This is a genomic window from Pyxidicoccus fallax, from assembly GCF_012933655.1.
GTDB classification, from domain to species: Bacteria; Myxococcota; Myxococcia; order Myxococcales; family Myxococcaceae; genus Myxococcus; species Myxococcus fallax.
In genome coordinates, this window is the sequence record NZ_JABBJJ010000023.1 from 1 (window position 1) to 56,560 (window position 56,560).

Sequence of the window (56,560 nt, forward strand, 5' to 3'; positions counted from 1 at the left end):
CGCCCCGCCAGCCCTCCCGCCATCACCCATCCGGAGAGGAGCGCGATGGCCACGAGCACTCCCGCCACGCCCGCCACCGCCCAGGGCAGCGCGCTTCCCGCGGAGGTCCGGGCGAGGAAGCCCGCCCCGAGCGCCAGCCCCACCCCGAGGTAGAGGCCATGGCCCAGGAGGATGAGCACCTTGCGCACGGCGATGACGCCGACGCCCTCGCCCAGCGGCACGCCGCAGCGGGAGCGCAGCAGCACCGGCTTCATCGTCTCCGCCAGCAGCGCGCCGGCGGGCAGGCCGAGAGCGAGTGACTCGACGCCCGCGCGGAGGCAGACGAGCCTCCAGGCTTCCGCGCGCCGGCCCATGGCGGCCAGCAGCCGGCTCCATGCGTGGCCATCCAGCACCAGGGAGACGCCGTAGGGCACCAGGGCCAGCAGCACCACCGGCCCCAGCCGCGCGACTTCGGCCCAGGCCCGCGCCAGGTCCGCGTCCCGGAAGGTGATGAAGAGACAGCCCGCCGCGACAGCGAGCCCCAGCGCGTACAACACCTTCGCGTGCCGGGCCCGGGCGTGGCGGGAGTCCGCGCCGGTGACGCGCCCGGGCCCGTACAGCGCCTTCTCGCGGTCGGCCCGCGCGTGGCGGGCCTCCGCGCCGGGCATGGGGCCTGTCAGGTGGACTTCGGAGTACCCGCTTCCGTGGGTCATGCGCGGGCACCCTAGAGAGCCCACGTGACGGCACGGCCGCGCCCTCGTGGCGGCGCGTGACATCTCCATGCCGCCCACGCCAACACCACCCCCGCGGCCCGGAGCCCCCTTTCGAATTTCCGGAGCCTTTTTTCACCCCGCGTCCCAGGCGCAACTCCGCGCCGTCACAGGGGTTTATTGGGGCCGATGCAAGAAAATGTAGGCATGAAGCAACCATGAACCTGCATGTACGACAATGCGAATGAGGGTTGCACTTCGGCCCTCATCCACTCACTCCCCCTCACCCCATCGGAGCAAACCATGAGCGCCATCTCCAAGCTGTCCGCGGGTCCGTCGCTGGCTTCCTTCCGTTCCATCGGCTCCGAGATGAAGGCCGGCGAGGCTGGCAAGCTCCCGGGTCAGGAGACGGCGGAGAACGCGCTGAAGGCGCTCAGCCAGAACCCCATCCTCCGCTCGCTGCTGGGCGAGAGCGCCTTCGAGGGCGTGAAGGGCGCGGGCAAGGCGGAGAAGGCGGGCGCGGCCGGCCAGGCGAAGCCGGAGGAGGCCCTGTCGAAGATTCTCGACACCCTCAAGCAGCTGGTGAGCGTGCTGCAGACGCTGGCCGGTCAGAAGCCCGGTGAGGGCGCCCAGGGCCAGCAGCAGGCCGGGGGTCCCCAGGCTCCGCAGCAGCAGGCCGGTGGCGCCGAGGCCCCGCAGGGCGCCGGGGCGCCGCAGCAGGCCGGGGGTCCCCAGGCTCCGCAGGGCGCCGAGGCCCCGCAGCAGGCCGGTGGCGCCCAGGCTCCGCAGGGCGCCGGTGGCGTCGCCGAGGAGGAGGACGAGAAGGACCCCCTCAAGAAGCTGCTCAAGGCGCTGCAGCAGATCGTCGAGACGCTCGGCAAGCTCATGCAGTCGCTGGGCGCGCAGGGCGGCGCCGGCCCGGGCCCGGGTGCTGGCGGCGCGGCGCCGGCCGCGGCGGCCTGAAGCCCCCCTTCCTCATGAAGTCAGGCGGCCCGCCACCCTCCCAGGGGTTGGCGGGCCGTCGTGCATGCGGAGCACGCCTTTCCGCGCTCAGCTCCGGATGAAGCCCCGCTTGAGGCGCTCCAGCTCCGCGCTGAGCTTCTTCATCTCGTCCGTCTGCTCCACATCGAGGCCGCTCTCGCGCAGCGTCGTCGTCAGCTGGGAGCGGAAGACCTCCACCAATGACGCCGTGGCCGGAGAGCCCGTGGCCTGGAGCTGACCGCCCAGCTGCGAGAGCACGTCATTCAGGGCCAGCGTCACCTTGCGCACCTCCGCCTCGAGCTGCTCGCGCGACAGCCGTCCCGGCTCCTTCGCGGCGCGCGTCAGCTCCTGCAGGGACTTGAGCAGCGATTCCACGTCCTGTGCCATCCGGTGCGCCTCCCCATCCCAGCGGTGGGGCGCAGCCTACTCCCTTGTCCAAGCCCAGGCACCAGACCGGGGTGCTCCACACCCATGTGCCTGGACGAAAGCCACGTGCTTGCATTCGTGACGAAGTCGCTGATACTTTCTTCATCACCCGAACGAAGCCAGAAGCGTTCGCGGCGGGGATGGGGTGGGTACCCGGAGGCGCAGCGGCCGGACCGGGCACGCGTCAGAGTTGTTCTCCTCTGATGCAGTGCGTCCAGGGTGACGCATCGCGCAACGCAGACCTCGGCTCACAGCGGTGGTGCATTTCTTCGTCGTAAGTACGAAGTCATCCAGCAGTGGAGGGGACACAGCTATGCAGCGTGACAAGCGTTTCGCGTGGGCGTGGGCGGCCGCCGGGGTAGTTGCAATCACAGGCCTCCTCGGGGCGTGCGACCCGGAGGATGACGACCCGGCGCCGGCGCCCACGCCGGACGCGGGGACCCGGGCGGACGCGGGCACGCAGCAGCCGACGGACGCGGGCACCCAGACGGACGCCGGGACGCGGGCGGACGCGGGCACGGACGCCGGGACGCAGACGCCGACCGACGCGGGCACGGACGCGGGCACCCAGACGCCCACCGACGCCGGCACCGAGACGGACGCGGGCACGGAGACGGACGCGGGCACCGAGACCGACGCCGGGACGGAGACCGACGCGGGCACCCCGACGGTCGTCGTGGTGGACGGGAACTGGTTCCCGAGCGGCTACTTCGGCTCCAACAACAGCGCCGAGGCGGGGAACATCAAGGAGGACCCCTGCCCCGGCTCCAGGCCCGAGGGGGCCCGCGGCTCCTGCCACCGCTTCACCTGGACTCCCAGCAACGGCGAGGCCTGGGCCGGAGTCATCTGGCAGTACCCGGCGAACAACTGGGGTGCCGAGGACGGCTTCGCGGTCCCCTCCTGGGCCACCTCCGTGTCCTTCACGGCCTGGGGCGCCTCGGGTGACGAGGCCGTGGACTTCCTCGTCGGCATCGGGGCCCCGGACGCGGATGGCTTCGAGAGGAAAGAAGCCTTTCGCCTCACCCCGGAGCCGAAACAGTACACAATCGACGTCAGCCGCGTTCGAGGGAGCCTGGTGGTGGGTGGCTTCGGCTGGGTGTCAGGAGCGGGTGGAAAGACGGCTCCGGTCGTCTTCTACGTCGACGACATCCACTGGCACTGAGCCCTCCTGCCCCATGCCCGCGGCGGAATGGAGCGTGTGAGGACGATGCGAGTGGGAACGGCGGAGACGGTCGACGCGGCGGGGATGCGGGCGCAGAACAGCAGCCTCCTGCTGAACATGATCTGGCGCGAGCGGCAGATTTCCCGAGCGGAAATCGCGCGGCGGACGGAGCTCAGCCCGTCCACCGTGTCTGCCATCGTCGCGGACCTGGAGCACTCCGGCCTGGTGCGCAACATCGGCGCCGGGGTGTCCCGGGGCGGCCGCCGTCCCACCCTCATCGGCTTCTGTGACGACGCGTACAGCATCGTCGGCGTGGAATTGGGCGCCACGCACGTCACCGCCATCCTCACGGACCTGCGCGGACGCGTGCGCGTGCACCGGCACGCCCCCCAGGCGGTGCGCGACGACCCGAAGAGCACCCTGCAGAAGGTGAAGGAGCTGGTGCAGGAGTGCCTGGAGGCCGAGCGCGTGCCGAAGCGCTCCGTGCTGGGCATGGGCGTGGCCGTGCCGAGCCCCGTCCACCCGTCCGCCCCGGGCAAGCTGTCGCCTCTCATCGTGCCGGCGTGGCGCGACTACGACGTGCAGGAGTGGCTCAAGTCCGCCTTCGGCATGCCGGTGCTCGTGGACAACGACGCGAACCTCGGCGCGCTGTCGGAGTGCTACTGGGGCGCGGGCGTGGGCGGCGAGGACCTGGCGTACATCAAGCTGGCCACGGGCATCGGCTGCGGCTTCATCATCCACGGGGACGTCTACCGTGGCTCGGGTGGCACCGCCGGTGAGATTGGCCACATCGCGGTGGACTCGTCCGGCCCGCAGTGTGTCTGCGGGCTGCGCGGCTGCCTCGTCACCCTCATCGGCAGCGTGCCGCTGGTGGAGCGCGCGCGGGAGCTGATGGGCACCAAGGGCCGGCGCGCGCCCACCGTGCGCGAGCTGGTGGAAGGCGCGCGCGCGGGCGAGCAGGCCGCGCGACAGGTCATCGACAGCCTGGGGCACTACCTGGGCATCGCCGTGGCCGGTCTCTTGAACCTGCTCAACCCCGCCATCGTCGTGCTGGGCGGGGAAATCTCCTCGGTGGGAGACCTCTTGCTGGACCCCTTGCGCACCTCGGTGCGCAAGCGGGCGCTGTCCACCTCCATGGCGGAGACGCGCATCGTCACCTCCGCGCTCGGGGACAAGGCCATCGCCGTGGGCGCGGCCACCCTCGTGCTCCAGGCCGCGCTGCGCAACCGCTCTCTCTTCCCACTCCAACACGTTGGAAGGACCGCATGACCCGAACCCGTCTCCTCCCGTGGCTCGCGGCCATGGGAACCCTCGTCGCGTGCGACCCGGCGGCCCACCGCAACCAGAAGCCTGACGCGCCGCCGCCCTCCACCACTCCCCAGCCGAGCACCGAGTGGGAGCTGGTGTGGCAGGACGAATTCGAAGGCCCCGAGGGCACCCCGCCCGCCACCGAGCGCTGGCGGCACGACGTGGGTGGAGACGGCTGGGGCAATGCCCAGCTCGAGTTCAACACGGACCGGACGGAGAACGCCGCGCTGGACGGCGATGGCCACCTGGTCATCACCGCGCGCAAGGAGCGCTACGGCACCCGGGACTACACCTCCGCGCGGCTCACCACGAAGGGCCGCTTCGAGCGCGCCTACGGCCGCTTCGAGGCGCGCCTCCAGATGCCGGTGGGTCGCGGCATGTGGCCCGCCTTCTGGCTGCTGGGCGCGGACATCGACGAGGTGGGCTGGCCGCAGTGCGGTGAAATCGACATCCTGGAGTACCGCGGCCAACTGCCGAGCATCATCCGCGGCTCGCTGCACGGCCCGGGCTACTCCGGCGGCAACAACATCGGCCTGGAGCACGTCGTCGCCGGCGCGAAGCTCAACGAGGACTTCCACGTCTACGCGGTGGAGTGGGAGCCGGAGCGCATCCGCTGGCTGCTGGACGGCAAGGTCTTCTTCGAGGCCACGCCCAAGAGCCTGCCCGCCGGCAAGCAGTGGGTGTACGACCATCCGCACTTCATCATCCTCAACCTCGCGGTGGGCGGTAACTTCGTGGGGCCGCCGGACCGGACCACCGTCTTCCCGCAGCAGCTGAAGGTGGACTACGTCCGCGTCTACGCGAGGCCGGAATGAGCCGAGCACTCTGGCTGCTGCCCGCGCTGCTGCTGGCGGCGTGCTCGTCCGAGCCACGCCCGCGCGCCCCGGGCGTGCTGTTCGTGTCGGTGGAGCAGCGCAGCGCCTGGGTGCGAAACTTCAATCCGGTGTTCGCCGGCGCGGGCTCGCGCTGGCCCACGCGCGCGGGCGTCTATGAGTGCATGGAGGTGTTCCTCCCCTCCACCGGCCAGTGGACGCCGTGGCTGGCCACGGGGCACGCCTGGTCCGAGGACCACCACACGCTGCGCTTCACGCTGCGCGACGGCGTGCGCTGGTCCGACGGCCGGCCCTTCACGGCCGAGGACGTGGCCTTCACCTTCCAGCTCCTCAAGAAGCACCCGGCCCTGGACGCGGGCGGCGCGTGGCGCTTCCTGGAGGACGTGCGGCCCGAGGGGCCCCTCACGGTGGCCTTCCGCTTCTCGCGCGTCTACATCCCCGGCTTCGCCGAGCTGGCGCACCAGCCCATCATCCCCCAGCACATCTGGAAGGACGTGGCGGACCCGGTGACGTTCACCAACCCGGACCCGGTGGGCACCGGCCCCTTCACCGAGGTGCGCGTCTTCCGCAACCAGGTGTACGAGCTGGGCCGCAACCCGCACTACTGGCAGCCCGGCAAGCCCGCCGTGGATGCGCTGCGCTTCCTCGCCTTCCCCACCAATGACCAGGCCAACCTGGCCCTGGTGGAGGGCGAGGTTGACTGGGCCGGCAACTTCGTGCCCGCCGTGGACCGCACCTTCGTCTCACGCGACCCGGAGCACCACGCGCGCTGGTTCCCCCTCTTCGGCAGCACCGTCTTCCTCTACCCCAACACCATGCGCCCCCCGCTGGACGACGTGCGCGTGCGCAAGGCGCTCAGCATGGCCATCGACCGCGAGCGGCTGGTGGACATCGCCATGTACGGCTACACGCGGCCGGCCGACTCCACGGGCCTCAACGACGCGTACACGGGCTGGCGCGACGCGCAGGCCGCGAGCGGCGCGTGGGTGCGCTTCGACGAGAAGGAGGCGGGGCGCCTGCTGGACGAGGCGGGCCTGAAGCGCGGGCCGGACGGCCTGCGGCGCAAGGCGGACGGCCAGCCGCTGACGCTCGACATCGAGGTGGTGGGCGGCTGGTCGGACTGGGTGCGCGCGGGGCAGGTGGTCGCGCGTGACTTTCGCAAGCTCGGCGTGGACGCCCACCTGAAGACGTACGAGTTCGGCGCGTGGCAGGAGCGGCTGCAGAAGGGCGAGTTCCAGCTGTCCATCTCCTGGTCGCTGGACGGCCCCACGCCGTACACCTTCTACAAGTGGCAGCTGTCGCGGCACACGGTGCGCCCGCTGGGCGAGGTGGCCGCGGCCAACTGGCACCGCTTCGGCGACGCGGAGGCGGACGCCCTCCTGGAGCGCTTCGAAACGGCCGTCTCCCCCGAGGAGCAGAAGGCGCTGATGGCGGGCGTGCAGCGGCGCTTCTCCGAGACGGCGCCGGCCATTCCCCTCTTCCCCAACCCGTCCTGGGGCGAGGCCAACTCGCGGCGCTTCACCGGCTTCCCCAGCGAGAAGAACCCCTACGCGCGCCTGTCCCCCCACGCCGAGCCCGACAGCCTGCTGGTGCTGACGACGCTCGCTCCGAAGGAGAAGTGAGATGCACTACGTCCTCCGGCGGCTCGGCTTCTACCTCATCGCGGCCTGGGCCTCGCTGACGCTCAACTTCGTCATCCCCCGGCTCGCCCCGGGAGACCCGGCGTCCGCGATGTTCGCGCGCTTCGAGGGGCGCATCCAACCCGAGGCCATGGCCGCGCTGCGCGCCGTCTTCGGCTTCACGGACGCGCCGTGGCACGTGCAGTACCTCACCTATCTGAAGCACCTCATGTCCGGGGAGCTGGGGCTGTCCTACGCGTACTACCCGTCCAGCGTGTCGGAGGTCATCGGCACGGGGCTGGTGTGGACGGTGGGGCTGGCCGGGTTCGCCGTCATCTTCAGCTTCGCGCTGGGCTCGCTGCTGGGCGTGCTGGCGGCGTGGAACCGCGGCGGGTGGCTGGACTCGGTGGTGGCGCCGGCGCTCGCGTTCCTCGGGGCCTTCCCCTACTTCTGGCTGGCCATGCTGGCCCTGTACCTCTTCGGCTTCGGGCTGGGCTGGTTCCCGCTGCGCCACGCGTACTCGCATGACGTGGAGCCGGGGTGGACGCTCACCTTCGCGGCGGACGTGGCGCGGCATGCGGTGCTGCCGGCGGCCTCCATCGTGGTGGCCACGCTGGGCAGTTGGATGCTGAGCATGCGCAACACCATGGTGGCCACGCTGGGCACGGACACCCTGCGGCTGGCCCACGCGAAGGGGCTGCCCCCGCGGCAGGTGATGCTGCGCTACGCCGCGCGCAACGCGCTGCTGCCCAACGTCACCGGCTTCGGCATGGCCCTGGGCTTCGTGCTGAGCGGCTCGCTGCTGACGGAAATCGTCTTCTCGTACCCGGGCACCGGGTACCTGCTCATCCTCGCGGTGCGCAACCAGGACTACCCGCTGATGCAGGGGCTCTTCCTGGTCATCACCCTGGCGGTGCTCGCCGCCAACTTCGCCGTCGACCTGCTGTGCCTGTGGCTGGACCCGAGGACCCGCGCCCATGCGTGATTCCATTCGACGTCTGTTCCGCCACCGGAAGGCCGCGGTGGGCGGGAGCATCCTGCTGTTCTTCCTCGTCCTGGCCCTCATCGGACCGTGGCTCGTCATGGACCCGAGCGATCTGGTGGGCCGCCCCCACCAGCCGCCCTCCGGCGCCCACCTCTTCGGGACGAACGGCCAGGGCCAGGACGTGCTCGCGCAGACGGTGGTGGGTGCGCGCGAGACGCTGGCCGTGGGCTTCGCGGTAGGCGCGCTCGTCACGCTGGTGGGCGCCCTCATCGGCGTGACGGCGGGCTACCTCGGCCGCCGGGTGGACGACGCGCTGTCGCTCACCACCAACGTGTTCCTCGTCATCCCCGGCCTGCCGCTGGCCATCGTCCTCGGCGCGTACCTGCCGTCCGGGCCGCTGCGCATGGTGGCGGTGCTGACGGTGGCCGGCTGGGCGTGGAACGCGCGCGTCTTCCGCGCCGAGGCCCTGTCCCTGCGCAACCGGGACTTCGTGGCCGCCGCCGCGGTGGCGGGTGAAAGCCGCGCGCGCATCGTCGCTCGCGAGCTGCTGCCCAACATGGCGTCGCTGCTCGGCTCGTCCTTCATCGGCAACACGCTCTACGCGGTGGGCGCCCAGGTGGGCCTGGAGTTCCTCGGCCTCGGCGACGTGGGCAGCGTGACGTGGGGCACCAACCTCTACTGGGCCGGCAACGACGCGGCGCTGCTGACGCGCTCATGGTGGATTTTCGTCCCCACCGGCGTGTGCATCGCCCTGGTGGGCTTCTCGCTGACGCTGCTCAGCTCCGCCATCGACGAGCTGACCAACCCCGCGCTGAAGGCGCCCCCCGCGGTGGCCGCCATCACCCCGGTGACGTCCGCCGCCCAGGCCGAGCCGCAGCCGCCCGGCGTGGTGCTCAGCGTGCGCGAGCTGTGCATCGACTACGCGACGGAGCGCGGCCCGTCCCGCGTGGTGGACACGGTGTCCTTCGACATCGCCCCCGGCGAGGTGTTCGGCCTGGCCGGCGAGTCCGGCAGCGGCAAGTCCACCATCGGCTACGGCCTCTTGCGCCTCCTGCCCCCGGCCGCGCGCATCTCCCAGGGCCGCATCCTCTTCGACGGCACGGACGTCACCGCGCTGGACGAGGAGGCCCTGCGCGCCTTCCGCTGGGCGAAGGTGTCCATGGTGTTCCAGAGCGCGATGAGCGCGCTCAACCCCGTGCTCACCCTGGGCGAGCAGTTCCACGACACGCTGGCGGCGCACGGGCGCACCACGCGGGCCGCGTCCTACGCCCGAGCGCGGGAATTGCTGGCCATGGTGGGCCTGTCGCCGGAGCTGGTGAGGGCGTGGCCGCACCAGCTCTCCGGCGGCATGCGCCAGCGCGTGGGCATCGCCCTGGCCCTGGCGCTGGAGCCGAAGCTCGTGGTGATGGACGAGCCCACCACCGCGCTGGACGTCGTGGTGCAGAAGGAGCTGCTTCAGCGCGTGCTGGAGCTGAAGGCACGGCTGGGCTTCGCCGTCCTCTTCATCACCCATGACCTGCCGCTGCTGCTCGCGCTGTCGGACCGCGTGGGCGTGCTCCAGGGTGGCAAGCTCGTGGAGGTGGACACGGCGGCCCGCCTGCGCACGGACGCGCGCCACCCGTACACGCGCCTCCTGCTGTCGTCCTTCCCCCACCTCAACGCCGACGACGCGACGGGGCCGACCTCGAACGTGTCGCTCGCCGCCCCCGAGCGCCCCCCTGCCCTGGCCGCGCTCAGCGGAGGTCACCGATGAGCGCGCCCCTGGTGGAGGTATCGATTCTCCCGAGCGGCACGGTCGAGCGCGAATCCTCCCGCGCGGCGCAGCCCTCCGAAGTGCGCTCCCACGCGCAGCGGAGGCATCCGATGAGCGCGCCCCTGTTGGAGGTCTCGGACCTATCGCGCGGCACCACCGAGCGCGCCCCCACGTGCCGCGGAGGCATCCGATGAGCGCGCCCCTGTTGGAGGTGTCCGGCCTGTCGCGCAGCGTGCCCGTGGGCGGCTTCCTGTCGCGATCGCGGCGCACCCTGCTCAAGGGCGTGTCCTTCTCGCTGGAGCGCGGCGAAATCGTCGCGCTGGTGGGAGAGTCCGGCAGCGGCAAGAGCACCCTGGCCCGGCTGCTGGCGCGGCTGGACACGCCGGACGGCGGCAGCCTCCGCCTGGGCGGCGTGGACGTGCTCGCCGAGGAGCGGCGCGGCGCCTCGCTCGCGTACCGGGGCCGCGTGCAGATGGTCTTCCAGGACCCGTTCGCCTCGCTCAACCCCGTGCACACCGTGGCCCATCACCTGGAGCGTCCCCTGCTCCGCCACGGGCGCGCGTCCGGCGCGGAGCTGACGCCGCGCGTGCACGCGCTGCTGGAGTCCGTGGGGCTGACGCCCGCGGCGTCCTTCGCCCAGCGCTACCCGCACGAGCTGTCCGGCGGGCAGCGCCAGCGCGTGGCCGTGGCCCGGGCGCTGGCCGTGGAGCCGGACGTCATCATCGCGGACGAGCCCACCTCCATGCTGGACGTGTCCACCCGCCGGGGCGTGCTCCAGCTGCTGCGCGGCCTGACGCGTGAGCGCGGCATCGGCATCCTCTTCATCACCCACGACCTGGCGAGCGCGCGCCACCTCGCGGACCGCATCCTCGTGCTGTACGCGGGCGGCGTCGTGGAGGCCGGACGCACGGCGGACGTGCTCTCGGCGCCCCGGCACCCGTACACGCGGCTGCTCCTGTCGGCCGTGCCGGACGGCGCGGACTTCCTGCGCGCCCCGCTGCCAGTGAAGGCCGCGGCGGGGCCGGTACCGCCGCGAGGCTGCGCCTTCGCGCCCCGCTGTCCCCACGCGGACGCGCGCTGCCACGACACCCTTCCCGCTGAACACCACCCGGCGGCGGACCACGTCGTCCGCTGCCACCTCGAGTCCTCGAAAGGAGTCTCCAACGATGCGGCAGTTCCCTCCTGACTTTCTCTGGGGCGTGGCCACCTCCTCATATCAAATCGAGGGTGCCACCACCGTCGACGGCCGCGGCGAGTCCATCTGGGACCGCTTCTCCGCCACGCCGGGCAAGATCGCCGACGGGACGGACGGCTCCGTGGCCTGCGACCACTACAACCGCTGGCCCGAGGACGTGGCGCTGATGAAGTGGATGGGCGTCAAGGCCTACCGCTTCTCCATCGCGTGGCCGCGCGTGCTCCCCACGGGCCGTGGCCCCGTGAATCGCAAGGGCCTCGACTTCTACTCGCGCCTGGTGGACGGGCTGCTGGCCGCGGGCATCGAGCCCTTCGTCACGCTCTACCACTGGGACATGCCGCAGGTGCTCCAGGACCAGGGCGGCTGGCCCGCGCGTGACACGGTGAGCGCCTTCGTCGAGTACGCCGACGAGGTGAGCCAGGTGCTCGGCGACCGCGTGACGCGGTGGATTACCCACAACGAGCCCTGGTGCATCAGCTTCCTGGGCTATGCCAACGGCGAGCACGCGCCCGGCCACAAGAACTACCGCGAGATGCTCGCCGCGGCGCACCACCTGCTGCTGTCGCACGGGCAGGCGGTGTCCGTGCTGCGCTCCAACGTGAAGAACGCGGAGGTGGGCATCACCCTCAACCTCGTGCCCGCCCAGCCCGCGTCGCCCAGCGCCGCGGACCTCGACGCGTGCCGCGCCTTCGACGGCATGTTCAACCGCTGGTTCCTGGACCCGCTCGCCGGCCGGGGCTACCCGAAGGACGTCATCGCCGACCACGTCGCCGACGGGCACCTGTCCTCCGAGACGCTGGACTTCGTCCAGCCCGGAGACCTGGAGGCCATCGCCACCCCCACCGACTTCCTCGGGGTGAACTACTACAACCGCGGCATCATCCGCAGCAACCGCATCCCCGAGTCCGAGAACGCCCCGCGCACCGTGCACGTCGGCCCGGAGCGCACGGACATGGACTGGGAGGTCTACGCCAGCGGCCTCACGGACCTGCTGCTGCGCCTGAAGAAGGACTACGCCCCGCCGCGCCTCTACATCACGGAGAACGGGGCCGCCTACGCCACCGGGCCGGACGCGGACGGGCGCGTGCGTGACACCAAGCGCTCGCACTACCTGCGCACGCACCTGGAGGCGTCGCTCGCCGCCATCCAGCAGGGCGTGCCGCTCGGCGGCTACTTCGCGTGGTCCCTGCTCGACAACTTCGAGTGGGCCTACGGCTACCAGAAGCGCTTCGGGCTCGTCTTCGTGGACTACGCCACCCAGAAGCGCATTCCCAAGGACAGCGCTCACCTCTACCGCGCGGTCATCGCGCGCAACGGCCTGGACGTGGAGCTCGCGGCATGAACCCCCTCATCCTCGCGACGTGTCTGGCGCTGGCCCAGACGCCAGCTCCAGCCGCGGCCCCCGCCACGACGGGCCCCAACTCCACCAACCCCACCGCGGCCGGGCCCGCTCCCGCCGAGCCCACCGCCACCGAGCCGGTCTCCGAGAAGCCGGCGCAGGCCTCCGACGCGCCGGTGGTCCAGCCCGCGCCGGCGCTCCGTCCCACGACGGGCCCGGTGTCCGGCACGGTGGCCTCCGCGTCGCTCGTGCGCGTGCACCGCGACGAGCGCGGCTTCAAGCTCCAGGTGGAGGGGCGTGACTTCCCCATCCACGGCATGAACTGGGGCTACACGCCCATTGGCGAGAACTACCGGTACTCGCTGTGGGTGCAGAACGACGACTTCATCCGCGCGGTGCTCACGCGCGAGATGACGCTCCTGCGCGACATGGGCGTCAACGCCATCCGCCAGTTCGACGACATCCCCCCGCGCTGGGTGGAGTACATCTACCGGAACTTCGGCATCTACACCGTCGTCAACCCGCTGATGGGCCGCTACGGCACCAACGTCAACGGCGTCCTGGTGCCCAACACGGACTACTCCAATCCCGCGCACCGCCAGGCGCTGCTCACGGACCTGGCGCAGAAGGTGGAGAAGTACCGCGACGTGCCCGGCGTGCTGATGTGGATGCTGGGCAACGAGAACAACTACGGCCTGCACTGGACGGGGTTCGAAATCCAGCCGCTCCCCGGCCAGGAGGACGCCGCCCGCGCCGAGTCCCTGTACTCGCTCATGGGCGAGGCGGTGCGCACCATCAAGGCCCGCGACACGAACCACCCGGTCTCCATCGCCAACGGTGACGCGCAGTACATCGACCTCATCGCGCGGCTGGCGCCGGAGCTGGACATCTTCGGCACCAACGTCTACCGCGGCCCCTCCGCGCGGGACTTGTTCGACGTGGTGCTCCAGAAGCTGAACAAGCCGGTGATGTTCACCGAGTTCGGCGCGGACGCGTTCGACGCGAAGGCGGGCCGCGAGGACCACCTGGCGCAAGCGGAGTACCTGCGCAAGCAGTGGGAGGAAATCTACACGCAGGGCTACGGGCAGGGCCGCGCGCAGAACGCCATCGGCGGCTTCGTGTTCCAGTGGGTGGATGGCTGGTGGAAGATGGGGCAGGAGTCCAACCTCTCCATCCACGACACCACCGCCTCCTGGCCCAACGGCGGCTACCCCTCGGACTTCGTCGAGGGGCAGAACAACATGAACGAGGAGTGGTTCGGCATCTGCGCCCTCGGCCCCGAGGACGAGGCGGGCATCGCCCGGGTGCAGCCGCGCACGGCCTACTACGTCCTCCAGGCCGCCTTCCGGCTGGACCCGTACGCGCCCACCACCAACGCCGACACCATCCGCGCCCACTTCGCGGGCATCCGTCCCACGGAGATGTCGCGCGGCTACGAGTCCTCCGTGGCGCTGGCGCGCGCGGAGGAACTGAGCGCGGTGCGCGTGTCCAACCTGCGGCTGTACCTGGACAGCTCGCTGTCGCGCGGCAGCATCGCCACCACGCGCGCCAACCAGGTGGCCGCCGACCACACGGAGTCCATCTTCTTCGACCTCGCCCTCCAGCCGTCCTCCGGCGTGTACGGGCGCGCGTCGTTCAACGTCGTGGGCAACGTGGCGCAGAACCGCCTCAACAACCTCTTCTACGAGAACCGGGGCACGCAGCCCGCGCCGGCGCCCGTCGTGGGCGGCCCGCCGTCGCCCACCGCCCCGGGCGGCGCCGTGGGCCAGCCGCTGGGGCTGGAGCGCTTCGCCCTCTACCAGGCCGAGTTCAAGCTGGACCGGCAGGACTTCGCGCTCGAGGGCTACTACCGCGTCGGCCACTACCACTGGGCGGAGGAAGGTGACCTCTTCGGCCTGTACCGCGAGGCGAACTACGGGCCGAACGTCGACATCTACCACGGCAACGCGCCCTTCGGCGTCGTCTTCAGCGGCAAGCGCAACCTGGACGGACTGAAAATCGCGGTGGGCCCGGAGCTGTACTGGGGCGCCAACCCCTCCATCGTCGCGAAGTACCGGAAGAACGTCGGTCCGGTGGCCGTGACGCTGATGCACCAGGAGGACATCGCCCGGGGCTCGACGCAGACGACGGCGTCCGTCATCCGCGAGCGCGTGGCGCGCAGGACGACGCTGGGCCTGGAGTGGCACCGCGGCCCCATGCTGCTGGAGGTGGGCGGCATCCTCGCGGCGCCGCAGCGCATCGGCGAGGATTTCACCTGGACGCGGCGCACGGACGGCCCCAGCTACATGGGCACCGGCTACGAGGTGCTCCAGGACAAGGTGCAGTTCCTGGACACGCTCGGCGCGAAGGCGCGGCTGACGTACGACATGGGCGCGGTGCGCTGGTTCGCCCAGTCCTCCTTCCGCGGCCTCGTGGCGGACGGCGGCCCGGAGCAGCGCACGGTGCTGACGGGCTGGAGCCTGCGCGAGAGCGGCCGCGGCAACCACGTCGCCGGGCAGCTCGGCGCGGCGGTGCAGCTGAGCAGCAGCTTCCAGGTGTCGCCCAACGTGCTGTACCAGAAGCCGCTCATCGGGCCGAACCCGACGCTCGGCGACGCGTACGACCCGGCCACGGGCATGTACTTCCCGGGTGTGCGGCCGCGCAACGTGCTGGTGGATGCCTTCACGGTGCTGGACAACCGCGAGACGCTCGGCGCCGAGCTGCTCATCACCTTCGACCCGACGCCCGGCACGTGGTTCTGGTCGTGGGACCGGGAGATGCGCGAGGACGCGCCCTTCGCCGCGGGCCTGGACCTGGTGTACCGCCGCCAGCCCACGTCGCGTGACGCGGGCATCGCCATCCTCGCGGATGGCAGCACGGTGGCCTTCGGCGCCGCGCCGCCCGCCGCGGACGAGTGGGAGGCCTCGCTGCGCCTCGTGGGCAACCCCTCGCCGCGCCTGAAGCTGTACGGCACGGCGCTGGTGGGCAGCCTCCAGTCCCCGGGCGAGGACGCGCGGCAGGTGAAGCGCTTCGGCCTGGACGGCTCGGCGCTGTACGACACGCTGCTCTTCACCGCGCAGCTGCGGCTGAACGACTGGGGTCCGTACGACTACCACCGCGTCTTCAACCTGACCTACCCGCTGCAGCTCGGCGGCGACGTGTCGTACGGCCTCAAGAAGCCGGTGCTGGGCGCGGTGACGACGCGCTTCGGCCTGCGCGGGCTGGTGCGCTACCTGGACGAGTACTCGGAGGGGCTCAGCGCGGCGGCCCTCGAAGAGGGGCTGAAGGGCCGCGAGTTCGAGGTGGGCGCGTATGCAATCCTTTCGCTCTGAGGCGGGCCGTATGAAGACGTGGCTCCTGCTGGCCGCGGCGGTGGGCATCTCCGGGTGCTACGACCGCGCCAACTACGTGTATGGCGAGTCGCTGGACGGGCTCAAGCTCGAGCTCTACAGCGAGAACGAGGGCATCCACCCGGACACGTCCGTGCTGGACGACCCCAACAACCCCTTCGCGCTCAACTCCCCGGGCGAGGAGACGAAGTGGGACATCCAGTCCAGCGGGGACCGCGTCGCGGCGTTCTACGCGTGGTCCACGCTGCTGGCGCGGGGGCCGTACGGTGAGGCCCAGTTCTACGTGGCCACCAACCTGCAGGGCATCTACCTGAACGGCGAGGCGGCGCAGGAGGACCTGCCCCAGGTGCGGCAGCAGGCCATCCGCGCCTTCCAGTCCGTGCTCGACAACTTCCCGGACGCGGTGACGTACGACGCCACGGGGACGAACGCGTACGAGCTGCTGACGCCGGCGTTCAAGGGCATCGTCGACCTGGGCGGGACGGTGCAGGGCGGCTGGGTGCTGGTGGTCACCTCCAACGACCAGGAGAGGGCGGTGAAGCCATGAGGAAGGCAGCGGTTGCATTGCTGATGCTGGTGGCCGCGTGCCGGCCGGAGCCCGGGGACTCGGACTACGAGAACCAGGGGCAGTTCAACCAGTCGCCGGACGGGGGCTCGCCGGGTCCGAACTCGGACGTGCTGCCAGGGCCGTTCCCCTTCGAGGAGGGTCAGCGCCGGCTGGGCGTGGGCTTCTACGAGGGGGGCCGCACGGACGACATCCCCATCGACAACACCACCACGCACGTCTACCTGTACGACTCCACCGTCACGATGGAGCCCTCCACCACCCGCGTGGAGGGCCGCACCGCGGACCTCGCCGTGCACGCGGGCAAGGCGTGGCTGGGCTTCGGCGTGCACTGGGACACGACGCGCAACCTGAGCACGTGGAAGACGCTGCACGTGAGCCTGCGCTCGGAGGACCCCGGCTTCGCCTCGGTGAAGGTGGGGATGAACGACGCCGCGCGGAGCGTGCAGCTCGACGTGGAGAAGTACGGGTACGTCAATGACGGCGAGTGGCACCACCTGTCCATCCCGCTAACGGAGTTCACCGCGGGCGGACTGAACCTGGCCGCCGTCAACGCGCCGTTCGTGCTCATCGCGGGCCAGGGCCAGCCGGCGGACAAGCTGCTGCTGGACAACCTGTACTTCACGGCGGAGTGACGACGTGCGGCGCGGGGGAGTGCCGTCGGGCCTCCTCCGCGCCCTGTCGTCGGCCAGGGTGTCACCGCACCGCGGGGCGCCGCCCGGCGAAACCGGGTCTGGAGGAATCATTCCGGGGCTGGTGTCCATTGGACCCTCGGATTCCCACCGTTCAAGAGCAGACGGCCAGACAACGTTTTGCCGTTGCTTTCGCTCGCTGGGTCGAAGAAGCCTTGAGCCATGTCCACGGAAAAGATTGACGCGGAACTCGAAAGTCCCCAGCTCGCGCGCGACGGCTTCGACGTCGCCAGTTTTCGTGACCTGCTCGGGAAGCTGAAGCGCGGTGAGCTCGCCGAAGCCGCGGCGCCCTTGGGCGCCCTGGAGCCGCTCCACGAGGGCGACGTCCAGCCGCTGCCCCGCCCGGGTACTCCGGCGTACGAGCGGTGCCGGGCCCGGGGCGAGGAGGCCTTCCGCAAGGGCCAGGTGGCGGCGCTCATCGTGGCGGGCGGCGCGGGCACGCGCTTCGGCGGCGCGGTGAAGGGGCTGGTGCCGGTGTTCGGTGAGCGCACCTTCCTGGACATCAAGCTGGAGGAAGGCCGCCGGCTGGAGGAGCGCTTCGGGCGCCCGGTGCCCATGGCGGTGATGACGTCGTACCTCACGCACGACGGCATCGAGGAGCACCTGAAGAAGACGGGGCAGACGAAGAACGTGTACCTGTTCCGCCAGCGGATGCTGCCGCGCCTGACGGCGTCCTTCGAGCTGTGGCGGGACACGGAGGGCAAGCTGTCCTTCGCGCCGTCCGGCCACGGTGACGTGTTCAGGGCCCTCCGGGACAGCGGCGTGGGCGAGACGCTGCGCAAGCAGGGCGTGCGGCAGGTCTACTTCTCCAACGTGGACAACCTGGCGGCCACGCTGGACCCGGTGGTCATCGGCATGCACCTGGAGCTGGGCAAGCAGATGACGGTGGAGGTGACGCCGCGCACCAACCCCAGCGGCGCGCTGGACGCGGGCGCCGCGCCGGTGCGCATCAACGGGCAGCTCCAGCTGGTGGAGAAGGTGGACCCGACGAAGCACGCCACCATCTCCACCAACAACATCACCTTCGACCTGGAGCCCCTGCTGGACCGGGCCATCCCCATCCCCTACCGCGTCGTCACCAAGAAGGTGGAGGGCCAGTCGGTGGTGCAGCTGGAGCAGGTGACGGCGGAGGCCAGCAGCCTCACGCGGCCGGACGGCCAGCCGCTGTTGCCGGTGACGTTCATCGAGGTGGAGCGCGTGGATCCGGCCACCAGCCGCTTCGAGCCGGTGAAGGCCCCCGAGGACTTCCCGCGCGTGAAGGACCGGCTCAAGCCCCGCATGGGGGGCTGAGAGCCGCGCCTCGCCTCACCGGGGGAGGACGACCTCGAAGCGGCTGCCCTGGCCGGGCGTGCTGTGCACGTGGACCTCTCCCCCGTGGGACTCGACAATCTGCCGGGTGATGTAGAGCCCCAGGCCGAGTCCTCCGTAGTGCCGCTCGCTGACGGCGCGCCCGAAGCGCTCGAAGATGCGGGTGAGGTGCTCGGGCGCGATGCCGATGCCCGAGTCCTCCACGGCGATGCGCACGTGGGCCTCGTCTCCGGACAGGCGCAGGACGACGGGCTTGCCGGCGCCGTACTTCAGCGCGTTGGTGAGCAGGTTGGTGAGCACCTGGTCCACGCGCAGCCGGTCCCAGCTGCCGCGCATGTCGTCCTGCGTAATCAGTGACACGGCGCACCCGGCCTGGGTGGCCGTCACCGAGAAGCGGGACACCACGTCGCGCGCCAGCTCGGCCAGGTCCAGCGGCTCGCGGTCCAGGGTGAGCCGCCCGCTGGAGATGCGCGACACGTCGAGCAGCCCGTTGACGAGCGCCGACAGCTTCGCCACCTGGCGCTGCACCACCTCCAGCTGCGAGGCCACCACCGGCGTGGGGATGGCGGGGAGCCCCTTCTGCGTCTCGCGGCGCAGCGACTGGAGGCGGAGCTGGAGCGGCGTCAGCGGCGTCTTCAATTCGTGACTGGCGATGGAGAGGAACTCGTCGCGCAGGAGCACGGACTGGCGGGCCTCGCGGTAGAGGATGGCGTTGTCGAGGAGCAGCGCCGCGCGCCGCGCGAGGTCCTGGGCGGTGGTGAGGTCCGCCTGCGTGTAGCGGCGCGAGGGCCGCACGGCGAGGAAGGTGAGCGCCCCCAGCGCGCGCCCTCGCGCCAGCAGGGGGACGGACATGATGCAGTGGAAGCCCACGGCCTTCATGACGTCGTAGTGCCTGTCGTCCACCGCCACCTTGCGCAGCCACGCGTCGGAGACCTCGTCCACGAGGAGGGACTCCGCTCGGCGCACCACGCAGGTGGTGGGGTGGCGGCAGCCGTCCGGGCCGGGCGGGAAGTCGCGCACCTCGCGGGCGAGCGCCTCGTCGGCCGCGTCCGCGTGCGCCACCGACATGCGCTGCACCGCGCCCGAGTCATCGACGACGTCCACGAAGCACCAGTCCGCCAGGGCGGGCACGGCGAGCCAGGCGAGCGCGCTGAGCGTCGCCTTCGGGTCCAGCGACGAGGAGGCCAGCACGCGGCTGGCCTCCGCGAGGAAGGCCGCGCGCTGCTCGGCGGCCTCGGCCTGGGTGCGCGCGGCCTGCTCCTCTCGCAGCAGCCGCTCCAGCTCCGCCTCCGTCGACTGGCCCGCGGACAGGTCCGTGTTGATGCCTACCCACTCGCGCGGGGTGCCGTCCTCGTTGAAGATGGGCACGGCGCGCGCCAGGGTGGTGAGGTACGTGCCGTCCCGCCGCCGCAGCCGGTACTCGCACTCGTACGTGCCGCGGGACAGCTGCGAGGGGCGCGACAGGTACGTCTGGCGCAGCGCGTCCGCCACGCGGGCCTGGTCGTCCGGGTGGACGGCGGACACCCACCCCCAGCCGGAGTACTGCTCCCGCGACTGCCCGGTGAAGTTCTCCCAGGTAGGGCACGGGCGGTCGATACCGCCCTGACCATCCGTCATCCACACCACGTGCTTCGTCGCGACGACGAGCGCCTGGAAGCGCTGCTCGCCCTGGCGGACCTTCCGGCGCAGCGCGGCGTTCTCCTCGCGCAGCCGCACCGTCTCCAGTGCCAGGTCGGCCAGCCCCGCCAGCCCGCCAATGGCCGCCTCGTCCTCCGGGGAGAAGTCCTCTCCGGACATCGCGTCGAAGAGGTGCAATTGCCCCTCGCCCCCGAGGAACGGCACTGAGAGCCAGCCCTTCGGCCGCGACGTCCGGCCCTCGCGGGCGGCGGGCGGAGCACCGCTCCCCTGCTCCGGCCAGGGCGATTCACGGCCCGGGCGCCGCACCGCGCAGGGGCCCATGGGCACGGTGTAGCCCCCCCAGGTCTCGTAGCTCCGCGAGAGGGAGGTGGTGCACGCCCCGCGTCGCCCGGCGACCGAGGAGGACAGCGTGACGGTGGCCTGATGGGCGCGGGCGAGACACCGGGCCGCGTCCGCCAGTCGGAAGAGCGCCTCCTCGAGGGTGGGCGAGGTGGCCGGTGAGCGGGGTGCCTCCTCCTCGTCGTCGAGCGAGTCTTCCAGCACGGGCGCGGCGGGTTCCATGGCCATGAAAAATCCCCTCCACGGAGAACTCCTCACGGCCGTGCGCACATCGGCTCATGGCTCGGCTGCTCTCGGAGGCCGCCCGCCGGGCAGGCGACCTGGCGTGGGACTGGTACGGGTCCATGGCCGCGCCGTCCACGAGCGCCGAGGCACGGCGACGCCAGCTCAGGCGTGGGGCGCGTCGAGGACGGCCAGGTCGAGCTGACGAAGGCCCGCGGGCTCGGCGACCACGTCGATGCGGGCAATCTTCCCGTCCGTGAGCGTGAAGCGCAGCACGCGGAGGAGTCGCGCTCCTGGAGCCACGACGACTCCCACCCTCCCCTCCACGAGCGCCGGCCGAGCGGCCCGGGCACCGCGCGCGAGCTTGAGAATCTGCGTGGCCACGGTCCCCGCGCCGCGAAGCTCTGCCGGTGTGCCCGGCGGCAGCGCGGCGCGGTCGCCCTGGACCACCACTTCCGGGTCCAGCACCGCGAGGAGCGCGTCGAGGTCCCCCGCGCGCAGGGCCGCGAGGAAGGCGCCGACCACGTCTCGCTGGCGGGTGAGCTCGGCTTCGGGGACCGCGGCGGCGCCCTGGACCCGGCGGCGCGCGCGGCTCGCGAGCTGCCTCGCCGCTTCCGGAGTGCGGCCCACGATGGAGGCCACCTCCTCGAAGGGCACGGCGAAGAGGTCATGCAGCACGAACGCGATGCGCTCGGCGGGATTCAGCGTGTCGAGGACCACGAGCAGCGCGAGCCCGACCTGGTCCGCCAGGAGCGCCTCCTGCTCGGGGTCGACGCCGCCCTCACGCTCCACGAGCGGCTCGGGGAGCTGCGCGCCGTGGAGCTCCTCGCGCCGCGCCTCACGCGAGCGCAGCAGGTCCAGGCACACCCGCGCGACGACCGTCGTCAGCCAGCCCCCGAGGTTCTCGACGCCGCTCGTGTCGGCACGGCTGGCCCGGAGCCAGGATTCCTGGACGGCGTCCTCCGCCTCACTCAACGAGCCGAGCATCCGGTAGGCCACCCCCCGCAGATGTGCCCGGTGTTCCTCGAATCGCGTCGCCAGCCCGTCGTTTTCGGTCATCGGTCACATCCTTTTTTCGGGATTCGTCATGGCAGTGACGGCCGAGAAATCCCGGTCGTGGTGACCCATACACCTGCTGCCATTCGAAGGAGAACCCCGATGCAAGCTCGAATGAAGAACCCCGCCATGCTCGTCCCCGAGGCCCTGCCTGCCCTGATGGCGCTGGGGAAGGCGGTGAAGCGAGGCGTCGTGCCGGCGAAGACGCTCGACCTCGTGCACCTGCGGGCGAGTCAAATCAACGGCTGCGCCTTCTGCCTGGACCTGCACTCCCGAGAGCTCCTGAAGAACGGCGACACGCAGCAGCGGGCCTTCGCGGTGTCGGCCTGGCGCGAGTCGCCCCTCTTCAACGACGCCGAGCGCGCCGCGCTGGCGCTCACCGAGGCCATGACCCGGATGGATGACAGGACGGACCCGGTCCCCGATGCCGTCTGGCAGGAGGCCGCCCGGCACTACGACGAGGCGGCGCTCTCGACGCTGGTGCTGTCCATCTCCATGGTCAACCTCTGGAACCGCCTCAACGTCACCACCCGGCAGGTGCCGGGCACGGGCTTCTGAGCCAGGGCCTCGGTCGCGTCGAGGCGCGGACACTTTCGGGCGCATGGAGCATGCCGGGCAGGCAGTCCTCCCGTCATGCTCGCTCCTTCCCAGTTCATGGGAGGGGGGCGTTCATGTCGCAACCGCGCGAGGAGGCGCCCGCGCCTCGAGGCCCGCGCCAGTCCGTCTGGAGGGATGCGGGCGCGGCCCTCTCACTCGTCTTCGGCTCGCCGCTCGCCTTCTTCATCCTCACCGCCGTGGCCTTCATGGCGGCGTACTTCTTCCAGCTGGGCCCCAGCCTCCAGAACCTGGCCTTCCTGGGCTCACGCCCCGTGGGGCTGTGGCACATCTTCCTCCCGATTCAACCCGCGCTCTGGCTGGTCACCTCCCTCCTCGTATGGGGCGAGCTCAGGAAGCCGGACCCGCTCTGGCCGGACACCCGACGTGAGCAGATGGCGGTCGTGCTCTGCACCTCCGTCACCCTCGCCATGATTGGCCTCCCCTTCGTCGCCCAGTTCATCAGCTGGCCGGAGATGCCTTCGCTCGCAACGCTGAACACCCCTTCGATGTCCGCGTTTCGGACGAGGCTGCTCATCCTGAGCCTCATCGGGATTGCGGTTGCCGTCCTGCAAGCGCTCAGCGTGTTCTGCGTGCACGTGCAGCTTCTCCGGCTGTCGTCCGCGCCCCCGGCCCGGGGAACGGTGTGCGAGGCAGGAGACCTCGATGAAGACGTGCGGCGGTACTTGAAGCTCCGAGCTCGACTGCGACTGTTCCTGAGCCTCGTCGCGGTCAACGTCGGAACCTCGGTGCTGAGCCTGGGCATCCTGCGCAACCTGCTCAACGCGGCCCATCCCGCTCGACCCGAGCTGTTCCCGGCGGCACCGGTCGTGGGCTACAGCGTCTACCTCACCGGACTCCTGGCCAATGGCTATCTGCCGGTACGAAAGACCCTGGTGGACGTGGGCGAGGCTCTCGCGGAGCGGCTCGTCCGACAATCTCTCGGAGCCCAGGCGCCCTGGAAGGCCCGGTTCGAGGAGCAACAGGCCGCGCGCACCTACCTCGGCCTGCGGGAGTCCGCCTTCCAGGAGCTCCAGCAGGGCATCTCCGTGCTGGCGCCCCTCCTCGGTGGGCTCTCCTCACTGCTGCTCAGCCCGGGCGGGTAGCCGCGGGTCGGCCTCCGCTCGCGCATCCGAGCGCCTCGCGGTGTTCTTGTGCCCACATGGCGAAGGAGTGCCAGCCCACGTCGGGAAACTCGCGCCGGAGGGCGTCGATGTCCGCGCTGAACCCGACACGGTCCATCCACGCGAGCGTGGCCGCGACGTTCTGTCCCAGCTCGCCCTGCGCCGGGAAGGAGGACAGGGGCAGCGCCACGGGGTGGATGGCGTGCCCCAGCTCACGCGTGAGGATATCCGCGGCAATGGCGCCATCGAGCTCGTCGCCCGCGAGGTCGATCCGGCGTCCGAGGAACGGCTCGCGCTGTTCGAGCACGAGCGTGACGAAGCGGCCGATGTCTCGCACGGCGATGTACTGGACGGTCCGCTCCACGGGCATCCAGCGGACGAAGGAGCCGACGCGGAGGTTGGACAGGCAGAAGGGCGTGAGGAGGTTCTCCAGGAAGTACGCGGGCGCGACGATGGTGTAGGGCACGCCGGAGCGGGCGAGGTGCTCCTCGACACGGCGCTTGCTCTCGAAGCTGGGGATGCCCGTGTTCCGGTCCGCGTTGCAGGCGGAGGTGAACACGAAGTGCGCGACACCGGCCTCGCGCGCGGCGTCGACCAGCGCCATGCCCTTGGGAGCCTCGGCCGCCACACCCTCGAACGGAGTGGTGACACCGAAGACGGCCTCCACGCCCGCCATGGCACGCACCAGGGATGGAGCGTCCTCGAGCCGTCCCTCCACGAGCACCACTCCGAGCCGATGGAGCTCCGTCGCCGCGGGAGCTTCCGGCGCACGCACGAGCGTGCGCACACGGTGCCCCCGCTCCAGGAGACAGCGGGCCACGGCGCCCCCCTGCTGTCCCGTGGCACCGACCACGAGCACCTCGCGCTGCACCGACATCGAGCCTCTCCTCCCGCCAAACTCCGCGCCATGCACGCGACAGCCGGCCTCAAGCACCTCGCGTGGCACCAGCCTCGTGCCCTTCCTCCGGCCGGGAGCCACGCCACGCACGCGACAGCCGGCGCGCGACACCCACCTCGCGGCCCCAGCCGGCAGCCACGACGCGAGGTACGCCAGCTTCAACCATGGGCGCTCACCTCCACGGAAGGAATGGCCCACGAGGGAGGTCATCCAGCACGCCGCTGTCATCACGGGGGCGTCACGGGCCCCCACGCTCGGGCGCTGACGGAGCGGCCGGTGTCGTCGCGGTTACTGTTGCCCATCAGAAGGAACACTTCCTGGAGCGACGCGTCATCCAGGCGGTGTGAGAGTGGACGACGCGAGCGCGCCGCGCTGGTGACGCCCCCTCCGGTTGCATACATTCCGCCCCGCCCCACACGGGCCGGTGGGAGTCACGGGCCGGGCCCTGCGGGTTGGCACTCACGGAGGGCTCGGCCATGGAGAAGGTGCTCAACTACATCGGTGGCGAGCTGCTGCCCGCCAGCAGCGGCGCATGGCTGGACAAGCCCGAGCCGGCGACGGGGAAGAACTACGCCCTCGTCCCGGACTCGGACGAGCCGGACGTGCAGCGCGCGGTGGAGGCCGCCTCGCGCGCCTTCCCCGCCTGGGCCGCTACCCCGGCCACCGACCGGGCGCGCCTCTTGCGCCGCATCGCGGAGGCCATCCGCTCGCGCATGGACGCGTTCGCCCGCGCGGAGTCCATCGACACCGGCAAGCCCCTGTCCGTCGCCTCCACCGTCGACATCCCGCGCAGCATCCTCAACTTCGAGTTCTTCGCGGACGCCGTCACCCAGTTCTCCAGCGAGGCGCACCAGACGGACAACGTCGCCCTCAACTACACCCTGCGCACGCCGCTGGGCGTGGTGGGCTGCATCTCCCCGTGGAACCTGCCGCTGTACCTCCTCACGTGGAAGATTGCCCCCGCGCTGGCCATCGGGAACTGCGTGGTGGCCAAGCCGTCCGAAGTCACGCCGATGACGGCGTACCTCCTGTCCCAGGTCTGCCGCGAGGCCGGCCTGCCCCCGGGCGTGCTCAACCTCGTGCACGGCCTGGGCCCCAAGGTGGGCGCCGCCATGAGCCGCCACCCGGACATCAGCGCCATCTCCTTCACCGGCAGCACCCGCACCGGCGCCGAGATTGCCCGCGTGGCCGCCCCCGCCTTCAAGAAGCTGTCGCTGGAGATGGGCGGGAAGAACCCCAACGTCATCTTCGCGGACTGCGACTTCGACGAGGCGCTCGCCACCACGATGCGCTCGTCCTTCGCCAACCAGGGGCAGATCTGCCTCTGCGGCCCGCGCATCTTCGTGCAGCGCCCCCTCTACGAGCGCTTCAAGGAGGCGCTCGTCACCCGCACCCGCGCCCTCAAGGTGGGTGACCCGCTGGAGCCGGGCACGGACCAGGGCGCGCTCGTGTCGCAGCAGCACTTCGAGAAGGTGCTCGGCTACATCGACCTGGCGAAGCAGGAGGGCGGACGCGTCCTCACCGGCGGCAAGCGCGCCAGCGTGCCCGGCCGCTGCCGCGACGGCTGGTTCGTGGAGCCCACCCTCGTCGAGGGCCTCGACTCCGCGTGCCGCACCAACCAGGAAGAAATCTTCGGCCCCGTGGCCAGCCTCATCCCCTTCGACCAGGAGGAGGAGGTCCTCGCCTGGGCCAACTCCACGAAGTACGGCCTCGCCGCCAGCGTGTGGACGAGAGATTTGCAGCGCGCGCACCGCTTCGCCTCGCGGCTGCACAGCGGCATCGTCTGGGTGAACACCTGGATGCTGCGCGACCTGCGCACGCCGTTCGGCGGTGTGAAGGACTCGGGTGTGGGGCGCGAGGGCGGCTGGGACGCGCTGCGCTTCTTCACCGAGCCGAAGAACGTCTGCATCAAGCTGTGAGCCTCTAGCCCGTTCAGGAGCGCATCGTGAGCAGCAGTGAGCGAGTCGATTCCCAGAAGGCCCCGGAGCCGGTGGGCCTGTATCCCCACGCCCGCCGCGTGGGCAACCTCCTGTTCCTGTCCGGCGTGGGCCCGCGCGAGCGCGGCACCAAGAAGATTCCCGGCGTGGAGCTGGACGCGGAGGGCAACATCGTCTCCTACGACATCGAGGCCCAGTGCCACTCGGTGTTCCGCAACGTCCGCTACATCCTGGAGGACGCCGGCTCGTCCTGGGAGAAGCTCGTGGACGTGACGGTGTACCTGACGAACATGAAGAAGGACTTCCCCACGTACAACCGGCTGTGGGCGGAGTACTTCAAGGACAACCCGCCGTGCAGGACGACGCTCGAAATCAACCGGCTGCCCACGCCGATTGCCATCGAGCTCAAGTGCATCGCCACCATCGGAGACGAGTGAATGGGCCGCCTGACCCCCATCAACTTCAAGAAGTGGATTGACGAGCACCGCCACCTGCTCAAGCCGCCCGTCGGCAACCAGCAGGTGTGGGCCGACCGCGAGTTCATGGTCACCGTCGTCGGTGGCCCCAACGCGCGCACGGACTTCCACATCAACGAGGGCGAGGAGTTCTTCTACCAGCTCGAGGGCAACATCACCCTGCGCGTCATCGACGAGGGCAAGGTGCAGGACATCCCCATCAACGAGGGGGAGATCTTCCTGCTGCCGCCCAACGTGCCGCACTCGCCGCAGCGCCCCGCCGGCACGGTGGGGCTGGTGCTGGAGCGCCGCCGCCAGCCGAAGGAGATGGACGGCTTCATGTGGCTGTGCCCCAACTGCGGCGAGAAGCTCTACGAGGAGTTCGTGCACGTCACGAACCTCGTGACGCAGCTGCCTCCCATCTTCGAGCACTTCTACGGCAACCCCGACAACTGCACGTGCAAGAAGTGCGGGACGAAGGTCACCAAGGGGAGCCCCACCCGTTGAAGGTCGACATCCACACGCATCTGCTGCCGGAGAAGCTCCCCCGCTTCGCCGAGCGGTATGGCTATGGCGGCTTCATCACCCTGGACCACCACGCGCCGTGCCGCGCGCGGATGCTCCGCGACGACGGGAAGTTCTTCCGTGAAATCGAGAGCAACTGCTGGGACCCGGTGAAGCGCATCGAGGAGTGCGACGCGCACGGCGTCCACGTGCAGGTGCTGTCCACCATCCCGGTGATGTTCAGCTACTGGACGAAGCCGGAGCACGGCGCCGACCTGGCGCGCTTCCTCAACGACCACCTGGCCTCCATCGTCCGCGAGCACCCGAAGCGCTTCGTGGGGCTGGGCACGCTGCCGCTCCAGTCGCCGGAGCTGGCGGTGCGCGAGCTGGAGCGCTGCGTGAAGGAGCTGGGGCTGGCGGGCGTGCAGATTGGCAGCCACGTCAACGACTGGAACCTGTCCGACCCGGCGCTGTTCCCCGTCTTCCAGGCCGCGAGCGACCTGGGCGCCGCCATCTTCGTCCACCCGTGGGACATGATGGGCGAGGCGAAGATGCAGAAGTACTGGCTGCCGTGGCTGGTGGGCATGCCGGCGGAGGTGTCGCTCGCCATCTGCTCGCTCATCTTCGGCGGCGTCATGGAGCGGCTGCCGAAGCTGCGCTTCGCCTTCGCGCACGGGGGCGGCGCCTTCCCGCACACGCTGGGCCGGATTCAACACGGCTTCGAGGCGCGGCCGGACCTCGTGGCGGTGGACAACAAGGTGCCGCCGCGGGACTACATCGGGCGCTTCTGGGTGGACTCGCTGGTCCACGACGCGGAGGCACTGCGCTTCATCCTCCAGCTGTTCGGCCCGGAGAAGATTGCCCTCGGCAGTGACTACCCCTTCCCCCTGGGCGAGGACCGCCCGGGCACACTCATCGAGTCCCTGAAGGAGCTGGAGCCGGCCTCGCGCGAGCGGCTGCTCTGGAAGAACGCCCTGGAGTGGCTGGGACGCTCGCGCGAGGACTTCGCACCATGACGACGCCGTACCCCTTCGAGGACACCGAGGCCTTCGCGCGCGGGCTGGACGCCGAGGACCCGCTGCGCGCCTTCCGCGACGAGTTCCTCTTCCCCAAGGGCCCGGATGGGAAGCCCGTGGTCTACCTCGCGGGCAACTCGCTGGGGCTCCAGCCGCGCAACGCCGGGCGCTACATCCAGGAGGAGCTGGAGGACTGGGCCCGGCTGGGCGTGGAGGGCCACCACGAGGGCCGCCACCCGTGGCTGCACTACCACGAGCTCGTCACCGAGCAGGCCGCGCGGCTGGTGGGCGCGAAGCCGCTGGAAGTGGTGGTGATGAACACCCTCACGGTGAACCTGCACCTGATGATGGTGTCCTTCTACCGGCCCACGAAGCAGCGCTTCAAAATCCTCATGGAGGGCGGCGCCTTCCCGTCGGACCAGTACGCGGTGGCCTCGCAGGTGCGCTTCCACGGCTACGACGTGCGCGAGGCCGTGCTGGAGCTGAAGCCGCGCGCCGGCGAGGAGACGCTTCGCACCGAGGACATCCTCGGGATGATCGACCGGCACGGCCACGAGGTGGCGCTGGTGCTGCTGGGCAGCGTGAACTACCTCACCGGGCAGGCCTTCGACATCCCCGCGATTACCAAGGCGGCGCACGCCAAGGGCTGCATGGTGGGCTTCGACCTCGCGCACGGCGCGGGCAACCTCAAGGTGTCGCTGCACGATGACGGGCCGGACTTCGCGGTGTGGTGCTCGTACAAGTACCTCAACGGCGGCCCGGGCAACCTGGGCGGCGTCTTCGTCCACGAGCGGCACGCGCACGAGAAGGACCTCCCCCGCTTCGAGGGCTGGTGGGGCCACGACAAGAAGACGCGCTTCCAGATGGGGCCCACCTTCGAGCCGCTGCCGGGCGCGGAGGGGTGGCAGCTGTCCAACCCGCCCATCTTCCAGCTCGCGGCGCTGCGCGCGTCCCTGGAGCTGTTCGACAAGGCGACCATGGCCGCGCTACGCGCCAAGAGCGAGCGGCTCACCGGCTACCTGGAGTTCCTCCTGGACCGGCTGCCCCCGGGCTTCGTGAGCATCACCACGCCTCGGGACGTGAAGCAGCGCGGGGCCCAGTTGTCGCTGCGCTTCAAGGGCGAGCCGCAGGGCATGCTCAAGCGGCTGGCGGACGCGGGCATCGTCTGCGACTTCCGCAAGCCGGACATCATCCGCGCGGCGCCCGCGCCGCTGTACTGCAACTTCACCGACGTGTACCGCTTCGTGAGGACGCTGGAAGGCCATGCCCGGGACTGAGACGAAGGAAGCCGTCACGGTGGTGGGCGCGGGCCTCGTCGGCTCGCTGCTCGCCATGTACCTGGCCCGCAGGGGCTACTCCGTGGAGGTGCTGGAGCGCCGCCCGGACATGCGCCGCGAGGTCATCGACGCGGGCCGCTCCATCAACCTGGCCATCTCCACGCGCGGGCTGCACGCGCTGCGGCAGGTGGGCCTGGAGGCCGAGGCGCTCAAGCACGCCATCCCCATGCGCGGACGCATGATTCACTCCGCGAAGGGCGAGCTGGCGTACCAGCCCTACGGCAAGGACGACTCGCAGCACATCAACTCGCTGTCGCGCGCGTGGCTGAACAAGTTCCTGATGACGGAGGCGGAAGCCACCGGCCGCGTGCGCATCCGCTTCAAGCAGCGCGTCACCCACGTGGACTTCGAGACGGGCTCGCTCACGGTGCACGACGATGCCACCGGGGAGACGCGCCGCGAGGAGGGCCGCGTGCTGTTCGGCACGGACGGCTCCGGCTCCGCGGTGCGGCAGGAGATGGACCGGGTGCCGGGCTTCACCGCGTCACAGGAGCAGCTCGGCCACGGGTACAAGGAACTGACGATTCCGGCGGGCCCGGGCGGCGCGTTCCAGATGGAGAAGCACGCGCTGCACATCTGGCCTCGCGGCACGTACATGCTCATCGCGCTGCCCAACGAGGACGGCAGCTTCACGTGCACGCTGTTCCTGCCGTGGAAGGGGCCGGTGAGCTTCGAGTCGCTGGACACGCCCGCGCGGCTGGAGGCGTTCTTCCAGGAGCAGTTCCCGGACGCGAAGGCGCTCATCCCCGATTTGGTGGACGCGTTCTTCTCGCGCCCCACGGGCAGCATGGTGACGGTGAAGTGCGCGCCGTGGCGCGTGGGTGGGCGGACGCTGGTGCTGGGCGACGCGGCGCACGCCATCGTCCCGTTCTTCGGCCAGGGGATGAACTGCGGCTTCGAGGACTGCGTGGTGCTGGACGGGCTGCTGGGCCGGCAGGGGCGGTGGGAGGACGTGTTCGCGGACTTCGAGCGGCTGCGGAAGACGAACGCGGACGCCATCGCGGACATGGCGGTGGAGAACTTCATCGAGATGCGCGACAGCACGGGCAGCCCGCGCTTCCTGCTGGAGAAGGCGGTGGAGAAGACGCTGCTCAACGCCTTCCCGGGCGAGTTCGTCAGCCGCTACACGCTGGTGAGCTTCAGCCGCGTGCCGTACCGGCTGGCGTACGAGGTGGGCGCGATTGCCGGCGGCATCGTGTCCGAGCTGTCCGAGGGACTGACGCGGGCGGAGGACGTGAATCTGGAGCGCGCGGGACAGCTCATCCGCGGCCGGCTGGTGCCTTTCATGAAGGAGCACGCGGATGGATTTCGGACTGAAGGGTAGACGCGCGCTGGTGATGGGCGCGTCGGCGGGCCTGGGCTACTCGATTGCGCAGACGCTCGGGAAGGAAGGGGCGACGCTGGCCATCTGCTCGCGCGGCGGGGACAAGCTGGAGCGCGCCGCGAAGGAGCTGGGCGCGGCGATGGCGGTGCCGTGTGACTTGACGCAGCCCGGGGCGGCTCGGCGGCTGGTGGAGGACGTGGCGGCGAAGCTGGGCGGGGTGGACGTGCTGGTGGTGAACACCGGCGGGCCTCCGGCGGGCGGCTTCGAGTCGCTGACGGCGGAGCAGTGGCAGGTGGGCTTCCAGAGTCTGTGGATGGCGGCGGTGGACGGCATCCAGGCGGCGCTGCCGGGGATGAAGGAGCGCAAGTGGGGCCGCGTCGTCCTGGTGACGTCGCTGGCGGCGCGCGAGGCGATGCCGAACCTGACCATCTCCAACGGCCTGCGCGCGGGCCTGCTGGGTTTGGTGAAGACGGTGAGCAACGAGGTGGCGCAGTACGGCGTCACCATCAACGCGGTGCTGCCGGGCTTCCACGCGACGGAGCGGATGACGCAGCTGGGGCTGACGGACGAGAAGGTGGCGCCGCAGATTCCCGCGCGGCGCCTGGGCCGGCCGGAGGAGCTGGCCGCGCTGGCGGCGTTCCTGTCGTCGGAGCAGGCCTCGTACATCACCGGCCAGTCCATCGCCGTGGACGGCGGGGCGCAGCGCGGGTTCTGACGCCGCACCCGTTGAGGGAGCAACCCTACGAGGAGGCGAGACAGGCCTCCTCGTAGCCCCAGCGCTCCTGGGCTTCGCCCTCGTCCAGGACGGGCTTCAAGGCCGCCATGGATACCTGGGGAGGAACATCCACGGAGATGAGGCCTGGGATGTGACTTCGTTCGATGGAGCATCCCAGCTTCTCGAGCAGTGCCTTGACCGCCGGAACATCCTCTTCGTCATGAACGATGAGGCGCAGCGTGCTGTGCCCTGAAGGCCTGACGACCTCCTGGAAGCGGAGTTCCTGCTCCACCGAGGAAGCCGAGACGACATCGCCGTAGGCAACGCCCCTCGCGAAGAAAGGGACGTTGTCCAATTGGAACAGCCCCGCTCCAAGAGGACGCGCCCAGAGCCCCTCGTAGTCCGCGGGCGGATAGTCGTCCTCGTCCTTCTCCAGCTTGAAGATGACCTTGACCCGGTCGTTGGTGCCTGCAGCGCTCATGGCGATTCCTCGCCCGACGGCTCTTTGTTCCCCTTCTTCAGGTTGCAGTCGCGGCAGAGCACCTGGCCATTCTCAACCTCACCGGCCCCTCCCTTCGACTTGGGAACCTTGTGGTCGACCTGGGTTTCATTGGGCGGAGGTGTCACGCCCTTCTCATGTTTCTTCGCCGGCACGGTCTCGATGTCGCAGTTCTCGCAGCGAGTCTTGCCTTCATTCTCCTGGGCATTCTTCTGCTTGATGACCTGCTTCTGCTGCCGGGTGAAGGACTTTCCCGTGCGAACCTTGCCTGCAATGGTCTCCTGACCGACAAGGCCCGGCGCTTCAGGAGCAGATACCGTTTCGATGGTGAGCGATGTCGCGGGGACCACCTCGACCGTAGGAGGAGAAGCGGCGAGTGACGCAAGGAGCAGGATCAGGGCCGGCAAGGTCAAGGAGTGCCTCATGGGGGCGGGATTGCCGGAACGTATGCCACCGCTCTCCCATGGAACCACCGCGCCAGGCTCGCGGCCTCACGGAATCAGGCGCTCGAGGAAGACGTCTCCCTGGTCCGCGGTGAAGGCCGTACCGCCGATGAAGGTACTCGGGCCGCTGAACATGCCGGCGCGCACCGGCGTGCCGTCACTGAGGAACTCCACGTCGCGCGGGTAGACGGTGTCCGTGGTGCAGGGCATGTACTTGAAGTGGTTGCGCCAGAGCTCCTCGCCGCTCGGTGAGAGCCACAGCAGCGACGAGGCGCACACGGTGTCCGCGGACACCAGCGCGTCACCGTCCGGCCCCACCGCCACGCGGGGCTTCAACGACGGCCCCTCCAGCTCCAGCGCCCACCGCGGCGCGCCCTTCGCGTCCAGCGCCAGGAGATAGGGAGTGGAGGCGCAGACCTTGGTGGTGCAGGAGGGATTCACCCGGTAGTTCCCCCACAGGAACGTCCGGCTGAAGGTGCCGGTGAGGAGCGCGCCGCCGTCCGGCAGGAGCGCGAGGTCCGTGAAGGCCGGCGCCCCTTCCCGCTCGGGCGTGGTGGTCTGCCAGCGTATCGCGCCCGCGTCGGTCAACCCCACGATGAGGCCCTGGGAGAGCGCCCCCCCGGCGCTCCTGAACCCCGCGGTCACCACGTTGCCCTCGCGGTCCACCGCCACGGTCGTGAACGGGACGAAGCCCCAGGGCGACTGCCACACCCACCGCGGGAAGCCCTGGGCGTCATACCGGACCACGCTCCCGTCCCGTGTCGCCCCCACCAGACCGCCGTCATGGGTCGCCGCGAGCACCTCGGCCTCACCCGAGCGGACCCAGCGCGGAGCGCCATCCACGCCGACCTTCACCAGGAAGCGGTCACTCAGGGGCGCGTCCTCCACCAGCGGGAGCCGGCCCCAGCCCGCGACCTTCAGGGCCACGAAGATGTCTCCGGACGGCGAAACGGCGAGCGCGGAGGACACCAGCGGGGACACGCTGTTCGGGGTCGGCTCGAAGGAAAGGTCCAGGCTCCAGAGCAGCCGTCCCGCTCCGTCATAACGAGAGAGAATCAGCCCGCCCGTCTCGGTGAGGACCTGGCCCCAGGTGCTCAAGGCATGATTCCTCGCGAGCACGATGACGCCGCCCGCGCCGTCCGAGGCCAGGCCCACCAGGTCCTGGTACCCGGAGAGGGCCACGTGGTGCGTCCACACGGGGTCTCCCGGACGCGGCGCGTAGGGCGCCGGCGGCGGCTCCTCGCTCGGCGGCGGCGCCGGTCGCTGAGGTCCCTGGACGAGCTCCAGCACATCCTCGACCGATGACGGTCCACCGCACCCCAACGCCGTGCACACGCCCAGCGTCAGCCCCAACGCCCTCGCCCACCACCGTCCCATGACCCGCCCCGCTCCGCCCCTGCGCTCGCCGCCGCGAAGGTGGCGGCGCACTCCCGCCGTGACAAGGGCCCCCGCACACGCAGTGGCAGCCAGCTCACATGCAGGAGCGCACCGCCTCCACCACGAGGGGCCACTCGCGCGAGCGGGGGTCGATGACCTCGAAGTGTCCGGCCCCCGGCAGCGTCACGCAGCGGACCGGGTCTCCCCACTCGACACCGCGCGCGCAGAAGGCCTCGCTCATGGAGACGGGGACGGTGTCGTCCTCCGTGCCATGCACCAGCACCTGGGGCAGCCCGAGCGGCTGGAGCGCCGTGGGCGACGCGGTGCGGTAGCGCTCCGGCACGCTCGCGGGAGGGCCTCCGAGGAACGTCTCCACGATGCCATCACCGAGCCGGTGGGCGAACGCTCGCTCCAGGTCCACGACGCCCGCCAGCGAGATGACGCCCCGCAGCCGCAGCGGGTCTTCCGGGTGGAGCGGGCCTCCCGGCGGGAGCCGGTGCCGGGCCGCGAGCCACATGGCGAGATGCCCGCCGGCCGAGTGTCCCAGCGCCACCACGCGCGAGAGGTCCAGCGGGTGCGAACGCGCCAGGGTGCGCAGGAAGTCCGCGCCGAGCGCCACGTCCTCCAGCGTTCCAGGAAAGCCGCCGCCGTCATGGCCCACGCGGCGGTACTCCAGGCTCCAGGTGGCGAAGCCCCGCCCGGTGAGGTCGGCGCACAGGTGGCCCGCGTGCTCCAGGTCGTACTTCGCGCGCCAGAACCCTCCATGGATGACGAGCACCACCGGGTGCGGCCCCGGCCCCGCCGGAAGCCTCAAGTCACCGAACTGGTACGGCAGCGAGCCATAGGAGATGCGCGCATCGGCGGACGGCGCGGCCGTGTCCAGGACCCACATCGAGCTCATGTGGGCATCTTCAGGACCCGCCCACGGCCTCGCAAGCCCGCCCGTCTGCCCTCCCGCCAGCCGTACGGGCTGTGAAGGGGTGGCACTGTCCACCGGACGTCACCGCGAGCCCCCTCCAGGACTGTCGGACTGTCCGCAAACGGGCTTTGAGCTTTGTAGTCCTACGTTTTTAGGCTTCGTTGCTTGAAATCTACGCTTGATTTCTGGTCCGCAAATGTAAATACCTGGGCCCACGGAATTGACCCGCCGCGCTAGCGGCGTGGAACCCGGCCTGGGAGGCACGGACATGGAGACGAAGGGACTGCGGACGTTCCTGGAGATTCCCTACGACGAGCTGGAGGAGCGCAACCTCCGCGTGAAGGAGCAGCGCCTCAAGCACGAGTCGGCGGACAAGGTCCGTGAGGAGCGCATCAAGTACCTCACCGACGAGCGCAGCCTGAAGGCCGTCACGGTGTGCTTCACCGACCTCGAGGGTCGGCTGCACATGCTGGACTACGACAAGAAGTTCCTCCTCAAGAGCGCCGACAACCTCACCTTCGACGGCTCGTCCATCCGCGGCTTCTCGCAGCAGGCCGAGAGCGACCTGCGCCTGAACGTGGACTGGGGCTCCTTCTACTGGCTGCCGTCCGACATCTTCGGCCCCGGCAAGGTGCTGGTGTTCAGCGAGGTGCTGGAGCGCGACGGCACGCCGTACCACGCGGACATGCGCGGCCAGCTCAAGCGCATCACCGAGGCGATGTACCAGAAGGACGGCACCGTCTTCCACGCCGCCCCCGAAGTCGAAGGCTTCCTCTTCAAGGGCCGTGACGCCGAGCGCCACTACCACGAGACGGGCAAGTTCGAGTTCATCTCCACCGGCGGCTACTACCACTCGCTGCCGGGCGACCCGCTGCGCGCCTTCATCGACAAGGCCGCCGAGGCCCAGCGCGCCATGGGCTTCCAGAACGAGAAGGACCACCCCGAGGTGGCTCCCAGCCAGTTCGAGATGAACTTCACGTACAGCGAGGCGCTCATCTCCGCGGACCAGATCCAGCTCTACAAGCTGCTGTGCCGCCAGGTGGCCGCGCAGATGGACACCACCGCCTGCTTCCTCCCGAAGCCGGTGACGGGCGTCAACGGCAACGGCATGCACATGAACATGTCGCTGTCCAAGGGCGGGAAGAACCTCTTCTACGACAAGGGCGGCCAGGACGGCCTCAGCCAGATGGGCTGGGACTTCATCGACCGGCTGCTCACCAACGCGAACGACATCTGCCTGGTGCTCAACTCCAGCGTCAACGCGTACCGCCGCCTGGACCCGCACTTCGAGGCGCCCAACCAGATCAAGGCCAGCGCCAACAACCGCGGCGCCATGGTCCGCATCCCCTACGGCAACGAGCGCAGCGCGCGCGTCGAGTGCCGCTCGGTGGGCCCGGACGCCAACCCGTACCTGGTCCTCTACACCCTGCTGCGCACCGGCCTGGAGGGCCCGCAGCCGCAGGAGGACGCGGAGACCAAGCGCAGCCGCACCCGCTTCCTGCCGGACAACATCTTCGACGCCATCCGCCTCTTCAAGGGCAGCCAGTTCGTGGCCGGCATCCTCGGTGAGAACGTGCAGGGCAAGTTCGCGGAGCTGAAGACGGCCTCCGCCGAGCGCTGCCCGAAGCAGCTGGGCACGCGGGTGAAGACCTCGGAGATCCAGTTCCACCACGAGGTCACCAACCAGTACCTCTGGAGCCAGTTCTAGGCTCCGGCCCCGCTCGAGGCCCCGGCACGCACGCGGGGCCTCGCGAGGCGCAGCAGCACCAGGCCCGCCACCGCCGTGAGCGCGGTGGTGGCGACCTCCCGCCCGGTGGCGCCGAAGGCCACCAGTACCAGCCCGAGCGCGAGCGTCGGCACCGCCAGCACCGCGTGCAGCGGCCCGAGGCCCCGCTCACGCCTCCGGGAGAGCGCGACCAGCGCGGCGGCGGTGACGCCGTACTGCATGAGCACCGCGATGCTGGAGAGGGCGAAGAGCTCCGACGCATCTCCCAGGTTGAGGAACAGCAGCACCAGCGCCCAGGTGACGGCCAGCGCCCGCATGGGCACGCCGGAGGACGACATGCCGTCCAGGCCGAGCAGCGTGTGCTCGCCCGAGGCCAGCGCCGAGAGGTAGCGCGGCGTCGTCACCATCATCCCCAGGCAGATGCCGAGCGCGGAGAGGCTGGTGCCCATCGCCACCCACCACGCCAGCGTCGCCCCGCCCCACACGCCCGCCGAGGTCACCAGCGGCGTGGGTGAGGCGGCCAGCTCCGGCAGCGCCGCGACGCACGCCCAGACGAGGCCCACGTAGAGGAGCACCGCGGCGAGCAGCGAGCCCACCGTGGCCAGGGGCACGCTGCGCTCGGAGGAGCGCACCTGCCCGGCAATCACCGGGACGATTTCGAAGCCCTGGTAGGCGAACATCACCGTCAGCCCCGCGCGCAGCCACCCGGTGTCCGGGGCAATGGCCACCGCCGCCATGGGCGCGGGCCCCGGAAGCAGGAGGAAGGCGAGCAAGAGCGCCGCCAGGGGCAGCAACTTCAACACCGTGAGCCCCGTCCAGGCCCTCGCGGAGACGCGGATGCCGGAGGCGACCACGCCCGCGAGCACCGTGACGAGCATGGACGCCAGGGCGCGATGCCCCAGCGCCCCGTCCAGCTCCAGCGAGGACGTGAGCGCCTGCGACAGGCCCGCTATCACCGCCGAGGTGCTCAGGAAGGCGCTGACGTAGGCCACCCAGCCCACGAGGAAGGAGGCCCGCTCGCCGAAGGCCGCCCGCGCGAAGAGCACCGGCCCGCCATCCGCGTCGAAGCGGCGGCCGAGCACGGCGAACGCGAAGGCCACGGGCACCAGCGCGAGGCCCGTGAGCGCGAAGGCGAGGATGGCGCCGAAGCCCGGGGCATGCGCGGCGACCTCCGCCGGGGCGAAGAAGATGCCGACGCCGACGATGCCGTTGACCCCCAACGCCAACAGCTGGAACGGGCCGACCGGACGTGCCTGGGACATGGCGAGAGCGGGAGCGGACACGGGTGGAAGTTCACTACAGACGCGGGCCGCGCACCAAACCGGGAGGTGCGACCCGGGGACCCTGGAGGTGGAGCCCGGACGCCGCGCATGTGACCCACCGCGGCATCGGGTCGTCCCCACCCGTCCACCGGCTCGTCCCCCGCGTCGAGAGGGGCACCCCGCGCGTCGATATGGTGATGACGCTCGTTCGTTGCGGAGAAGGACTGCTCAGCGGAGGCCTCCCTGCCCGGTCTCCCTGGAGGATGCGATGCGTCGGTACGCGATGTGGTTCGGACTGCTGTGCATGACGGGCTGCTCGACCGTGTCGCGAGGGCTCGGCGCGGAGCGCGACCCGGAGACCGGCGAGTACGAGACGCCCAAGCAGGAGACGGTGTACCTGGTGCCCGTCGAGGACGCGATGATGATGACCCGGCGCATCCTCGAGGAGGAGCGCTACGACGTGCTGGAGAAGGAAGGGGGGCTGGAGATGTTCACCTCGGCCCGGGAGCCGGGGAAGAACACCCTGGGCTCGCGCTCCTTCGAGCGCTACTACATCCAGGGCGAGCGGGTGGGCCCCCGGCAGTCCCTGGTCCGCGTCTTCCGGCTCCGCTACGACGAGAGCAACCGGGTGCTGGAGATTCCGCCCCAGGTCATGACCGGCCGCGAAAAGGACCTGTACCTGGACGAGGACGCCCACCCCTTCGACGCGAACCAGGTCTACAAGAGCGCGCCCAACATGCAGGGGCTCCGGCAGATGGCCAAGGACGCCGCCGCCTTCCAGGATGCTCCGGGCATCGAGGGCTTCCAGCTCGTGCGCGGCAACCGGGACGTCGGCATCGAGCGCACGCTGCTGAAGCGGCTGGAGATGGTGCCCTCGCTGGAGCTCGTGGGAGGCAACACCTCCATCGCGGCCGGCTCCGTCATCCTGGAGGGGTGGGTGGAGACCGGTGAGGGAGAACAGGCCCCCGCGCCCGAGTGCGGCTCGGCCGTGGAGGGCGCCGCGTCGTTGATGGCCCAGGGACAGACGCTGCTGCTGGCCGACCCGCTCGGCACCCGCGAGCTGCCCTCCGCCGCGCTGCGGATGCTGTGTGAGGCCTCCGCGAAGGGCCTTCCCGTGACGCTCGCCGTGTCGCTCCCCATCTCCGAGCAGAAGCTGCTCGATGCCTATCTCGCCAGCGGCGGCACCTCGCATGACGCGCAGGAGTTGCTGCGCGGCAGCTCGTTCTGGCGGCGCGTGCACCAGGACGGCCGCAGCAGCCGCGCCATGCTCTGGCTGGTGGAGCAGGCTCGCAGGTTGCGTGCTTCCGGCCGCTCCGTGTCCCTCGTCGCCTTCGATGCCGAGAAGGCCACCGGCAATGAGCGCGAGGCGCAGATGGCCCAGCGCCTGCTGGACTACCGCTCCCAGAACCCCGACGCCTTTCTGCTGGTGCTCGCCGGTGGTGCTCACGTGCGCACCACCAACGCCGGACGGGGCGGCGACTTCGAGCCGCTGGGCATGAGGCTGGCCAAGACGCTGCCGTCCGTGAAGGCCCTGGACGTGGGCTTCACGCGTGGCACCCAGTTCTCCTGCCGCTACAACGTCTGGGACGCGGTGGAGTGCAACGTCTTCGCCATCAGCCCCACGAAGCAGGCGCGGCAGGCGTCCACCGTCTCCCCGGGCGTGCAGCTGTTCGCGCAGCCTCTGGAAGAGGGCTTCCACGGGCGCCTCTACGTGGGTCCGCTGAGCGCTTCTCCTCCGGCGCTGATGGCTGGCACCGCCGTCAGCGCCGCTCCCCGCGCCTCGCCGTAGCCGGCTCCGCTCAGTGCTCCGCGGGACTTCCACCTGCCGCGGGCAGCTCCACCCGGAACGTGGCACCGCCTCCGGGGGTATCCGTCACGGCGATGGAGCCCCCGTGCGCTTCGACAATCTGCCGGGCAATCCACAGCCCCAGGCCCAGGCCGCCGTAGTGGCGCACGGGGACGGCGCGCTCGAAGCGCTCGAAGATGCGCTCGCGGTCCTCCCGTGCGATGCCGATGCCGTGGTCCGTGACGCGCAGCCGGGCCCGGTCACCCGTGCGTTCGAGGACCACTTCAATGGGCTTGCCCGCGCCGTACTTCATGGCGTTGGAAAGGAGGTTCGTCACCACCTGGTCCAGGCGCATCCGGTCGTAGCCGCCCACGACGGACGGCGCCACGTCGAGCGTCACCGGAGAGCCCGCGCGCTCCAGTTCCTCCCGCATGCGGGCCACCGCCTCGGTCACCAGCGGCGCGAGGTCCACCGTGTCCAACATCAACTGGAGCCGTCCGGTGGTGGCGTGAGACACATCGAGGAGCGTCTCCACCAGGGAGGCCAGCCGCTGCACCTGGCGCCCCGCGGCGGCGAAGCGCTCGCCGACCCGGGACTTCGTCTCCGCGCTCAATCCCCGCTGGAGGAGATCCAGGTTCAGCCGGAAGCCGGCGAGCGGGGTCTTCAGCTCGTGGCTGGCGACGGAGAGGAACTCGTCGCGCGCCCGCACCGCCTCTTTCAGCGAGACGGCCAGGGCCTCCTGGCGCGCGGCCTCGCGCCGCATCCGGGCGAGCTCCAGCATGGAGCGCACGCGGGCCAGCAGCTCGCGGCTCCCGAAGGGCTTCACCAGGTAGTCGTCGGCCCCCGCCTCCAGCCCGCCCACGCTGGCCTCCTCACCCGCCCGGGCCGACAACAGGATGAAGGGCACCGCGCGCAGCCCCGCGTCGGCACGCACCTCGCGCAGCAGGCTGAAGCCATCCAGCCCGGGCATCATCACGTCGGACAGGATGAGGTCGGGCCGGTGCTCACGCGCCCTGCTCAGCGCGGCTTCTCCATCCGCGACCGCCTCCACGTCGAAGGACGGCCGCAGCAGGCCGGCGATGTACTCACGCAGGTCCGCGTTGTCGTCGGCGAGCAGCACACGGGCCCGAGGCTCCGCCGGGGACTCCTCGGTCGCTGCTCCGGCGTGAGACGTCCCCGGGCTCCGTGACAGCACCGGACCCGGCGCCGCCTCCGGCGCCTGCTCGCCCAGCGCGCCCTCCACATGGGGTCTGGCCCGCGCGGACACCGGCTCCAGCGTCTGCCGGGCGCGCAGGTGCTCCGCCGGAAGGTGCGCGAACCCGCGCGGCACCCGGACGATGAAGGTGCTCCCCCGTCCGGGGGCGCTGCGCACGTCCACGCGCCCACCGTGCAGCTTCACCAGCTCGTGCACCAGCGCGAGCCCGATGCCGGTGCCCTCCTGGCTGCGAGCCCTCGCGCCCTCCACGCGGTGGAAGCGCTCGAAGAGGCGCGGCAGCTCCTTCTCGGGGATGCCCGTGCCGGTGTCCCGCACCTGGAGCTCCGCGGCGTCTTCCGTGAACGCGAGTGACACGAAGATGCCGCCCTCGAAGGTGTGCTTCAGCGCGTTGGACAGGAGGTTGAAGACGACCTGCGCCCACGCCTCCCGGTCCACCCAGACCGGCTCGGAGAGCGGCGGCGCCCGCACCGAGAGGGTCAGCCCGGAGCGCTGAGCCGCTGATTCGAAGTGGCTCACCAGCTCCCTGGTCAGGGCGGACAGGTCCGTCTGCTCGAAGGCCGGCTGGGCCCGCCCCGCCTCCAGCCGTGAATAGTCGAGCAACGCGTTGACGAGCTTCAGCAGGCGCGCGCCGCCGCGCTGGACGAGCACGAGCCGCTCGCGCTGCGCCGGCCCCAGCGGCTCGGCCCCGTCCTGGAGGGCGTCCTCCAGGGGGCCCAGCATGAGGGTGAGCGGTGTGCGGAACTCGTGGCTCACGTTGTTGAAGAAGGCCGTCTTCGCCCCGTTGAGCTCGGCGAGCGCCTCGGCGCGCCGCCGTTCCTGCTCGTACGCCCGGGCGCTCGACAGGTCGGAGGCGACCTGACGCGCCAGCAACTGCAGGAAGCTGCGGTACGCCTCGTCCAGCGGACGCCGTGGGCTCACCCCGACGACGAGGACGTAGGTCGCCTCGTCTCCGGTTCCCGGCACCGGCAGCAGCAGGGCCTGTGTGATGGGCTCCGGCCAGGCCCCAGCGGGAAGCGCGCCGAACCTCGCCCCGAGGTCCTCCACCCGCACCTCCTGGCCCGAGCGCGCCACGGCCTCCAGCGGCCAGGGCGCCTCCGAGTCGAGAGGCAGCTCGCTCCGAGCGGCGGGACTTTCGGGGGACAGGCCGCTCCGGGCCAGCAGGCGCGCGCGCCGCCCGTCCACGCAATAGAGGAGTGCGAAGGGGACATCCAGGGAGGCCTGGGCGAGGACCTTCTCCGTGGCGCGAAGCACGTGCTCGACGCTCCGGCTCGCGCCCGTGGAGAGCGCCAGCTCGCGCAGCATCCGCATCCGGCGCGCACCGACGATGCGCTGGGTCACCTCCGTCACCGCGCAGAAGATGCCGCCCACCGCGCCGGACTCGATGCGAACGGGAGTGTAGGTGTAATCGAAGTAGCACTCCTCCACGAAGCCATGGCGCACCAGGGGCAGCATCCCCTCGGCGATGGAGCTGGGCTGCCCCCGCTCCATGGCGGCCTCGACGAGCGGGTAGACGAGCTTCCACGCCTCACCCCAACACTCCGGGCCCCTCTGCCCGAGCCCCCGGGGATGCAGGCCCCCCATGATGGGCCGGTAGGCGTCGTTGTAGAACTGGATGAACTCCGGCCCCCACCACAGGAAGAGCGGCGAGGGGGACGTGAGCAGGATGCTGAGCACGGAGCGCAGACTCTGGGGCCAGCGGTCCACGGGCCCCAGGGGCGTGGTGCCCCAGTCCACGGAGCGCATGAGGGCGCCCATGTCGCCACCGCCCGCGAAGACTTCTTCCGCCGTGCTCACGTCCTACATCTCCTGGTCATCGAGGCCCACGTCCATGCCCTCGCACCCGCGACTCGCCCGTTTGCCCTGGGAGGCGAAGGGAGGGTGAGGCCACGACAGTCATGTAGGACACCAAGATAGGGCCACGGTCCGCCGCCGCCATTCGTTCCCTTCCGGAAGCTCGGATGACTGTCCTGCGTGAGACCCCAGGGCAGTGGAGTGTCCAGCCTCTGGCGTCCTCCTTCGATGTCGAGAGCACCTTCCGTCGATACGTCCGGAGGCTTCGGACGTTCCCCCCACGGGAAGCCCCAGGTCACGGCTGTGGCAGACTCCTCGGCCGGGCTTTCCGGAGGAACGTGATGCGCCGGTACGCGATGTGGTTGGGACTGGTGTGCATGACGGGCTGCGCGAGCCTGACGCGGCCCCTTGGCGCGGAGCGCGACCCGGAGACCGGCGAGTACGAGACGCCCAAGCAGGAGACGGTGTACCTGGTGCCCGCCGAGGACGCGATGATGATGACCCGGCTCATCCTCGAGGAGCAGCGCTACGACGTGCTGGAGAAGGAGGGCGGCCTGGAGATGTACACCTCCGCCCACGAGCCCGGGAACAACCAGCGCGGACTGCGCACCATCGAGCGCTACTACATCAAGGGCGAGCGGCTCGGCCCCCGCCAGACGCTCGTGCGCGTGTTCCGGCTCAGCTACAACGAGATGGACCGGGCGGTGGAGTACGGCTCCGCCGGGTTGAAAGAGCTGAACAGGAAGCTCTTCATCGACGAGAACGAACACCCCTTCGACGCCAACAAGACGTTCAAGACCGCGCCCGACCTGAATGGCCCGGGTCGGTTGATGGACATGGACGACCCCTTCAAGGACGCTCCGGAGATGGAGCGCTTCCAGCTCGTGCGGGGCAACCGGGACCTGGACATCGAGCGCACGCTGCTGGAGCGGTTGGAGATGGTGCCCTCGCTGGAGCTGGTCGGCGGCAACACCTCCGTGCCCGCCCGCTCCGTGGTGCTCGAAGGGTGGAGCGAGTCCGGTGAGTCGGCCCAGGCCCCCGCGCCGGAGTGCGGGACTCCCGTGGACGGCGCCGCGCCGCTGCTGGCCCAGGGACAGACGCTGCTGCTCGCCGACCCGCTCGGCACCCGCGAGCTGCCCTCCGCCGCGCTGCGGATGCTGTGTGAGGCCTCGGCGAAGGGCCTGTCCGTGACGCTCGCCGTGTCGCTCCCCGTCACCGAGCAGAAGCTGCTCGATACCTATCTCGCCAGCGCGGGCTCGTCCCAGGATGCGCAGGAGCTGCTGAGCGGCAGCTCGTTCTGGCGGCGCGTGCACCAGGACGGCCGCAGCAGCCGCGCCATGCTCTGGCTGGTGGAGCACGCCCGCCGGCTGCGTGCCTCCGGCCGCTCCGTGTCCCTCGTCGCCTTCGACGCCGAGAAGGCCACCGGCAACGAGCGCGAGGCGCAGATGGCCCAGCGCCTGCTGGACTACCGCTCCCAGAACCCCGACGCCTTCCTGCTGGTGCTCGCCGGTGGCGCCCACGTGCGCACCACCAACGCCGGACGGGGCGGCGACTTCGAGCCGCTGGGCATGAGGCTGGCCAAGACGCTGCCGTCCGTGAAGGCCCTGGACGTGGGCTTCACGCGTGGCACCCAGTTCTCCTGCCGCTACAACGTCTGGGACGCGGTGGAGTGCAACGTCTTCGCCATCAGCCCCACGAAGCAGGCGCGGCAGGCGTCCACCGTCTCCCCGGGCGTGCAGCTGTTCGCGCAGCCTCTGGAAGAGGGCTTCCACGGGCGCCTCTACGTGGGTCCGCTGAGCGCTTCTCCTCCGGCGCTGATGGCTGGCACCACCGTCAGCGCGGCGCCTGATGCCGCGAAGTAGGACAGGCGCAACTGGGAAGGGTGGCGACATGAAACGCTCCCCTCTCGCAACAGCCCCGCGGGGCACCATTTCCGACAGCGCCTATCGACAAACAGACATCGGCGAGCGAAGTGGCGCGATATGTCTCCAGCCCGCCCGGTCTGGATTGCGCCGGGCCCTGCTCCACCGGCTACATTGGATTGGCTGAGAGCGTCCTGACTTCGGGGGACCCATGGCCAATTCCGTAGGCGTCAACAAGCGCTCCGTCGTCACCAAGGACAGCAACGGTGTCACGGTGGCATTCCCAGACATCTGCAAAACGCCTGGGCCCGGCAGTCCCCTTCCCATCCCCTACCCCAACATCGCCCGGTCCTCGGACACCGCCAGCGGGAGCAAGAAGGTCACCGTCGAAGGCAACCCTGTCTGCCTGAACGACTCGAACTTCAGCACCAGCACGGGAGACGAGGCGGGCACCGCGGGCGGTGGAGTGGCTTCGGGCGCGACGAAGGGCAAGGCCGAGTTCGTGAACTTCTCCTTCGACGTGGAGATCGAAGGCAAGAACGTCGCGCGAGCGTTCGACCTGATGCTCCACAACGACAAGAACACGCCCCCCGTGCCCTTGATGCAGCCGCCCGTCATGGCCGGCAGCAAGGAGCACCGGAAGCCGAAGTGCCGGTACTGCGAGAAGGAACTCCGGTAGCTCTCGGGAGTCCATCGTCATGACATCTCCCAAGGACGACGGACGGCCGGCACCCGCACGGGCCGCGCTGGAAGAGGCACTCCCCCCATCCCCGGGCCTGCGGATAGGCCAGGTGGTCGGCGTGGATGCCGACGGCGAGCCACTGGTTGAGCTGGAGGGAAGCGCCGTAGGCCCCCTGCGGACGCGCCGGGTGACCCACCTGGACAGGCAGGCCCTCCAGGCCGCGGTGGCCTCGCGCCAGTCGGCCGTCCTGCTCTTCGAGGAGGGCTGCCCCACCCTGCCCATCCTGCTCGGGCTCGTGCACTCCACCGGCGAGACGCCTCTCATCGACGCCGTCCTCGAGCAGTCCTTTTCCAGTGTCCCCACCCAGGCGCGAGTGGACGGCCGGCAGGTCGTCATCGAGGGCCGCGAGGAGGTCATCCTCCAGTGCGGCAAGGCCCGGCTCACCCTGAAGCGGGACGGACAGGTGCTGTTGCGAGGCGTCACCATCCGGACCGAGGCCCAGGAGCTCCACCGCATCAAGGGCGGCAAGGTCAAGATCAACTGACGACGTTCAGGGAACCGCCATGGATAGAGAAGCCGCTGGAGAGTGGCATGGCTGGGACACGCAGCAACTGGAAGACCTGCACCTGGTGAATGGCCAGGCAGCCAGCAACAAGGGATGCCTGACCCCACACCGGCGAAAGAAGAAGGGGCATCACTGCAGTTACCACTGGCACGCATTCATGCGGGCTCAGGGCGCGGATGCGGCGCGGTATGTGTGGCCTTCCAAGAGCGAGGTCCCTGAACCGCAGCCCCGAGCTGAAGGGAAGTGGGATCCCGAGAACTGGATCCTCTCCGCCAACAAGAGGCACGTCAGTTACTACCCTCGTGAGGCACACCACATTGTTCCCTTCGAGAGCCTGACCACCGCGCTCTGCACGGCCACGAGCGGGGACAAGAACAAGACGGATGACAACAAGCTGAAGGAGCTTCGCGGGGGACTGCTCAAGAATGGCTACAACATCAACGACGAACACAACATGGCCTATCTGCCATCCCATCCGGACCATGCGAAGGCCCTGCGGCTGCCGTACCACAAGGGCAGGCATGGCACGTACAGCGACTACGTCGAGAAGCAGCTCGACGTCATCTTCTCGGGGATGCAGGACGCCATCGACAACCACCGCGATGGCACTGGAGATGCCCCCAACTACAAGCAGTGCGCCCAGCGCATCAAGGTCCTCTCCAGGCGCCTCCGCAAAGCCATCCTGCAAGCGCACCTTCCGGAAGACCGGGTCAATGGCACACACGATACCCTCAAGGCACTCGCGGCACGGCTGAAGCACACCTTCTAGCCTGGGGACGAGCATGCGCCACTTCGTACTCAATACGATGGGGAACTTCGACGACGACGACCTGTGCCTCCTGCGCAACTTCGTCGACGGCATCGGAATGAAGGGCTGGCGTGTCCACAAGGGAGAGCCGCTGGCACCCGTCTATCCCCAAGACGCGAAGGTCTTCATGAGCGACGACAGCCCGGGCATCAAGCTGTCCTCGCTCATCGGAAATACCGTGAACATGCTTCTCGTCTCCAGGGAGCTCAAGGAGACCATCGAGAAGCACTGCGGGAACAGCGCCGAGTACCTTCCCCTCTCCATCTATGACCACCGCAAGCGGCTGTACGGGCGGGACTACACGCTCATCAACCCGCTGCGCATCCATGACTGCCTCGACTTCAAGGCGAGCGACATCGACTGGGACGAGGAGAACCCCGACGAGATTCTCTACGTCGCCAGGCGCATCCTGGCGCGTGAGAAGCTGAAGGACGCTCCGCCACTGTTCCGGATCGCCAGGGACACCAGCACCTATGTCGTGGGCGAGGCCCTCGCCTCGGAGATGCAGCAGCGAGGCTTCACCAACGTCGTCCTGATTGAGCTCCCGATCCGGTAGCGCGGAGGTCCTGCCGTGCCGGGAGCCAAGCTGCCAAGGATTGCCTGGGACGTCCTTGAGGAGCACCTCGACGAGGCCGCCTTCCTGTGGAGACAGCGCGAGCGCTCCCTGCGGTCACCGGAGGAGACGCTGGACGACGTGGCCTCGGGCGACGAGCGCAGGTTGCTGGCGCACCTGGACGCGCTGTGCATCGGCGGCGGGGCCGTGACCAGGCGCCTCCTCCTTCCGTCCCTGGAAGGCCCCGACGAGACGCGAATCCCTCCCGCGGCCTGGGTGCTCCTGGAGTCCGGAGAAGCCGACCTGCTGCCCGCGGTCCTGGACGTGCTGGCTCACGGAGACGACTCCCAACGCAAAGGTATCCAGCAGGCCGCGCGGCTCTGCACGCGGCAGGAGCTGGACTCCGCCCTGAGAGGCCTCCTCCCGGACGCGGCCCCTGCCGTTCAGCGAGTCCTGCTGGCCATCCTCGGCTTCCGTCAGGTCGACCCCGGCCCCATCCTGGAGGCGCTCGCCGGAGAGGACGATCCGCTCCTCGCCGCCGCGTGCCTCGACGCGGCCCGCTTCACGACACAGCCACGGGCGGACCGGCTCATCCAGCGAGGGCTCGAGTCACCCCATCCCCAGGTTCGGGATGCCTCCATCCTCACGGGACTGATTCATGGGTACCGCGCGGCCTGGGCGCGCTGCGTACGCGTGGTACGCGACCAGGAACCTCAAGGCGAGCTCGCCCTGCTCCTGCTGGCGGTCGGAGGACATCCCCGGCACGAGGCACTGCTCCTCCAGGCGCTGGCGACTCCAGCCCTGCACACCCAGGCGCTCTGGGCGTTGGGCTTCAGCGGCCGACTTTGCGCCGCGGAGGCGCTCCTCGAGGTGCTGAAGGCCGAGCCGAGCTGGCTCGCCGCCGACGCCTTCCGCGCCATCACCGGCTTTCCTCTCGCGTCCGCGCTCCTCCGCGGCGAGACGGAAGAGGAGGAAGCAGTCCTCGATGACGGCCCCCCCGCGCTTCCCTGGCGCGTCAACGTGAGCGTGGTGGAAGACTGGTGGAAGGAGGAACGACGGCGCTTCGCTCCGGACGCTCGCTACCTCCATGGCCAGCCCTGGTCCCCGGACGCGCTCCTCCTCGCGCTCGCGCAGGCGCCCATGTGTCATCGCTCCGTGTTCGCCATGGAGTTGGCCGTGCGCAGCCAGGGGACCGCCAACATCGAGACGGCGGCGTGGAGCCATACCCAGCGGGCCGGCCTTTCCCGTGCTCGCGAGCGGCGGTGGACCGGCTCGGCGAGCCCTTTCGAGGCCCTGTTACGCCGCTGATTCCTCTCGAGTCTCCGGAGCGCCATCATGGCCATGAACAGCACGCGCACCGTCATCACCGGGATGGGTGCCGTCACCTCCGTCGGCCCGAGCGCGTCCCCGGCCTGTGCGGCCATCCTCGCCGGCATCTCCCGGCCACGACAGGTGACCTGGTTCAAGGTCCTGGATGAGGAAGCCCACGCACTCGTGCCGCTGGTGGGCCATCCCATCCAGGGGTACACCGAGGGATTCGTCGGTGAGGGGCGCTGGCTGCGCCTTGCCCTGGGCTGTGTCCTCGACCTGCTGGAGCACCCGGAGGTGCCGACGTCCTCCGACCGGGAGTTCTGGGAGAGGACCGGCCTTCTGGTGGCGACGCCCTGTCCGCTGGGCGAGCAGCGAGCGCTGGAGTTCCCTTCCGGCCTGGAGCTGGCGCGCAAGCTCCGGTCCGCGGCGCGGTTGCCCCTCGACGAGCGCGGGCTGGGAACCGTGAGCTTCGGACACACAGGGGCCGCCGCCGCGATTCAGCGCGGACTCGAACTGCTCGCCAGCTCCCGACTGGAGCGGCTCCTCATCGTCGCGGCGGATTCCTACCTCGACCTGGATGTCCTGGAGGAGCTCGCCGACGGCAGACGCCTGAAGACCGACGAGGCTCCCCTGGGCCTGATGCCGGGGGAAGCCGGTGCGTGCTTCCTCCTCGAGCTGGAGGCGAGCGCGCGAAGACGGAAGGCCACCGCCCTGGCCACCGTGTCGGGCGTGGCGACGGGCCGGGAGGCGAATCACCGCCAGGCACGAGGACAGAACACGGGAACGGGCCTCGCGCACTGCGTCCGAGAGGCACTCGCTCCGACCCACGCTTCCTCCCGCTTCGAGGGCACCTGCTTCCTGGACCTGAATGGGGAGCACTGGCGCGCCAACGAGTGGGGCTGCGCTCGCGTCCGGCTGACGGACCTGCTCGGTGAACCGGAGCTGCGGTACCCATGCACCTACGTCGGCGACACGGGCGCTGCGAGTGGAGCGGTAGGCGTGTGCCTGGCGCTCCATGCCCTGACGCGAGGGTTCGCGGCACGAGGGGAGGCCCTGGTCCTGTCGAGCTCCGAGCAGGGCGAGGTGGGAAGCATCCTCCTCGGCGCATCCACGCCCATGCGGACTCCCATCTCCTCGAAAGGCTGAAGCCATGACCTCGCTCCAACTGCCTCTCTTCCGCGAAGTGGCCTTGAGTGAGAATGAGCGCCTCATCCACCACGTCCTCGGCGAGCGGCCTTCGTCCAAGGCAGTGCTGGACGTCTGCCGCAACTTCCGGATGGCGGGCATCTGCTCCCTTTTTCTCCATGGGACACCGGAAGACTTCCACTGGCGCCTGCACCAGGGAGCCCGGTGCTACGCCCACTTCCTGCCGCGCTTCGACGAGGGCTCGACGCTGACGAGCCGGGCCCTGCCGTTCTTCGACGCGGTCGCCGTGCAAGACCTGGAGGCGGCGCACGGCATCGCCCGGCACTCACGGCGGACGTGGGGTGAGGGACTCGAATACGAGGAGGACTTCCTCTTCGTCGAGTTCCTCATGAGGCATTTCTTCCTGGAGACGCCAGACGCGGAGTGCCACCGGCTGCTCGAACGCTACGAGGAAGCCCTGCGGGGAGCCGAGGACTTCAGGCTGGGCGTGTGCAAGGCCTTGCTGGAATCCGACACGGAGTCCTTCGGTGCGGCACTGACGGACTTCCTCCGCGAGCGACGAGACCGACTCGCGGGCGTCGCCTCGCGAGGACATATGGAGGAAGAACTCCTCGCGACCGAGGGCCAGCTCTCCGTGGAGGGGCTTGCCCTGGTGCGGCTCGCCGAGCAGAAGGGCATCGCCACGGAGGTGGACTACCTCCATGTGCCCTCCATCGCCCGGGAGCCTCCGAGCAGGACCTTCCAGCCGAAATCCTGGAGACAGGTCCACCCGTAGCGCGCCTGGAGGCCCCTACTCCACCAGCTTCAGCCAGTCGTCCTCTTCCGCGAACAGGCGCGCGCCCAGGCGCACGCACACGTCCGGGTGGGCCTGCGCCGCGGGTCCGCCCACCCAGATGGGCACACCCTCGGGCATCGCCTCCATGACTCGCGCCAGCGTGTCCTGGAACAGCTCCGCGCCCCGGTGGTTCACCGCCGACAGGCCCACCAGGTCCGGCCGCAATCGCGCCACCGCGCGCCCCAGGTCCGTGGCCGGCATGCGCTGCCCCAGCAGCGTCACCCGAAAGCCCGAGTGCCGCAGCCGCAGCGCCACGCCCAAAAGCCCCAGCTCGTGCTCCTCGTCCGGGAAGCACGCCAGCAGCGCGTGCTTGCGCCCGGCGTTCGGCGCCGCGTGCAGCAGGCTCACCAGCCGCGCGCGCACCACCTGCGTCACCAGGTGCTCCTGCGCCACCGAGAGCTGCCCCGCATGCCAGCGCTCACCCACCTCGCGCTGCAAGGGGGCCAACACGTCGTCGAAGGCCCGCAGCGGTGGCAGCGCCGACAGCACCTCGTCCACCACCGCCGACACCCGCCCCTGGTCGTACGCCTCCGCCGCGGCCAACGCCGCCTCCAGCCAGGCCTCCAGATTCTGCCCATGGCCGTTGCCTGGCGCCGCGGACGCCGGCTCCGCGTCCAGCTCCGCCAGCAGCTGGGGCAGCAGCTTCGCCGCCTCGCTGATGGCCACACCCTCGTCCGTCAGCTTCTTCAGCCGCTTGAGCAGCGCCACATCCCGGTCCGTATAGACGCGGTAGCCGGCCGGCGTGCGCTGGGGATTGAGCACCCCGTAGCGCCGCTCCCAGGCACGGATGAGCTCGACCCGGACTCCGGAGAGCTCGGCGGCGATGTGGATTCGATAGGTGCGCTCGGCCATGTCGCGGGTGGGAGGTGGCTAGGGACGGTTCTGGGCGTTGCGTACCTGGTTCCAGATGGCGACGAGTTCGTCCGCGGACTCCGCGTACTGCGCACCGAGCGTGAACAGCGTCTTCAGGTGCTCGCGCGCGCCGGGCCCTCCTACCACGACGGGAAAGGGCGCGCAGGCCCGGAGCGCATCCCCCAGGACCTCCAGGAACTCCCCCGGCTCGCGGCGTCGCACGAAGGACAGCGCCACCACGTCCGGCTTCATCTGGTTGCAGGCCCCACGAAGCGCGTCCGCGGGCGTGTCCGCGCCCAGGAGCGTCACCCGCCAGCCCTTGCGCTTGAGGTGCACCCCCAGCGCCAGCAGTCCTCCCTCGTGGTGGTCCTTCGCCGGGCACGCCAGCAGCCCGCGCGGCCCGTCCGGCTCGCTCTCCATCGCGTCCAGCACCTGCCGCAGCCGGTGGCGGATGAAGGCCGACGCCATGTGCTCGCGCGCGATGTCCAGCCGCACGCCCATCTCCCGCAGGAGCGGCATGAGGAAGCGGTCGCAGTACGACTCCACGTCCATGGCGGCCTGCGCCTCGTCCAGCACGCGCGAGACCTCCTCGCCGTCCAGCACCATGACGGCGGACCAGAAGCGCTCGTTGAGCCGCTCCGGCTGGGGCAGTTCCTGCATCGGCGTGGCGCGCACCTGGGCGATGGCCTCGCTCACCGACAGGCCGTCCTGCTGGATGAGCCGCGCCACCCGGCGGATGGCCTCCACCTCGTCGCGCGAGTAGACGCGGTAGTTGTTGCCCTCCGAGCGGTGCGGACGCGGGAAGCCGTAGCGCCGCTCCCACGCGCGCAGTGTGGCCTCGCGGATGCCCGTCAGCCGGGCGATGGTGCGGATGCGCAGTGTCATCGCGCCATCCCCCGGGCGGCGTCCCAGCGCTCCGCCACGCCCCGCGCTCCGGACACCTTGCGCGAGAAGCCCTCCAGCGTCGTCACCGCCGCCAGCCGCTTCACCACCGCTTCCAACCCGTCCTGGAAGACCGACAGCGGACCGGGCGGGTGCGGCGTGCCCACCTCCAGGAGCACGTCCGGCCGCTCGTGCTCGAAGAAGGCATACCGGATGCCGATGGGCAGACACTCCACCTTGGACACGCGCGCCAGCAGCTCCACGCCGCGCTCCAGCTGGAGCGGCAGCACGCCGAAGGGCCGGTGCTCGCCCTCGGGGAAGACGTACAGCGCCGCGCGCGGCTTGCGCAGCAGCTCCTTCGCGTAGCGCAGCGACTCCACCGACGACACCGCGTCCTTGCGGCGGATGCTGAAGGCGCCGATGCGCGCCAGGAAGCGGTAGCGCCGCAGGTTCTCCTCCTCCATGAGGCAGTAGCCGTCCCACCCCGTCACCTGGCCGAGCTGGTGCAGCACGAAGCCGTCCCACCAGTTGGAGTGGTTGAGGTACACGAGCCGTCCCACGCCGTCCGCGGGCAGCTCGCCGCGCAGCCACAGGCCGCGGAACGCCGAGCGGAACTTCCGCCCGATGTACGCGTCCAGCACCCACCCGAAGGGGCCTCCTTTCGCCGCGCGAATCAAGACGCCCGGGCCTCCCGCACCTTGTCCACCAGCGCGGTGAAGAGGGCCAGCCCCAGCGACACCAGCACGCTGGTCAGCAGGAAGAAGAGCACCTCCTCCAGCGGCACCACGCCCAGGTACACGCCCAGGTGCTTGCCCTCGCCGAAGTTCCAGATGCCCGTGGAGATGGCGAGGTGGTCCGCCACCGCCAGGTAGATGCCCATGATGAAGGCCGGAGGCAGCACCGCCTTGAGCACCGCGCCCGTGCGCTCCTTGTAGTGACGCGCCAGGGCCACGAGCTGGAAGAGGATGAGCGGCAGCGTCCAGCCGAGCAGGTGGATGAGATAGGCCCACTTCGTCTCCATCATGGCGCCACCTCCCCGGCCGTCAGCTTCCCGTCCCGGGAGCGTTCCGAGGCGCGCGCCTCCGGCTCCTTCGCGAGCGCCCGCGCCAGCCGCGCGCGCGCCCACAGGCCGACGAGCAGCGTCTGCAGGCCGAAGAAGAGGTACTCCTCCAGCGGCAGGTAGCCCAGCTTGATGCCCCAGATGCGCTCCGGGTCGAAGCCCCACAGGCCCCACTTCACGGCGAGGTTGTCCCACGGCGACGTGGCCGCGTAGACGACGACGAGCAGCAGCCCCATGGGCGCCAGGCTCCACGCCGTGAAGGTCCGCCGGTAGCGCCACACCAGGAAGAGGATGGGCAGCACCACGAACAGTCCAAGGAATCGTGCGTAGGTCATCCCGGTCCTCCACTCAGCTCCGGCACCACGCGCTCCATGCGGCCTCCGGGACGCAGCGCGTACGTGCGGCCCCGCCACGTCACCGTGCCCTGCTGCCACAGCGAGCACAGGAAGGCCGCTAGCAGCAGCGCCTCTCCGAGCAGCCAGTCCGTCAGGGCGTACGGCAGGCCCGTGTCCACTGTCGTGGTTCGCGGCTCCGTGCTCCCGGTGGGAGAACTGGGTGGGCCCTGCACACGCGTGCCCGCTACGGAACCGTCGGTGGCGGTGCTGAGCGCCGCGAGGCGCAAGGCCAGCAGGATGCGCACCACGACGAGGATAGCGACCCCACCCACCAGCACGGGCGAGCCCAGCACCGCGGCCAGCAGCACCAGCGGCAACGTCGGGGTGAAGAGCAGCGGCACCGTGGGGTACAGCGCGGGACGGTGGCTGGCCAGCACCTGCATCCACCGCGTGAAGCGCGCCAGCGGCGTCGACCAGGAGCCCACCGAACCCACCGGCACCCGCGCGGGCGCCGCGCTCAGCGCCACGTCCAGGCCGCGCGCGTGCAGGCGCTTCGACAGCTCGAGGTCCTCGCCGATGTGGTCCGCCAGTTCCTTCAGGGCCTCCATCGCGGCGGGAGACAGGCCCAGCGCCTTGCCACACACCGCCTTCGCGCCCGCGCTCATCACGTCGAGCGCGCGGAAGCTGTGGTGCGTGTAGCGCAGCAGCCCGGTCATCGCACGGCTGGCCACGTCCTCCGGCTCCACCGGCGTGGGAGCGGCCGTGCTCAGCGCGGCGGCACCCGAGGCCACGGGGGCGGCGAGCCCCTCCACCAGCGCGCCGGTGACGGCGACGTCCGCGTCCACCGCGAGCACCACGCGGCCGCGCGTCTGGAGGACCTCCAGCGCGTACAGCAGGTGGCCCACCTTCCGGTTGGGCGTCAGCGGGTCGCTCGGCAGCCAGCGCACGCCAGGCGCGAGGCGCGGGCGGTACGGGGACACCACGACCTGCTCCAGCGGTCCGGCGTAGTCGATGGGCGCCGCGAGGTTCTCCAGCTCGCGCGGCGTGGGAGCATCCACCGGGCGAAGCAGCAACACTGGCGGGCGCGTGCCTTCCGATGGGGACGGGCGCCTCGCGCGGAGCAGCCGCGCCAGGGCCACACCGCTGAAGCCCGTGGCCAACACCGTCCAGACGAGGGAAGCGACGACGAGCGCGCTCATGCGGCCCGTCCCATGCGCGTGCGGAAGTGCGCCATCCAGCGGATGAAGGGCGAGTGGAAGCGGCGGAAGTCCGCCACCTCCCCCAGCGTGTCCAGCGCGCCCTGCCGCGCCTCCAGCCTCGCGTAGAAGGGCGACGACTCCAGCAGGCGGGGCTCGCCCACCACCTCGTTGCCCGCGTGCAGCCGGGACGGCACCCGCAGTCCCCAGCCCGTGAAGTTCGTGGGCCGCGCCTCCGGCGGCTCGCCCCGCTCGCACCGCACCCCACCCTCGCTCGCCACCACGCGCAGGGGCGGCACTCCGTCCGGCAGGTGGTAGTCCACCAGCGTCTCGCCGTCGCGGTGCGTGCGCGCCCAATGCCAGCCGGGCAGCCGCGCCCCGAGCAACTCATCGCCGTGGTTGGTGTCGTGGTACCCGAGCCCCTCCGCCTCCACGCCCAGCGACGGCACCTCCAGCCGCGCCCGGGCCCGAGGCGCCAGCGCCTGCCAGTAGTGCGGCAGCTCCGGCATGAGGCGCACCACCTCGCCCACCGGCGTCATCGGCTCCAGCGTCAGGCTCGCGCGCACCGGCCGGCCCCACGGCGCCGTCCAGTCCTCCACCTCCATCTTCACCGTGCCCACGTCCGCGCCGCTGTCCCCGTACGTCAGCGTGGAGCGCCCGATGCGCAGCCGCCCCGGCGCCTCCAGCTCCGCCTGCTGGTACTCGCTCAGCACCCACAGCCGGCGCACGCCCTCGTGGTACAGCGCGAAGTTCACCGCGCTGTGCTCCAGCGGCAGCCCACCGCGCCGCGCCTTCACCGAGTAGCGCGGCGAGAAGAGCGAGCCCAGCATGAAGATGCACACCGCGCTGAACGGCCCCGCGGTGACGTCCGCGTAGAACCAGCGATACGCGCCGGCCTCGGCCGGCAGCGCGGGCAGGCACCCGAGTGGCATCATGCGCTCCTCCGCAGATGCTGCGACGCCAGCTCCGCCGCGAAGCGCCCGGACAGCATCACCAGCGGCACCCCGCCTCCCGGGTGCGTGCCCCCACCCGCGAAGAACAGCCCCGGCGTGCAGCCCCGGATGCGCGGCCGCCGGAACGGCCCGAACTTCCCGTGCGGCAGGAAGCCGTAGATGGAGCCCCCCGGAGCCCCCTGCGCCGCCAGGTCCACCGGCGTGCGCTGGCCGATGACGCGCGTGCGCCCGCGCAGCTCCGGGAAGTGCTGGTACAGCTTGTCGAACATCTGCGCCTTCGCGCGCTCCGCGCCCAGCTCCCAACTCCGCGCCGCGCGCTCCGCCGCCTCCGCCCCCACGGGCAGCGCGGGCGCGTTCACCATGACGAACAGCCCCGTGCGTCCCGGCGGCGCCATGGTGGCGTCCGTCGCGGACGGGTTGCAGAAATACACCGTCGGGTCCGTCGCGAGCTGCCCGCTGAACAGCTCGTCGAACTCGCGCCGGTAGTCATGGCCGAAGAGCACCGTGTGATGTGGCAGCGGCGGACGCCCGTCCACCTCCAGGAGCAGCACGAAGCCGGACAGCGCCAGCGGCTCGTCCGCCCGGTGCAGCGACTCCAGCGGGTCCGCGTTCACCACCACGCTGTCGAACGGCTCCGCCTCCCCGCGCGGGCCCACGCGGTAGCCATGGCCCGTGCGCTCGAAGCGGGCCCGCGTGTTGAGGCGCACCGTCACGCCCAGCCGCCGCGCCGCCTGCCCCAGCGCCTCCACCAGCGCGCCCACTCCGCCGCGCGCGTGGTGCACGCCATAGGCATGCTCGATGTGCGGAATCAGCGCGAAGGCCGCGCTCGCCTGGTACGGCGACGCCCCCGCGTACGTGGCGAAGCGGCCCACGTACTGCTGCATGTGGTCCGTCTTGAAGTGCCGCATCGCCAGGTCATGCAGGGTGCTCAGCTTCATCCCCGCCATCACCGCGCCCACGCCGCGCTTCGCCACGCGGGCCATGAAGCCGGCCATGCCCTCGAACGGGGCCTCCAGGTACGGCTCTCCCGCGGCGCGCCAGATGGCCGCGGACTCCTCGTAGAAGGTGCGCACGCCGCGGCGCTCGCTGGGCCTCAGCTCGCCCGCGCTCTCCGCCATGCGCTCCAGGTCCTTGTACGCCGTGAAGCCGCACCCGTCC

At 70.5% G+C, this 56,560-nt stretch carries 52 protein-coding genes (1 of these 52 cut by a window edge); 33 read left to right on the forward strand and 19 right to left on the reverse strand.

Features of this window, described 5'->3' with window-relative positions; translation table 11 throughout:
- Positions 1-692, reverse strand: a 692-nt coding sequence (locus HG543_RS07230; RefSeq protein WP_169343947.1) for a lysylphosphatidylglycerol synthase domain-containing protein, incomplete at its 3' end; no start/stop codon positions are given.
- A 300-nt stretch (positions 693-992) separates the two neighbouring features.
- Between HG543_RS07230 and HG543_RS07235 the strand changes: the two genes are divergently transcribed.
- Positions 993-1,652, forward strand: a complete 660-nt coding sequence (locus tag HG543_RS07235) for a hypothetical protein (RefSeq protein WP_169343948.1) — start codon at positions 993-995, stop codon at positions 1,650-1,652.
- A gap of 87 nt (positions 1,653-1,739) precedes the next feature.
- Here the strand turns inward: HG543_RS07235 and HG543_RS07240 are convergent, their stop codons facing one another.
- Positions 1,740-2,057, reverse strand: coding sequence for a hypothetical protein (locus tag HG543_RS07240; RefSeq protein ID WP_169343949.1), 318 nt, complete (start codon positions 2,055-2,057; stop codon positions 1,740-1,742).
- Positions 2,058-2,409: 352 nt separating this feature from the next.
- Between HG543_RS07240 and HG543_RS07245 the strand changes: the two genes are divergently transcribed.
- The 13 genes from HG543_RS07245 (at position 2,410) to HG543_RS07305 (ending at position 18,166) form a co-directional block, all read left to right on the forward strand.
- Positions 2,410-3,258 (forward strand): hypothetical protein, encoded by an 849-nt coding sequence (locus HG543_RS07245; RefSeq protein ID WP_169343950.1) that lies wholly within the window; start codon positions 2,410-2,412, stop codon positions 3,256-3,258.
- 45 nt (positions 3,259-3,303) lie between these two features.
- Positions 3,304-4,527, forward strand: coding sequence for an ROK family transcriptional regulator (locus tag HG543_RS07250; RefSeq protein ID WP_169343951.1), 1,224 nt, complete (start codon positions 3,304-3,306; stop codon positions 4,525-4,527).
- A complete protein-coding gene (locus HG543_RS07255) occupies positions 4,524-5,381 on the forward strand; it encodes a glycoside hydrolase family 16 protein (RefSeq protein WP_169343952.1) in 858 nt (285 codons plus the stop codon). Before HG543_RS07250 ends, HG543_RS07255 begins: the two co-directional genes overlap by 4 nt.
- A complete protein-coding gene (locus HG543_RS07260) occupies positions 5,378-7,021 on the forward strand; it encodes an ABC transporter substrate-binding protein (protein ID WP_169343953.1) in 1,644 nt (547 codons plus the stop codon). Before HG543_RS07255 ends, HG543_RS07260 begins: the two co-directional genes overlap by 4 nt.
- 1 nt (position 7,022) lies before the next feature.
- Positions 7,023-8,003, forward strand: a complete 981-nt coding sequence (locus HG543_RS07265) for an ABC transporter permease (RefSeq protein ID WP_169343954.1) — start codon at positions 7,023-7,025, stop codon at positions 8,001-8,003.
- Positions 7,996-9,756 (forward strand): dipeptide/oligopeptide/nickel ABC transporter permease/ATP-binding protein, encoded by a 1,761-nt coding sequence (locus tag HG543_RS07270; RefSeq protein WP_169343955.1) that lies wholly within the window; start codon positions 7,996-7,998, stop codon positions 9,754-9,756. Before HG543_RS07265 ends, HG543_RS07270 begins: the two co-directional genes overlap by 8 nt.
- Entirely contained in the window at positions 9,753-9,950 is a 198-nt protein-coding gene (locus HG543_RS07275) for a hypothetical protein (RefSeq protein ID WP_169343956.1), read from the forward strand. The genes HG543_RS07270 and HG543_RS07275 overlap by 4 nt, the downstream gene beginning before the upstream one ends.
- On the forward strand, positions 9,947-10,942 hold the full coding sequence (locus HG543_RS07280; protein ID WP_169343957.1) for an ABC transporter ATP-binding protein: 996 nt from the start codon (positions 9,947-9,949) through the stop codon (positions 10,940-10,942). Before HG543_RS07275 ends, HG543_RS07280 begins: the two co-directional genes overlap by 4 nt.
- Positions 10,923-12,293 carry a GH1 family beta-glucosidase gene (locus HG543_RS07285; protein ID WP_169343958.1) on the forward strand — a complete coding sequence of 457 codons (1,371 nt, stop codon included), beginning with the start codon at positions 10,923-10,925 and terminating at the stop codon, positions 12,291-12,293. The genes HG543_RS07280 and HG543_RS07285 overlap by 20 nt, the downstream gene beginning before the upstream one ends.
- Positions 12,290-15,601 carry a glycoside hydrolase family 2 TIM barrel-domain containing protein gene (locus HG543_RS07290; protein WP_169343959.1) on the forward strand — a complete coding sequence of 1,104 codons (3,312 nt, stop codon included), beginning with the start codon at positions 12,290-12,292 and terminating at the stop codon, positions 15,599-15,601. The genes HG543_RS07285 and HG543_RS07290 overlap by 4 nt, the downstream gene beginning before the upstream one ends.
- Before the next feature lie 10 nt (positions 15,602-15,611).
- Positions 15,612-16,166: a hypothetical protein gene (locus HG543_RS07295; protein WP_169343960.1), complete on the forward strand. Its 555-nt coding sequence runs from the start codon at positions 15,612-15,614 to the stop codon at positions 16,164-16,166.
- Positions 16,163-16,819 (forward strand): putative glycoside hydrolase, encoded by a 657-nt coding sequence (locus HG543_RS07300; protein ID WP_169343961.1) that lies wholly within the window; start codon positions 16,163-16,165, stop codon positions 16,817-16,819. Before HG543_RS07295 ends, HG543_RS07300 begins: the two co-directional genes overlap by 4 nt.
- Before the next feature lie 219 nt (positions 16,820-17,038).
- Positions 17,039-18,166 (forward strand): UTP--glucose-1-phosphate uridylyltransferase, encoded by a 1,128-nt coding sequence (locus HG543_RS07305; protein ID WP_169343962.1) that lies wholly within the window; start codon positions 17,039-17,041, stop codon positions 18,164-18,166.
- A gap of 15 nt (positions 18,167-18,181) precedes the next feature.
- On the opposite strand, the gene HG543_RS07310 is transcribed toward HG543_RS07305, so the two are convergent.
- Together HG543_RS07310 and sigJ are read right to left on the reverse strand one after the other, a co-directional pair.
- Entirely contained in the window at positions 18,182-20,389 is a 2,208-nt protein-coding gene (locus tag HG543_RS07310) for a sensor histidine kinase (RefSeq protein WP_169343963.1), read from the reverse strand.
- Between the two features lie 159 nt (positions 20,390-20,548).
- Positions 20,549-21,442 (reverse strand): RNA polymerase sigma factor SigJ, encoded by an 894-nt coding sequence (gene sigJ / locus HG543_RS07315; RefSeq protein ID WP_169343964.1) that lies wholly within the window; start codon positions 21,440-21,442, stop codon positions 20,549-20,551.
- Between the two features lie 99 nt (positions 21,443-21,541).
- Here sigJ and HG543_RS07320 point away from each other — a divergent pair, with 99 nt between their 5' ends.
- Both HG543_RS07320 and HG543_RS07325 read left to right on the forward strand, forming a co-directional pair.
- A complete protein-coding gene (locus HG543_RS07320; protein WP_169343965.1) occupies positions 21,542-21,997 on the forward strand; it encodes a carboxymuconolactone decarboxylase family protein in 456 nt (151 codons plus the stop codon).
- Positions 21,998-22,110: 113 nt separating this feature from the next.
- A complete protein-coding gene (locus HG543_RS07325; RefSeq protein WP_169343966.1) occupies positions 22,111-23,139 on the forward strand; it encodes a hypothetical protein in 1,029 nt (342 codons plus the stop codon).
- On the opposite strand, the gene HG543_RS07330 is transcribed toward HG543_RS07325, so the two are convergent.
- The gene (locus HG543_RS07330) at positions 23,123-24,034 is read right to left on the reverse strand and encodes an NmrA/HSCARG family protein (RefSeq protein ID WP_169343967.1); all 912 of its coding nucleotides are present in this window, start codon (positions 24,032-24,034) and stop codon (positions 23,123-23,125) included. The two genes, HG543_RS07325 and HG543_RS07330, sit on opposite strands and share 17 nt — an antisense overlap.
- A 497-nt stretch (positions 24,035-24,531) precedes the next feature.
- On the opposite strand from HG543_RS07330, the gene HG543_RS07335 reads away from it, so the two are divergent.
- The 7 genes from HG543_RS07335 to HG543_RS07365 are packed head-to-tail and all read left to right on the forward strand — an operon-like array spanning position 24,532 to position 31,343.
- Positions 24,532-25,974 (forward strand): aldehyde dehydrogenase, encoded by a 1,443-nt coding sequence (locus tag HG543_RS07335; RefSeq protein ID WP_169343968.1) that lies wholly within the window; start codon positions 24,532-24,534, stop codon positions 25,972-25,974.
- Between the two features lie 23 nt (positions 25,975-25,997).
- A complete protein-coding gene (locus HG543_RS07340; RefSeq protein ID WP_169344007.1) occupies positions 25,998-26,429 on the forward strand; it encodes a Rid family hydrolase in 432 nt (143 codons plus the stop codon).
- Positions 26,430-26,954 (forward strand): 3-hydroxyanthranilate 3,4-dioxygenase, encoded by a 525-nt coding sequence (gene nbaC, locus HG543_RS07345; RefSeq protein WP_169343969.1) that lies wholly within the window; start codon positions 26,430-26,432, stop codon positions 26,952-26,954.
- Entirely contained in the window at positions 26,951-27,967 is a 1,017-nt protein-coding gene (locus HG543_RS07350) for an amidohydrolase family protein (RefSeq protein ID WP_169343970.1), read from the forward strand. The genes nbaC and HG543_RS07350 overlap by 4 nt, the downstream gene beginning before the upstream one ends.
- Positions 27,964-29,244 (forward strand): kynureninase, encoded by a 1,281-nt coding sequence (gene kynU / locus HG543_RS07355; RefSeq protein ID WP_169343971.1) that lies wholly within the window; start codon positions 27,964-27,966, stop codon positions 29,242-29,244. The genes HG543_RS07350 and kynU overlap by 4 nt, the downstream gene beginning before the upstream one ends.
- Entirely contained in the window at positions 29,231-30,628 is a 1,398-nt protein-coding gene (locus HG543_RS07360) for an FAD-dependent oxidoreductase (RefSeq protein ID WP_169343972.1), read from the forward strand. The genes kynU and HG543_RS07360 overlap by 14 nt, the downstream gene beginning before the upstream one ends.
- Positions 30,606-31,343: an SDR family oxidoreductase gene (locus HG543_RS07365; RefSeq protein ID WP_169343973.1), complete on the forward strand. Its 738-nt coding sequence runs from the start codon at positions 30,606-30,608 to the stop codon at positions 31,341-31,343. Before HG543_RS07360 ends, HG543_RS07365 begins: the two co-directional genes overlap by 23 nt.
- Positions 31,344-31,368: 25 nt before the next feature.
- Here the strand turns inward: HG543_RS07365 and HG543_RS07370 are convergent, their stop codons facing one another.
- From HG543_RS07370 to HG543_RS07385, 4 genes are all read right to left on the reverse strand, one after another.
- A complete protein-coding gene (locus tag HG543_RS07370) occupies positions 31,369-31,824 on the reverse strand; it encodes a DUF4265 domain-containing protein (RefSeq protein WP_169343974.1) in 456 nt (151 codons plus the stop codon).
- Positions 31,821-32,255 (reverse strand): HNH endonuclease, encoded by a 435-nt coding sequence (locus HG543_RS07375; RefSeq protein WP_169343975.1) that lies wholly within the window; start codon positions 32,253-32,255, stop codon positions 31,821-31,823. The genes HG543_RS07370 and HG543_RS07375 overlap by 4 nt, the downstream gene beginning before the upstream one ends.
- Positions 32,256-32,333: 78 nt before the next feature.
- A complete protein-coding gene (locus HG543_RS07380) occupies positions 32,334-33,662 on the reverse strand; it encodes a hypothetical protein (protein WP_169343976.1) in 1,329 nt (442 codons plus the stop codon).
- Between the two features lie 94 nt (positions 33,663-33,756).
- Positions 33,757-34,563, reverse strand: coding sequence for an alpha/beta hydrolase family protein (locus HG543_RS07385; protein ID WP_169343977.1), 807 nt, complete (start codon positions 34,561-34,563; stop codon positions 33,757-33,759).
- A 286-nt stretch (positions 34,564-34,849) separates the two neighbouring features.
- Between HG543_RS07385 and HG543_RS07390 the strand changes: the two genes are divergently transcribed.
- Positions 34,850-36,289 (forward strand): glutamine synthetase family protein, encoded by a 1,440-nt coding sequence (locus HG543_RS07390; RefSeq protein WP_169343978.1) that lies wholly within the window; start codon positions 34,850-34,852, stop codon positions 36,287-36,289.
- On the opposite strand, the gene HG543_RS07395 is transcribed toward HG543_RS07390, so the two are convergent.
- Positions 36,286-37,569, reverse strand: a complete 1,284-nt coding sequence (locus HG543_RS07395) for an APC family permease (RefSeq protein ID WP_169344008.1) — start codon at positions 37,567-37,569, stop codon at positions 36,286-36,288. The two genes, HG543_RS07390 and HG543_RS07395, sit on opposite strands and share 4 nt — an antisense overlap.
- 268 nt (positions 37,570-37,837) lie before the next feature.
- Here HG543_RS07395 and HG543_RS07400 point away from each other — a divergent pair, with 268 nt between their 5' ends.
- The gene (locus tag HG543_RS07400) at positions 37,838-39,358 is read left to right on the forward strand and encodes a hypothetical protein (protein WP_169343979.1); all 1,521 of its coding nucleotides are present in this window, start codon (positions 37,838-37,840) and stop codon (positions 39,356-39,358) included.
- Between the two features lie 10 nt (positions 39,359-39,368).
- Here HG543_RS07400 and HG543_RS07405 read toward each other — a convergent pair whose 3' ends face one another.
- Positions 39,369-42,365 (reverse strand): ATP-binding protein, encoded by a 2,997-nt coding sequence (locus HG543_RS07405; RefSeq protein ID WP_169343980.1) that lies wholly within the window; start codon positions 42,363-42,365, stop codon positions 39,369-39,371.
- Positions 42,366-42,703: 338 nt separating this feature from the next.
- Here HG543_RS07405 and HG543_RS07410 point away from each other — a divergent pair, with 338 nt between their 5' ends.
- The 8 genes from HG543_RS07410 (at position 42,704) to HG543_RS07445 (ending at position 50,064) form a co-directional block, all read left to right on the forward strand.
- Entirely contained in the window at positions 42,704-44,224 is a 1,521-nt protein-coding gene (locus tag HG543_RS07410; RefSeq protein WP_169343981.1) for a hypothetical protein, read from the forward strand.
- 211 nt (positions 44,225-44,435) lie between these two features.
- Positions 44,436-44,903 carry a DUF4150 domain-containing protein gene (locus tag HG543_RS07415; protein ID WP_169343982.1) on the forward strand — a complete coding sequence of 156 codons (468 nt, stop codon included), beginning with the start codon at positions 44,436-44,438 and terminating at the stop codon, positions 44,901-44,903.
- A gap of 19 nt (positions 44,904-44,922) precedes the next feature.
- Positions 44,923-45,450: a DUF6484 domain-containing protein gene (locus HG543_RS07420; RefSeq protein WP_169343983.1), complete on the forward strand. Its 528-nt coding sequence runs from the start codon at positions 44,923-44,925 to the stop codon at positions 45,448-45,450.
- Between the two features lie 19 nt (positions 45,451-45,469).
- A complete protein-coding gene (locus tag HG543_RS07425; RefSeq protein WP_169343984.1) occupies positions 45,470-46,240 on the forward strand; it encodes an AHH domain-containing protein in 771 nt (256 codons plus the stop codon).
- A 13-nt stretch (positions 46,241-46,253) separates the two neighbouring features.
- Positions 46,254-46,835, forward strand: coding sequence for an imm11 family protein (locus HG543_RS07430; RefSeq protein ID WP_169343985.1), 582 nt, complete (start codon positions 46,254-46,256; stop codon positions 46,833-46,835).
- A gap of 15 nt (positions 46,836-46,850) precedes the next feature.
- Positions 46,851-48,140, forward strand: a complete 1,290-nt coding sequence (locus HG543_RS07435; RefSeq protein ID WP_169343986.1) for a TIGR02270 family protein — start codon at positions 46,851-46,853, stop codon at positions 48,138-48,140.
- Between the two features lie 27 nt (positions 48,141-48,167).
- Complete coding sequence (locus HG543_RS07440) at positions 48,168-49,289, forward strand: hypothetical protein (RefSeq protein ID WP_169343987.1); 1,122 nt, start codon at positions 48,168-48,170, stop codon at positions 49,287-49,289.
- 43 nt (positions 49,290-49,332) lie between these two features.
- Positions 49,333-50,064, forward strand: a complete 732-nt coding sequence (locus tag HG543_RS07445; protein WP_169343988.1) for an Imm49 family immunity protein — start codon at positions 49,333-49,335, stop codon at positions 50,062-50,064.
- 15 nt (positions 50,065-50,079) lie between these two features.
- Here the strand turns inward: HG543_RS07445 and HG543_RS07450 are convergent, their stop codons facing one another.
- The 8 genes in view from HG543_RS07450 to HG543_RS07485 are tightly spaced (at most 18 nt apart) and all read right to left on the reverse strand, a layout consistent with a single transcriptional unit that may run on beyond the window.
- A complete protein-coding gene (locus HG543_RS07450; protein ID WP_169343989.1) occupies positions 50,080-50,976 on the reverse strand; it encodes a MerR family transcriptional regulator in 897 nt (298 codons plus the stop codon).
- Between the two features lie 18 nt (positions 50,977-50,994).
- Positions 50,995-51,861, reverse strand: coding sequence for a MerR family transcriptional regulator (locus HG543_RS07455; RefSeq protein WP_169343990.1), 867 nt, complete (start codon positions 51,859-51,861; stop codon positions 50,995-50,997).
- Positions 51,858-52,535 (reverse strand): lysophospholipid acyltransferase family protein, encoded by a 678-nt coding sequence (locus HG543_RS07460; protein ID WP_169343991.1) that lies wholly within the window; start codon positions 52,533-52,535, stop codon positions 51,858-51,860. The genes HG543_RS07455 and HG543_RS07460 overlap by 4 nt, the downstream gene beginning before the upstream one ends.
- On the reverse strand, positions 52,532-52,882 hold the full coding sequence (locus tag HG543_RS07465; RefSeq protein WP_169343992.1) for a lycopene cyclase domain-containing protein: 351 nt from the start codon (positions 52,880-52,882) through the stop codon (positions 52,532-52,534). Before HG543_RS07465 ends, HG543_RS07460 begins: the two co-directional genes overlap by 4 nt.
- Positions 52,879-53,253 (reverse strand): lycopene cyclase domain-containing protein, encoded by a 375-nt coding sequence (locus HG543_RS07470; protein WP_169343993.1) that lies wholly within the window; start codon positions 53,251-53,253, stop codon positions 52,879-52,881. Before HG543_RS07470 ends, HG543_RS07465 begins: the two co-directional genes overlap by 4 nt.
- Positions 53,250-54,452: a glycosyltransferase gene (locus tag HG543_RS07475; RefSeq protein ID WP_169343994.1), complete on the reverse strand. Its 1,203-nt coding sequence runs from the start codon at positions 54,450-54,452 to the stop codon at positions 53,250-53,252. The genes HG543_RS07470 and HG543_RS07475 overlap by 4 nt, the downstream gene beginning before the upstream one ends.
- Positions 54,449-55,384, reverse strand: a complete 936-nt coding sequence (locus tag HG543_RS07480; protein ID WP_169343995.1) for a carotenoid 1,2-hydratase family protein — start codon at positions 55,382-55,384, stop codon at positions 54,449-54,451. The genes HG543_RS07475 and HG543_RS07480 overlap by 4 nt, the downstream gene beginning before the upstream one ends.
- Positions 55,381-56,560, reverse strand: the 3' portion of a protein-coding gene (locus HG543_RS07485) for a phytoene desaturase family protein (protein WP_169343996.1). It continues 278 nt past the right edge of the window; the window shows 1,180 of its 1,458 coding nt (coding positions 279-1,458); its start codon lies beyond the right edge, outside the window; its stop codon occupies positions 55,381-55,383. The genes HG543_RS07480 and HG543_RS07485 overlap by 4 nt, the downstream gene beginning before the upstream one ends.

Bases quoted from the DNA above. Each gene is read 5' to 3' on its own strand.
- HG543_RS07235 (WP_169343948.1), top strand. From the start codon at position 993: ATGAGCGCCATCTCCAAGCTGTCCGCGGGTCCGTCGCTGGCTTCCTTC.
- HG543_RS07240 (WP_169343949.1), bottom strand. From the start codon at position 2,057: ATGGCACAGGACGTGGAATCGCTGCTCAAGTCCCTGCAGGAGCTGACG.
- HG543_RS07245 (WP_169343950.1), top strand. From the start codon at position 2,410: ATGCAGCGTGACAAGCGTTTCGCGTGGGCGTGGGCGGCCGCCGGGGTA.
- HG543_RS07250 (WP_169343951.1), top strand. From the start codon at position 3,304: ATGCGAGTGGGAACGGCGGAGACGGTCGACGCGGCGGGGATGCGGGCG.
- HG543_RS07255 (WP_169343952.1), top strand. From the start codon at position 4,524: ATGACCCGAACCCGTCTCCTCCCGTGGCTCGCGGCCATGGGAACCCTC.
- HG543_RS07260 (WP_169343953.1), top strand. From the start codon at position 5,378: ATGAGCCGAGCACTCTGGCTGCTGCCCGCGCTGCTGCTGGCGGCGTGC.
- HG543_RS07265 (WP_169343954.1), top strand. From the start codon at position 7,023: ATGCACTACGTCCTCCGGCGGCTCGGCTTCTACCTCATCGCGGCCTGG.
- HG543_RS07270 (WP_169343955.1), top strand. From the start codon at position 7,996: ATGCGTGATTCCATTCGACGTCTGTTCCGCCACCGGAAGGCCGCGGTG.
- HG543_RS07275 (WP_169343956.1), top strand. From the start codon at position 9,753: ATGAGCGCGCCCCTGGTGGAGGTATCGATTCTCCCGAGCGGCACGGTC.
- HG543_RS07280 (WP_169343957.1), top strand. From the start codon at position 9,947: ATGAGCGCGCCCCTGTTGGAGGTGTCCGGCCTGTCGCGCAGCGTGCCC.
- HG543_RS07285 (WP_169343958.1), top strand. From the start codon at position 10,923: ATGCGGCAGTTCCCTCCTGACTTTCTCTGGGGCGTGGCCACCTCCTCA.
- HG543_RS07290 (WP_169343959.1), top strand. From the start codon at position 12,290: ATGAACCCCCTCATCCTCGCGACGTGTCTGGCGCTGGCCCAGACGCCA.
- HG543_RS07295 (WP_169343960.1), top strand. From the start codon at position 15,612: ATGAAGACGTGGCTCCTGCTGGCCGCGGCGGTGGGCATCTCCGGGTGC.
- HG543_RS07300 (WP_169343961.1), top strand. From the start codon at position 16,163: ATGAGGAAGGCAGCGGTTGCATTGCTGATGCTGGTGGCCGCGTGCCGG.
- HG543_RS07305 (WP_169343962.1), top strand. From the start codon at position 17,039: ATGTCCACGGAAAAGATTGACGCGGAACTCGAAAGTCCCCAGCTCGCG.
- HG543_RS07310 (WP_169343963.1), bottom strand. From the start codon at position 20,389: ATGGCCATGGAACCCGCCGCGCCCGTGCTGGAAGACTCGCTCGACGAC.
- sigJ (WP_169343964.1), bottom strand. From the start codon at position 21,442: ATGACCGAAAACGACGGGCTGGCGACGCGATTCGAGGAACACCGGGCA.
- HG543_RS07320 (WP_169343965.1), top strand. From the start codon at position 21,542: ATGCAAGCTCGAATGAAGAACCCCGCCATGCTCGTCCCCGAGGCCCTG.
- HG543_RS07325 (WP_169343966.1), top strand. From the start codon at position 22,111: ATGTCGCAACCGCGCGAGGAGGCGCCCGCGCCTCGAGGCCCGCGCCAG.
- HG543_RS07330 (WP_169343967.1), bottom strand. From the start codon at position 24,034: ATGTCGGTGCAGCGCGAGGTGCTCGTGGTCGGTGCCACGGGACAGCAG.
- HG543_RS07335 (WP_169343968.1), top strand. From the start codon at position 24,532: ATGGAGAAGGTGCTCAACTACATCGGTGGCGAGCTGCTGCCCGCCAGC.
- nbaC (WP_169343969.1), top strand. From the start codon at position 26,430: ATGGGCCGCCTGACCCCCATCAACTTCAAGAAGTGGATTGACGAGCAC.
- kynU (WP_169343971.1), top strand. From the start codon at position 27,964: ATGACGACGCCGTACCCCTTCGAGGACACCGAGGCCTTCGCGCGCGGG.
- HG543_RS07360 (WP_169343972.1), top strand. From the start codon at position 29,231: ATGCCCGGGACTGAGACGAAGGAAGCCGTCACGGTGGTGGGCGCGGGC.
- HG543_RS07365 (WP_169343973.1), top strand. From the start codon at position 30,606: ATGGATTTCGGACTGAAGGGTAGACGCGCGCTGGTGATGGGCGCGTCG.
- HG543_RS07370 (WP_169343974.1), bottom strand. From the start codon at position 31,824: ATGAGCGCTGCAGGCACCAACGACCGGGTCAAGGTCATCTTCAAGCTG.
- HG543_RS07380 (WP_169343976.1), bottom strand. From the start codon at position 33,662: ATGGGACGGTGGTGGGCGAGGGCGTTGGGGCTGACGCTGGGCGTGTGC.
- HG543_RS07385 (WP_169343977.1), bottom strand. From the start codon at position 34,563: ATGAGCTCGATGTGGGTCCTGGACACGGCCGCGCCGTCCGCCGATGCG.
- HG543_RS07390 (WP_169343978.1), top strand. From the start codon at position 34,850: ATGGAGACGAAGGGACTGCGGACGTTCCTGGAGATTCCCTACGACGAG.
- HG543_RS07395 (WP_169344008.1), bottom strand. From the start codon at position 37,569: ATGTCCCAGGCACGTCCGGTCGGCCCGTTCCAGCTGTTGGCGTTGGGG.
- HG543_RS07400 (WP_169343979.1), top strand. From the start codon at position 37,838: ATGCGTCGGTACGCGATGTGGTTCGGACTGCTGTGCATGACGGGCTGC.
- HG543_RS07410 (WP_169343981.1), top strand. From the start codon at position 42,704: ATGCGCCGGTACGCGATGTGGTTGGGACTGGTGTGCATGACGGGCTGC.
- HG543_RS07415 (WP_169343982.1), top strand. From the start codon at position 44,436: ATGGCCAATTCCGTAGGCGTCAACAAGCGCTCCGTCGTCACCAAGGAC.
- HG543_RS07420 (WP_169343983.1), top strand. From the start codon at position 44,923: ATGACATCTCCCAAGGACGACGGACGGCCGGCACCCGCACGGGCCGCG.
- HG543_RS07425 (WP_169343984.1), top strand. From the start codon at position 45,470: ATGGATAGAGAAGCCGCTGGAGAGTGGCATGGCTGGGACACGCAGCAA.
- HG543_RS07430 (WP_169343985.1), top strand. From the start codon at position 46,254: ATGCGCCACTTCGTACTCAATACGATGGGGAACTTCGACGACGACGAC.
- HG543_RS07440 (WP_169343987.1), top strand. From the start codon at position 48,168: ATGGCCATGAACAGCACGCGCACCGTCATCACCGGGATGGGTGCCGTC.
- HG543_RS07450 (WP_169343989.1), bottom strand. From the start codon at position 50,976: ATGGCCGAGCGCACCTATCGAATCCACATCGCCGCCGAGCTCTCCGGA.
- HG543_RS07455 (WP_169343990.1), bottom strand. From the start codon at position 51,861: ATGACACTGCGCATCCGCACCATCGCCCGGCTGACGGGCATCCGCGAG.
- HG543_RS07465 (WP_169343992.1), bottom strand. From the start codon at position 52,882: ATGATGGAGACGAAGTGGGCCTATCTCATCCACCTGCTCGGCTGGACG.
- HG543_RS07470 (WP_169343993.1), bottom strand. From the start codon at position 53,253: ATGACCTACGCACGATTCCTTGGACTGTTCGTGGTGCTGCCCATCCTC.
- HG543_RS07475 (WP_169343994.1), bottom strand. From the start codon at position 54,452: ATGAGCGCGCTCGTCGTCGCTTCCCTCGTCTGGACGGTGTTGGCCACG.
- HG543_RS07480 (WP_169343995.1), bottom strand. From the start codon at position 55,384: ATGATGCCACTCGGGTGCCTGCCCGCGCTGCCGGCCGAGGCCGGCGCG.